Annotated in this window: 45 protein-coding genes and 2 pseudogenes (2 of these 47 only partly in view); 22 read left to right on the top strand and 25 right to left on the bottom strand. The window is 72.5% G+C overall.

Annotation, left to right across the window (positions count from 1 at the left end; translation table 11 throughout):
* Both PV343_RS10745 and PV343_RS10740 read left to right on the top strand, forming a co-directional pair.
* On the top strand, positions 1-656 hold the 3' portion of the coding sequence (locus tag PV343_RS10745; protein ID WP_319146606.1) for a GAF and ANTAR domain-containing protein. 31 nt of this gene lie to the left of the window's left edge; 656 of the gene's 687 nt are visible here — the last part of the coding sequence; the start codon falls outside the window, past its left edge; it ends in the stop codon at positions 654-656.
* Between the two features lie 98 nt (positions 657-754).
* Positions 755-2014 carry a PP2C family protein-serine/threonine phosphatase gene (locus tag PV343_RS10740; RefSeq protein ID WP_319146605.1) on the top strand — a complete coding sequence of 420 codons (1260 nt, stop codon included), beginning with the start codon at positions 755-757 and terminating at the stop codon, positions 2012-2014.
* A gap of 63 nt (positions 2015-2077) precedes the next feature.
* Here the strand turns inward: PV343_RS10740 and PV343_RS10735 are convergent, their stop codons facing one another.
* The gene (locus PV343_RS10735) at positions 2078-2869 is read right to left on the bottom strand and encodes a TetR/AcrR family transcriptional regulator (RefSeq protein ID WP_319146604.1); all 792 of its coding nucleotides are present in this window, start codon (positions 2867-2869) and stop codon (positions 2078-2080) included.
* A gap of 293 nt (positions 2870-3162) precedes the next feature.
* On the opposite strand from PV343_RS10735, the gene PV343_RS10730 reads away from it, so the two are divergent.
* The 5 genes from PV343_RS10730 to PV343_RS10710 all read left to right on the top strand — a co-directional run bounded on the left by PV343_RS10730 (position 3163) and on the right by PV343_RS10710 (position 13496).
* Positions 3163-4875, top strand: a complete 1713-nt coding sequence (locus tag PV343_RS10730) for an MFS transporter (RefSeq protein WP_319146603.1) — start codon at positions 3163-3165, stop codon at positions 4873-4875.
* Positions 4876-5042: 167 nt separating this feature from the next.
* On the top strand, positions 5043-6179 hold the full coding sequence (locus PV343_RS10725) for an aminotransferase class V-fold PLP-dependent enzyme (protein WP_319146602.1): 1137 nt from the start codon (positions 5043-5045) through the stop codon (positions 6177-6179).
* Positions 6180-6372: 193 nt separating this feature from the next.
* The gene (locus tag PV343_RS10720; protein ID WP_319146601.1) at positions 6373-7707 is read left to right on the top strand and encodes a cytochrome P450; all 1335 of its coding nucleotides are present in this window, start codon (positions 6373-6375) and stop codon (positions 7705-7707) included.
* 307 nt (positions 7708-8014) lie between these two features.
* Positions 8015-12391: a molybdopterin-dependent oxidoreductase gene (locus tag PV343_RS10715; protein WP_319146600.1), complete on the top strand. Its 4377-nt coding sequence runs from the start codon at positions 8015-8017 to the stop codon at positions 12389-12391.
* Positions 12392-12533: 142 nt separating this feature from the next.
* A complete protein-coding gene (locus PV343_RS10710; RefSeq protein ID WP_319146599.1) occupies positions 12534-13496 on the top strand; it encodes an alpha/beta fold hydrolase in 963 nt (320 codons plus the stop codon).
* Positions 13497-13514: 18 nt separating this feature from the next.
* Here PV343_RS10710 and PV343_RS10705 read toward each other — a convergent pair whose 3' ends face one another.
* Complete coding sequence (locus tag PV343_RS10705; RefSeq protein WP_319146598.1) at positions 13515-13937, bottom strand: hypothetical protein; 423 nt, start codon at positions 13935-13937, stop codon at positions 13515-13517.
* Between the two features lie 200 nt (positions 13938-14137).
* Positions 14138-15727 (bottom strand): alpha/beta hydrolase, encoded by a 1590-nt coding sequence (locus PV343_RS10700; RefSeq protein ID WP_319146597.1) that lies wholly within the window; start codon positions 15725-15727, stop codon positions 14138-14140.
* 202 nt (positions 15728-15929) lie between these two features.
* Between PV343_RS10700 and PV343_RS10695 the strand changes: the two are divergent.
* Positions 15930-16121, top strand: a pseudogene (locus PV343_RS10695) (IS5/IS1182 family transposase); the annotation flags it as partial.
* Between the two features lie 80 nt (positions 16122-16201).
* Here PV343_RS10695 and PV343_RS10690 read toward each other — a convergent pair.
* Positions 16202-16675, bottom strand: coding sequence for an RICIN domain-containing protein (locus PV343_RS10690; RefSeq protein ID WP_319146596.1), 474 nt, complete (start codon positions 16673-16675; stop codon positions 16202-16204).
* Between the two features lie 74 nt (positions 16676-16749).
* On the opposite strand from PV343_RS10690, the pseudogene PV343_RS10685 reads away from it, so the two are divergent.
* Positions 16750-16998 (top strand): annotated as a pseudogene (locus PV343_RS10685) (transposase); the annotation flags it as partial.
* A 74-nt stretch (positions 16999-17072) separates the two neighbouring features.
* On the opposite strand, the gene PV343_RS10680 reads toward PV343_RS10685, so the two are convergent.
* Positions 17073-17534 carry a MarR family winged helix-turn-helix transcriptional regulator gene (locus PV343_RS10680; protein WP_319146595.1) on the bottom strand — a complete coding sequence of 154 codons (462 nt, stop codon included), beginning with the start codon at positions 17532-17534 and terminating at the stop codon, positions 17073-17075.
* An 85-nt stretch (positions 17535-17619) separates the two neighbouring features.
* On the opposite strand from PV343_RS10680, the gene PV343_RS10675 reads away from it, so the two are divergent.
* On the top strand, positions 17620-18468 hold the full coding sequence (locus PV343_RS10675) for an SDR family oxidoreductase (protein ID WP_319146594.1): 849 nt from the start codon (positions 17620-17622) through the stop codon (positions 18466-18468).
* A gap of 114 nt (positions 18469-18582) precedes the next feature.
* On the opposite strand, the gene PV343_RS10670 is transcribed toward PV343_RS10675, so the two are convergent.
* Both PV343_RS10670 and PV343_RS10665 read right to left on the bottom strand, forming a co-directional pair.
* A complete protein-coding gene (locus PV343_RS10670) occupies positions 18583-19230 on the bottom strand; it encodes a dihydrofolate reductase family protein (RefSeq protein WP_319146593.1) in 648 nt (215 codons plus the stop codon).
* A 210-nt stretch (positions 19231-19440) separates the two neighbouring features.
* Entirely contained in the window at positions 19441-20517 is a 1077-nt protein-coding gene (locus PV343_RS10665; RefSeq protein ID WP_319146592.1) for a chitinase, read from the bottom strand.
* Positions 20518-20779: 262 nt separating this feature from the next.
* Here PV343_RS10665 and PV343_RS10660 point away from each other — a divergent pair, with 262 nt between their 5' ends.
* On the top strand, positions 20780-24556 hold the full coding sequence (locus PV343_RS10660) for a family 78 glycoside hydrolase catalytic domain (RefSeq protein WP_319146591.1): 3777 nt from the start codon (positions 20780-20782) through the stop codon (positions 24554-24556).
* A gap of 70 nt (positions 24557-24626) precedes the next feature.
* Here the strand turns inward: PV343_RS10660 and PV343_RS10655 are convergent, their stop codons facing one another.
* A complete protein-coding gene (locus PV343_RS10655; RefSeq protein WP_319146590.1) occupies positions 24627-25175 on the bottom strand; it encodes a PaaI family thioesterase in 549 nt (182 codons plus the stop codon).
* Positions 25176-25258: 83 nt separating this feature from the next.
* Entirely contained in the window at positions 25259-25558 is a 300-nt protein-coding gene (locus tag PV343_RS10650; RefSeq protein WP_133923213.1) for a putative quinol monooxygenase, read from the bottom strand.
* A gap of 118 nt (positions 25559-25676) precedes the next feature.
* On the opposite strand from PV343_RS10650, the gene PV343_RS10645 reads away from it, so the two are divergent.
* Positions 25677-26636, top strand: coding sequence for a GlxA family transcriptional regulator (locus tag PV343_RS10645; RefSeq protein WP_319146588.1), 960 nt, complete (start codon positions 25677-25679; stop codon positions 26634-26636).
* Positions 26637-26655: 19 nt separating this feature from the next.
* Here PV343_RS10645 and PV343_RS10640 read toward each other — a convergent pair whose 3' ends face one another.
* From PV343_RS10640 to rpmG, 8 genes are all read right to left on the bottom strand, one after another.
* Positions 26656-27018 (bottom strand): response regulator, encoded by a 363-nt coding sequence (locus tag PV343_RS10640; protein WP_319146687.1) that lies wholly within the window; start codon positions 27016-27018, stop codon positions 26656-26658.
* Between the two features lie 167 nt (positions 27019-27185).
* A complete protein-coding gene (locus tag PV343_RS10635; RefSeq protein ID WP_319146587.1) occupies positions 27186-28028 on the bottom strand; it encodes a maleylpyruvate isomerase family mycothiol-dependent enzyme in 843 nt (280 codons plus the stop codon).
* Positions 28029-28173: 145 nt separating this feature from the next.
* Positions 28174-28803 (bottom strand): hypothetical protein, encoded by a 630-nt coding sequence (locus PV343_RS10630; RefSeq protein ID WP_319146586.1) that lies wholly within the window; start codon positions 28801-28803, stop codon positions 28174-28176.
* A gap of 131 nt (positions 28804-28934) precedes the next feature.
* Positions 28935-31937, bottom strand: a complete 3003-nt coding sequence (locus PV343_RS10625; RefSeq protein WP_319146585.1) for a hypothetical protein — start codon at positions 31935-31937, stop codon at positions 28935-28937.
* Positions 31938-32457: 520 nt separating this feature from the next.
* Entirely contained in the window at positions 32458-35127 is a 2670-nt protein-coding gene (locus tag PV343_RS10620; protein ID WP_319146584.1) for a SpoIIE family protein phosphatase, read from the bottom strand.
* Between the two features lie 288 nt (positions 35128-35415).
* Entirely contained in the window at positions 35416-35538 is a 123-nt protein-coding gene (ykgO, locus tag PV343_RS10615) for a type B 50S ribosomal protein L36 (RefSeq protein ID WP_020937900.1), read from the bottom strand.
* A gap of 34 nt (positions 35539-35572) precedes the next feature.
* Complete coding sequence (locus PV343_RS10610; RefSeq protein WP_319146583.1) at positions 35573-35833, bottom strand: type B 50S ribosomal protein L31; 261 nt, start codon at positions 35831-35833, stop codon at positions 35573-35575.
* Between the two features lie 48 nt (positions 35834-35881).
* Entirely contained in the window at positions 35882-36046 is a 165-nt protein-coding gene (gene rpmG / locus PV343_RS10605; RefSeq protein WP_020937902.1) for a 50S ribosomal protein L33, read from the bottom strand.
* A 315-nt stretch (positions 36047-36361) separates the two neighbouring features.
* On the opposite strand from rpmG, the gene PV343_RS10600 reads away from it, so the two are divergent.
* Entirely contained in the window at positions 36362-37333 is a 972-nt protein-coding gene (locus PV343_RS10600; protein ID WP_319146582.1) for an asparaginase, read from the top strand.
* A gap of 159 nt (positions 37334-37492) precedes the next feature.
* Here PV343_RS10600 and PV343_RS10595 read toward each other — a convergent pair whose 3' ends face one another.
* Both PV343_RS10595 and PV343_RS10590 read right to left on the bottom strand, forming a co-directional pair.
* Positions 37493-38410, bottom strand: coding sequence for a DUF6891 domain-containing protein (locus PV343_RS10595; RefSeq protein ID WP_319146581.1), 918 nt, complete (start codon positions 38408-38410; stop codon positions 37493-37495).
* A 176-nt stretch (positions 38411-38586) separates the two neighbouring features.
* Positions 38587-38757, bottom strand: coding sequence for a hypothetical protein (locus PV343_RS10590; protein WP_020937905.1), 171 nt, complete (start codon positions 38755-38757; stop codon positions 38587-38589).
* 171 nt (positions 38758-38928) lie between these two features.
* Between PV343_RS10590 and PV343_RS10585 the strand changes: the two genes are divergently transcribed.
* The gene (locus PV343_RS10585; protein WP_319146580.1) at positions 38929-39408 is read left to right on the top strand and encodes a GNAT family N-acetyltransferase; all 480 of its coding nucleotides are present in this window, start codon (positions 38929-38931) and stop codon (positions 39406-39408) included.
* 60 nt (positions 39409-39468) lie between these two features.
* Here the strand turns inward: PV343_RS10585 and msrA are convergent, their stop codons facing one another.
* The 3 genes from msrA to PV343_RS10570 all read right to left on the bottom strand — a co-directional run bounded on the left by msrA (position 39469) and on the right by PV343_RS10570 (position 43257).
* Entirely contained in the window at positions 39469-39990 is a 522-nt protein-coding gene (gene msrA / locus PV343_RS10580) for a peptide-methionine (S)-S-oxide reductase MsrA (protein WP_319146579.1), read from the bottom strand.
* A gap of 187 nt (positions 39991-40177) precedes the next feature.
* On the bottom strand, positions 40178-40897 hold the full coding sequence (locus PV343_RS10575) for an LmeA family phospholipid-binding protein (protein ID WP_319146578.1): 720 nt from the start codon (positions 40895-40897) through the stop codon (positions 40178-40180).
* A gap of 155 nt (positions 40898-41052) precedes the next feature.
* Complete coding sequence (locus PV343_RS10570; protein WP_319146577.1) at positions 41053-43257, bottom strand: MMPL family transporter; 2205 nt, start codon at positions 43255-43257, stop codon at positions 41053-41055.
* Positions 43258-43402: 145 nt separating this feature from the next.
* On the opposite strand from PV343_RS10570, the gene PV343_RS10565 reads away from it, so the two are divergent.
* A complete protein-coding gene (locus PV343_RS10565; protein ID WP_319146576.1) occupies positions 43403-44026 on the top strand; it encodes a TetR/AcrR family transcriptional regulator in 624 nt (207 codons plus the stop codon).
* 85 nt (positions 44027-44111) lie between these two features.
* The gene (locus PV343_RS10560; protein ID WP_319146575.1) at positions 44112-44954 is read left to right on the top strand and encodes a class I SAM-dependent methyltransferase; all 843 of its coding nucleotides are present in this window, start codon (positions 44112-44114) and stop codon (positions 44952-44954) included.
* A gap of 33 nt (positions 44955-44987) precedes the next feature.
* On the opposite strand, the gene PV343_RS10555 is transcribed toward PV343_RS10560, so the two are convergent.
* A complete protein-coding gene (locus tag PV343_RS10555) occupies positions 44988-45155 on the bottom strand; it encodes a hypothetical protein (protein WP_020937912.1) in 168 nt (55 codons plus the stop codon).
* A gap of 121 nt (positions 45156-45276) precedes the next feature.
* Positions 45277-47880 (bottom strand): PA14 domain-containing protein, encoded by a 2604-nt coding sequence (locus PV343_RS10550; protein ID WP_319146574.1) that lies wholly within the window; start codon positions 47878-47880, stop codon positions 45277-45279.
* A 159-nt stretch (positions 47881-48039) separates the two neighbouring features.
* Here PV343_RS10550 and PV343_RS10545 point away from each other — a divergent pair, with 159 nt between their 5' ends.
* From PV343_RS10545 to PV343_RS10525, 5 genes are all read left to right on the top strand, one after another.
* Positions 48040-49053, top strand: coding sequence for a LacI family DNA-binding transcriptional regulator (locus PV343_RS10545; protein WP_133923420.1), 1014 nt, complete (start codon positions 48040-48042; stop codon positions 49051-49053).
* A gap of 169 nt (positions 49054-49222) precedes the next feature.
* On the top strand, positions 49223-50320 hold the full coding sequence (locus PV343_RS10540; RefSeq protein WP_319146573.1) for an ABC transporter substrate-binding protein: 1098 nt from the start codon (positions 49223-49225) through the stop codon (positions 50318-50320).
* A 1-nt stretch (position 50321) separates the two neighbouring features.
* Complete coding sequence (locus tag PV343_RS10535) at positions 50322-51911, top strand: sugar ABC transporter ATP-binding protein (protein ID WP_319146572.1); 1590 nt, start codon at positions 50322-50324, stop codon at positions 51909-51911.
* Complete coding sequence (locus PV343_RS10530) at positions 51904-52866, top strand: ABC transporter permease (RefSeq protein ID WP_319146571.1); 963 nt, start codon at positions 51904-51906, stop codon at positions 52864-52866. Before PV343_RS10535 ends, PV343_RS10530 begins: the two co-directional genes overlap by 8 nt.
* 23 nt (positions 52867-52889) lie before the next feature.
* Positions 52890-53915 carry an ABC transporter permease gene (locus PV343_RS10525; protein WP_319146686.1) on the top strand — a complete coding sequence of 342 codons (1026 nt, stop codon included), beginning with the start codon at positions 52890-52892 and terminating at the stop codon, positions 53913-53915.
* A gap of 366 nt (positions 53916-54281) precedes the next feature.
* Here the strand turns inward: PV343_RS10525 and PV343_RS10520 are convergent, their stop codons facing one another.
* Complete coding sequence (locus PV343_RS10520) at positions 54282-54791, bottom strand: GNAT family N-acetyltransferase (RefSeq protein WP_319146570.1); 510 nt, start codon at positions 54789-54791, stop codon at positions 54282-54284.
* A gap of 506 nt (positions 54792-55297) precedes the next feature.
* Here PV343_RS10520 and PV343_RS10515 point away from each other — a divergent pair.
* On the top strand, positions 55298-57671 hold the 5' portion of the coding sequence (locus PV343_RS10515) for a Pls/PosA family non-ribosomal peptide synthetase (protein WP_319146569.1). The gene runs 1493 nt beyond the window's last position; 2374 of the gene's 3867 nt are visible here — the first part of the coding sequence; its start codon is at positions 55298-55300; its stop codon lies beyond the right edge, outside the window.

Below are 57671 nucleotides of genomic sequence, written 5' to 3'. Positions count from 1 at the left end.
CGACCATGGCCCGGGACCTGCTCGCGCAGGACTCGGTGCGGGCCACGCTGGAACGGATCACCAGCAGTGCCACCGAGCTCGTCGAGGGCTGCGATGCGGCCGGCGTCCTGATCCTGCGCGGCAAACGGGTGGAGTCCCTCGCCCCGACCCATCAGGTCGTCGTCGACAGCGACCGCTTGCAGGAGCGGCTCCAGGAGGGCCCGTGCTTCGACGTGGCACGCACGCAGGAGGGTGAGCGGGTGTTCCGGATCGCCGACTTCGAGGCGCCCTCGTCGCGCTGGCCCGCCTACGTACCCCAGGGCCGGAAGCTGGGGCTCGGCAGCATGATGGGCTTCCTGCTGTTCACCGAGGACGAGGACCTCGGCGCGCTGAACCTGTACTCCCGTGACGCCGGCGCCTTCACCGAGAGCAGCGAGACGGCCGGCTGGCTGCTGGCCTCGCACGCCGCGGTCGCCTTCTCCAGCGCCCGTTCCCACGCCCAGCTGGAACAGGCCGTCTCCACCCGCCACACCATCGGGGAGGCCATGGGCATCCTCATGGGCAGCCGCCGCCTCACCGAGGACCAGGCCTTCGACGTCCTGCGCCGCTACTCACAGGAGCACAACGTCAAACTCCGCGAGGTCGCCCGGCAGATCTGCGAACGGGGCGGCCTGTAACGCCGCCGGCGGCCGTCGCGGGGCGAAAAGCGACAGACGGGATTTCCGGGGTACCGCCCATCTCGTGCCCCGGCCCCGGCGACCGGAGGTGGACCGCCATGGAAAGGAACAGCGAGCGCCGCAGGGCGATGCTCGCCGACCTGCTGCGCGCCAGCCACCTCATGCCGGTCGAAGCGCTGCCCGCACAGGCGTCCTTGTGCGCGGCGGCCGCCGGCTTCCACCGGGTGCTGATCTACCTGGCCGACCTGCAGCGCGCCAAGCTGTGCCTGCTGGCCGAGAGCGAGGAGGCGGCCCGGCTGCACGAGGCGGAGCTGCCCATCGAGGGCACCGTGGCCGGACGCGCCTACCAGTACGGCGGCCTGATGCCCGCCTCCCCGGCGGGAACCGGTGAGTTCGAGTGGTGGGTGCCGCTGCTCGACGGGACCGAGCGCCTCGGACTGCTGCGGGTCAGCGCCCACCACGACGACCCCGCCGTCCGGTCGGACATGGAGGCACTGGCCTCGCTCGTCGCGCTCGTCATCGTCAGCAAGCGCGTGACCAGCGACGCGCTGGCCATGCTGGTGCGCGCGCGGCCGATGAGCCTGGCGGCGGAGATGCAGTGGAACCTGCTGCCGCCGCGCACCTACGCCGACGGGCGGGTGGCGATCTCCGCGGCCCTGGAACCGGCGTACGACATCAGCGGGGACGTCTTCGACTACGCCATCGACGGGCCCTCCGTGCACCTGGCGATCTTCGACGCGATGGGCCACGACACCGCCGCCGGCCTGTCCGGGGCGCTGGCGCTCGGCGCCTGCCGCAACGCCCGGCGCCGGGGCGCCGACCTCATCGGAGAGGGCGAGGCCGTGGAGGGCGCGCTGCTGGAGCAGTACGACCACCAGCGCTACGTCACCGGCATCCTGGCCAGGCTCGACACCCGCACCGGCATCCTGCGCTGGGTGAACCGGGGTCACCATCCGCCCATCGTCATCCGCGACAACCGCTGGGTCACCCATCTCACCTGCACGCCCGTGCACCCCATGGGCACGGACCTGGGACTGCCCAGCACCGTGTGCCACGAGCACCTGCAGCCCGGTGACCGCATCGTCCTGTACACCGACGGGATCACCGAGGCCCGGCGCCGCGGCGGCCGGGAGTTCGGCGTGGCGCGCTTCACCGACTTCCTCATCCGACACCATGCCGACGGCCTGCCGGTCCCCGAGACGCTGCGCCGCCTCGTCCACGCCGTGCTCGAGTACCACGACGGCCGTCTCCAGGACGACGCCACGGTCCTCATGTCCGAATGGATCGGCCCCGCGCTGGAGCCCGCCCACGAGGCGGCCGACCTGACCGGTCTGACGTCCGACGTTCCGGGCGAGTGAAATCATGAGATCCACGGCCCCCGATCGGCTCGGGCATCGACATCACCCGCGGCGCGGCGCCAGTCAGTCGTCGGGGCTCGCGCGGTCCTCCCGGTCCGGCAGGTAGCTCGCCAGGCCGCGCAGGATGATCTGCAGGCCGATGTCGAACCTCTCGTCGGAGGAGTCCGTCACCATGAGTCCGGACAGGGCGCGCAGGTGGGGGAAGTCCGCCTCGGGCAGGGACGCGAAGTAGTTCTGCATGTCGTCGGCCATCTCGCGCCAGTCGGGGCGGGCCAGGGAGGACCCCGCACCGCCCTGCTGGGCGGCGCGGTCCTGCCACATGCCCTCCTCCAGGACGAACCCGTCGATGTACGTGGAGATGAGGTCGCCCGCCTCCGCCGCGATGCGGTCGGGCAGTCCCGCGGTGCGGAATATGGCGAGCAGCCCCTCCACGTGCGGCAGCAGTTCGGCGGTGAAGGGGACGTGGGCCATGGAGATCCGGGCCATGTCGCGGTGGGACAGCAGACGCTGCCTGCCGGCCCGCGCGAACTCCAGTAGCTGCTCCTGCCACCGCTCCGGATCGGCTTCGGGCATCTCGAAGTCGTCGAAGAGGCGGGTGTACATCAGCTCCAGGAGGTCGTCCTTCGAGCTGACGTGGGCGTAGAGGGCGGAGACGGTCACGCCCAGTTCGGCGGCCACCTGACGCATCGACATCCCGTCGAGGCCCTGACGGTCGAGCACCGTGAAGGCCGCCTCGACGACGCGCTCGCGGGACAGCGGTGTGCGCGCGGGGGCCGCGTGGGCGCGGGCGGGGCGCTCGCGCTCCCACGGAGACGGCGGTGGGGTGGCTGGACTGTCGGCGGCCGCGTCTGTCATGCGACCAGTCTAGGCACACGGAGAACAGTGTTCTCCGCCGGTGAGCGACGTTCGAGCCGCACTCGCTCGTCCGCCGAGCCGCTCAGCTCGGTTTCACTTCAGCCCAGCCCAGCTTCGCTCAAGACACGATATATCTTGTGCCACGCGACCGGGTTGCGCTATATCTTAATGAACAGCGTTCTCCTGATGAGCGCTGTTCTGCTACGGTGAACACCGTTCACCTGATCCGTCATCCATCCCTGCGCGCCTCACGGACCGTCTCCGAGGTGTGCCCCGCTCTGCGAGGAGTCCCGATGTCCACCACCGGTGTCGCGTCCACGGAGGCGCCCACCGACTCGCCCGCGCCCTACCGGTGGCGCTGGGCTGCGCTCTTCGTGATCCTCGCGGCCGAGGTGATGGACCTCCTCGACGCCGTCGTCACGAACATCGCCGGTCCCTCCATGCGGGCCGACCTGGGCGGCGGGGCCTCCACCCTGCAGTGGCTCGCCGCCGCGTACACGCTGTCGATGGCCGTCGGGCTCGTCACCGGAGGCCGGCTCGGGGACATCCACGGACGTCGCAGGATGTTCCTGGTCGGCGCCGCCGGCTTCACCGCGGGCTCGCTGCTGTGCGCCGTGTCCGTGTCGCCCGAGATGCTCATAGGCGCGCGCGTCGTACAGGGCCTGTTCGGCGCGGTGATGCTGCCGCAGGGCCTCGGCATGATCAAGGAGATGTTCCCGCCCAAGGAGTCGCAGAAGGCGTTCGGCACGTTCGGCCCGGTCATGGGACTGTCCGCGGTGTGCGGGCCGATCCTGGCGGGCTGGCTCGTGGACGCCGACTACTTCGGCACCGGCTGGCGGATGATCTTCCTGATCAACCTGCCGCTGGGTGCCGCGGCCTTCCTCGGTGCGCTGCGCTACCTGCCCAGGGGCCGCTCCGAGAGCAAGCCGCGCCTCGACATCCCTGGCATGGTGCTGGTCTCGCTGGCCGCGCTGCTCCTCATCTTCCCGCTCGTCCAGGGCCGTGAGTACGACTGGCCCGTGTGGGCGTTCGTGATGATGGGCGCCTCCGTCGTCGTCTTCGCGGTCTTCGCCAAGTACGAGTCGCGCCGCAGCGGCGCCGGTCAGGACCCGCTGGTCGTCCCGAGCCTCTTCCGCAAGCGCGGGTTCAGCGGCGGCATGATCCTCGGGCTGGTCTTCTTCTCGACCATGCAGGGCTTCATGCTGGTCTTCAACCTCTACACCCAGATAGGCCTCGGTTATTCGCCGCTCAAGGCGGGTCTGGTCATGGTGCCCTGGTCGGGCGGCATGATCGTAGGATTCGGGATCGCGCAGGGTGTCGCCCGGTTCGGGCGTGCCGTCCTCCAGGCGGGCACCGTCGTCATGGCGGCCGGCGTGTTCGGTGTGTGGCTGACCCTCGACACGGTCGGAAGCGGCGTCGGACCCTGGCAGCTGCTGCCGTCCCTGCTCGTCACCGGCATCGGCATGGGTCTGCTCATGGCACCGTTCTTCGACATCGTGCTGGCCAGCGTCGAGCAGCACGAGACGGGTTCGGCGTCCGGCACGATGACCGCCATGCAGCAGCTCGGTGGCGCCTTCGGCGTGGCCATCCTCGGCACCGTGTTCTTCGGCCTGCTGGGCGGCGGGATCGCCACCGCCGTCGACCACCGCTCGGACGGTCTGCGCGGACAGCTGGCCGCCGCCCACGTGGCACCCGCCGCACAGGATCGCGTCGTCGCGGACCTGCGCAAGTGCGCGTCGGACCGCGCCGTGGCCAAGGACCCCGCCGCGACCCCGGTCTCCTGCGCGCGCCTGGAGAAGGACACGCGGTCGGCGGTGACCTCGCCCGAGGCCGGTGCCCGCATACCCGCGGCCCTGCAGGCCACCGCCGCCTCCGCCTTCGAGGGCGGTTTCGGCTCGGTCATGAAGACGGTGCTGTGGATCGTCGACGGCATGCTCGCCCTGACGTTCCTCCTGTCCTTCCTCCTGCCGCGCCAGGCACGCCCCGAGGAGTCCGGCGGACACTGACACCGGTGCGGCCCGCGGGCCGCGCCGGCGAACGGGACGACCGGGCACCTCCCTTCTCGGGAAGGGGTGCCCGGTCGTCCCGTCCCCGATGACCTGCGCGTACCGTGCGTGCGGGTGGGGACGTACGTCCACCGCCCACTGTCCGTCGTCGCGAAAGGACGAGCCCCGTGCTCACGCCGTACGCAGCCCACTTCGACACGCCCGCCGGGTATCTCGACTTCGCTCGGTTCGGCCCGCCGTCGCGTGACGTCGTGGCAGCCACCGCGCGGGCGATGGAGGAGTCCGCACGCGCCGATCACACCACCGTGGACGGCCTGATGCGCGCGGAAGGCGTCGCCCGGGACAGGGCCGCGCGGCTCGCGGGCACCGACGCCGAGCACACCGTGCTGCTGCCCAACGCGTCCACCGGCCTGTTCCACGCCGCGCTCGGCGTCCGGGAGGGTGTGGTCCTCGCGCCGCGCACCGACTTCCCGGCCAACCACTACCCGTGGCGCCGCACCGCGGAGCTGGGCCGGGCCACGCCGCGCTGGATCGACCCGGCGCCCGGCGGCGGGGTGACCGCCGACCTGGTCAGCGCCGCGCTGACCGACGAGGTGGTCGCCGTGTCCGTCAGCGCGGTCGACTTCCGCACCGGTTTCCGCGTAGACCTGGCGGCGCTGCGCGAGGCGATCGGCCCGGACCGGCTGCTGATCGTCGACGCCATCCAGGCGTTCGGCGTGGCCGAACTGGCGTGGGACGCGGCCGACGTCGTGGTCGCGGGCGGCCAGAAGTGGCTCCGCGCGGGCTGGGCCACCGGCTTCGCCACGCTGTCCGACCGAGCGCTGGACGCCCTTGAGCCGGTCCTCACCGGCTGGACGGGCGTGGAGGACGTCGGTGTCTTCGACGGGGCGGAGCACCCGCCCGCCCCGGACGCGCGACGGTGGTCGATCACCCATCTCAGCCCGGTGACAGCCGCCGCTTTCGCGGCGGCGCTGGGCCTCGTCGAGCGGTACACCGTCGCGGCGATCGAGGGTGCGATCGCCACGCGCGTCGCCGAACTCACCGACGTCGTCGAGCGCTTCGGCGGTCGCGTGCTCTCCCCCGCCGACCCGGCCCGGCGCGCCGGCGTGCTCTCCTTCTCGCTGCCGGACCACGATCCCGCGCTCGTCGCGAAGGCGCTGCACGCCGAGGGTGTCACCCCGACCGTACGCGCCGACTCGCTCAGGCTCTCCCCGCACGCCTCGACCCCGCCGGAGGCGTCGGAGCGGGTCGCCGCCGCGTTGTCGTCACTGACGGCCCGACGACCTGAGGGCCCGACGGCCTGACCGCCTGGCGGCCTGAACCGGGTGGCCCCTGGCCGGGCGGGCTGTGGCTGACCGCGTCCGCTCCCGTACAGTCCGTGCTGCACGTGCTGTCAGCGCTGTCCGGTGCGAGTCCGCGCGGCCAGTCGCCCGTACGTGGTGCCCGTGCCCCGCAGGGTTCACGGCCGGGCATCTACGGTCGACCAGGAGACGGAACATGGACACCGAAGCCGGTCTCGGCTCCCTCCCGCAGCTCCCCGACGCGGGACGGCCGACCCCCGTCCCCGAGGCCGAGCCGGAAGTCGTGGAGCGCTGGCGGGCACAGGGCGGCGAGCTGGTCGATCTGCTGTCCGAGGTGCGCGCACGGGTCGGTGGCGTCGCCGCGTTCCGCCTAGGGCCGGCGCCCACCGTGCTGGTGACCGACCCGCAGGCGGTCCAGCACGTGCTCGCCCGCCGGCCGGAGCGGTACGTCAAGCGCTCCCACCGCGCCCGTCTGCTGGTCGGCGACGGCGTCCTGTCCGCCACGGGCGCGGCGTGGAAGGCGCAACGGCGCCTGCTGCAGGCCCAGTTCACCGGTACGGGAATGCGCCGCTACGAGCGGCGGATCGACGCGGCAGCGCGCACCACCGCCGACCGCTGGCGCGAGTACGCCCGCACCGGGCGGACGCTGGACGTCACGCAGGAGATGCGCCGCTTCGCCCTGGACGCCATCTGGCGCTCCCTCACCGGCCACGCCCTCGACGACGGCACGGAACGCGAACTCACCGCCGTGGAAGCCGTGGCGGCCGCCCTTCCGACGCTGCCGGCGGACGCATCCGACGCCCGGGACGCCGTCGCCGCCGATCTGGCCCGGATCGACGCGGTCGCCCGGCAGGCGATCGAGCGCGCCCGCGACGGATCGGCGGGCCCGGACGGCCCGGGCCTGCTGCACGTGCTGACCGACGCCGCCGCCGAGCGTCCCGAGTACACCGACCGTCTGATCCGCGACGAACTGGTCACCCTGCTGGTGGCCGGGCACGAGACCACCGCCACCACCCTGACCTGGCTCCACCTGCTCCTCGGCCGGCACCCGGGCGCCCGCGCCGACACGCTCGCCGCCGGAGGCGAAGGCTCCGAGCGACGCCGTCAGGCCGTTCAGGCCCTGATCCACGAGACGCTGCGGCTCTACCCGTCCGCCTGGATCCTCCCCCGCCACGCCGCCGAGTACGACGTCCTCGCGGGCCACACCGTCGAGGCGGGCACCGACATCCTGGTCTGCCCGTACCTGACCCACCGCGATCCCGAACTGTGGCCCGACCCGGAACGCTTCGACCCCCGGCGTTTCCTGACGCCGGGCGGACGGCCCACCCACCCGGGCGCCTACTTCCCGTTCGGCGTCGGCCCGCGCGCCTGCCTCGGCATGCAGTTCGCGCTCCGCGAGGCGACCGTGCTCCTCGAACACCTGCTTGCGTACACTCCGGCCTTCGAATCCGTCCCCGCGAAGGCTGAGTACGGCATCACCGTGCGCCCCGCCGGCCCCACCCCCGCGACCCTGCGCCCACCCCGCACCTGAGACGCCCCTCGCCGGCCGCCATCGACCGGCTGCCCTCAGTTCCCTCAGACCCCTCAGACGATGCCCGCCCGCTCCCGGCCCCGGCGCCGGTGCGGGCGGCGTCCGTTCCCGCTCGCCTCACACGGTCCGGCCGCGGTGTGTGCGGGGGGCGTAACCCCGCGCGCGCCCACGGCGTGACGGGCCGGTAATTCGATCTTCCTACGGTGCTGGACATGGGGCGCCGCGACGGGCGGCAGGGCCCCGAGCCCGGGGAGGCCGCGCAGGTCGGCGGCGCCCGGGACGGCACACACCGCGAGGCGGGGGTTCGGTGGCATCTGGCTCGAAGGACGGCGGCGTCCGCACGGTCTGCTCGTACTGCGGCGTCGGCTGCGGGATCGTCCTGGACGTGGCACGCGACCCCGCCGACGGCCGCCGCCGTGCCGTGAAGGCCTCCGGGGACAAGACGCACCCCACCAACTCCGGTCGCCTGTGCACCAAGGGCGCGACGAGCGCCGACATGATGGCCGCACCCGGGCGGGCGGCCAAGGCCCTGGTGCGTGCCGAACGCGGTGCCGAGCCGGTCGAGACGGATGTGCGGGAGGCCGTTTCGCAGGTCGCCGGCCGACTGCGGGCGATCCTGGACGAGCACGGGCCGGACGCCCTGTCCTTCTACGTCTCCGGGCAGATGTCCCTGGAGGCCCAGTACCTGGCGAACAAGCTGGCCAAGGGGTTCGTCCGGACGAGCCGGATCGAGTCGAACTCCCGGCTGTGCATGGCCTCGGCGGGCTCGGGCTACAAGTTGTCCCTCGGCGCGGACGGGCCGCCCGGCTCCTACCAGGACTTCGATCACGCGGACGTGTTCTTCGTGATCGGTGCCAACATGGCCGACTGCCACCCGATCCTCTTCCTGCGCATGATGGACCGGGTGAAGTCGGCCGGTGCCAAGCTGATCGTGGTGGACCCGCGGCGCACCGCCACGGCCGCCAAGGCCGACCTGTTCCTGCAGATCAGGCCCGGCACGGACCTCGCCCTGCTGAACGGCCTGCTGCACCTGCTGGTCGCCGACGGGCACGTCGACGAGGAGTTCGTGGCCGAGTTCACCGAGGGCTGGGAGGAGATGCCCGCGTTCCTCGCGGACTATCCGCCCGGGAAGGTCGCCGAGATCACCGGCGTGCCCGAGGACGACATCCGCCGGGCCGCGCGGTGGATCGGTGCGGCCGGCGCGTGGATGAGCTGCTGGACCATGGGGCTGAACCAGTCCACGCACGGCACCTGGAACACCAACGCCCTGGTCGATCTGCATCTGGCCACCGGCGCCATCTGCCGGCCCGGGGCCGGGCCCTTCTCCCTGACGGGCCAGCCCAACGCCATGGGCGGCCGCGAGATGGGCTACATGGGCCCCGGCCTGCCCGGGCAGCGCTCGGTCCTGGTCGACGAGGAGCGCGCCTTCGTCGAGGACCTGTGGGGCATCCCCGAGGGCTCACTGCGGACGGACGTGGGACACGGAACCATCGAGCTGTTCGAACGGATGGCCGCCGGCGACATCAAGGCGTGCTGGATCATCTGCACCAACCCGGTCGCCTCGGTCGCCAACCGCAGGACCGTCATCGCCGGTCTTGAGGCCGCCGAACTCGTCATCACCCAGGACGTGTTCACCGAGACGGAGACCAACGCCTACGCCGACGTCGTCCTGCCCGCGACCCTGTGGGCGGAGTCGGACGGCGTGATGATCAACTCGGAGCGCAACCTCACCCTCGTCCAGGGCGTCGTCGACCCGCCCGGACAGGCCCTGCCCGACTGGCAGTTGATCGCCCGGGTGGCCCGCGAGATGGGCTTCGCGGAGGCGTTCGACTACGCCTCCGCGGAAGAGGTCTTCGAGGAGCTGAAGCAGGCGTGGAATCCCGCGACCGGCTGGGACCTGCGCGGAGTCACCTACGACCGGCTGCGCACCACACCCGTCCAGTGGCCGGCCCCCACCGTCGACGGCCCGGACCGCAACCCGATCCGCTACCTCAACGACGGCGTCAGCCAGACCCTCCTGGAACGCGCGGACGGCACCCGTCCCCGACTGGCCTTCCCGACGGCGAGCGGACGCGCACGGTTCTACGCCCGCCCGCACCTGCCGCCGGCCGAACTCCCCGACGACGACTACCCGTTCATCCTGAACACCGGCCGTCTGCAGCACCAGTGGCACACGATGACCAAGACCGGCAAGGTCGCCAAACTCACCCGCCTCGACCCCGGGCCCTTCGTGGAGGTCCACCCCGAGGACGCCCGGGCGCTGGGCGTGGCCGAGGGCGACCACGTCGAGGTCGCCTCCCGCCGCGGACGTGCCGTGCTGCCCGCCGTCGTCACCGACCGCGTACGGCCGGGCACCTGCTTCGCGCCCTTCCACTGGAACGACCTGTTCGGCGAGTACCTCAGCATCAACGCTCTCACCAGCGACGCCGTCGACCCGATCTCCTTCCAGCCCGCGTTCAAGGCGTGCGCCGTCGCCCTGGCCAGGACGGCCGCCCCCCTCCCCGCGGCGGGCGGGAGCACGGGCACGGGTGCGCGCACCGAGCGGGAGGACGCCTCCGCGCATCCCACGCCCGTGAGTCCCGCCATGGTGCCCGTCCCCGCCGTCGCGGGAGCGGTCCCGGCGGACTCCCCCGTCCACGCGCTCGCCACCGTCCTCGGCATCACCGACCTCGTGCCCGCCCCTCTGGACGAATCCGAGCGCCGCTACCTCTCCGGCTACCTGTCCGGCCTGGCCCTGACCCCACCCGACGGGCACGTCCCCGTCCTGCCACCGGGCGCACCCTTCGCTCCAGAACACGCGCTGTGGGTGGACGGGGTCTTGGCCGGCATGTTCTCCCGCACGGCCACCGTCCCGCCCGTCCCGGCGCCTCGCCCCGGGGCCGCTCCGGCACCCGCGCCGACCGGAGCCCCGGCCGCGGCGCCGACCCGCGCGACCGCCGTGCCGACGCGCCGTCTGGTGATCCTGTGGGCCTCGCAGACCGGCAACGCCGAGGAGTTCGCCACCGGCGCCGCCGACCAGCTCGACCGGGCGGGTCTCACCCCCGAACTGCTTCCCATGGCCGACGCCACCCCGACGCTGCTCACGGCCGACGCGGACGTCCTCCTCGTCACGAGCACCTTCGGCGACGGCGAATCCCCGGACAACGGCGCCGACTTCTGGGCGGCCCTGGCCGCTCCCGGCGCCCCGCGCCTGGACGGCGTCCGGTACGCGGTCCTGGCCTTCGGCGACTCCTCCTACGACGACTTCTGCGGTCACGGCCGCCGCCTCGACGAACGCCTCGCGGCGCTGGGCGCCACCCGCCTCACCCCCCGCGCCGACTGCGAAACCGACTTCGAGGACACCGCGGAACGGTGGCTGAGCCAGGTCCTCACTTCTCTCGCCCCGGCCGAGGGCGAGAACGTGAGCGCGAACGCGAACGCGAACGCGAGTACGGACGCCAACGCGGACACGGGCACGGAGACGGACGCGCACGCCGACCACACGGGCGCTGCCCCGCATCCGCCCCGCCCCACCGCGCCAGGGTCCGCCGGATCCGGCCGCACCCACGCCGCGGCACCGTCCGGCTTCAGCAAGGCGTCACCGTTCGCCACCCTGCTCGTCGGCAACCGGCTGCTGAGCCTGCCCGGTTCCGCCAAGGAGGTACGGCAGTTCGCCTTCGACACCCGCGACGGTGAACTCGCCTACGACGCCGGGGACGCCCTGGGCGTGTGGCCGGTCAACAGCGCGGGACTCGTCACCGAATGGCTCGCCCTCACCGGACTCGACCCCGACGAGCCCGTGAGCCTCGGCGACGGCACGCCCCTCCCCCTCGAAGAGGCGCTGCGCACCCGTCTGGACATCTCCCGCATCACCACCGACCTGCTGAGGTTCGTCACCGAGCGGACGGGCAGCCACGACCTGAAGCGGCTGCTGCGGCCCGACAACAAGGACGCGCTCGCGCGGTGGAGCTGGGGCCGTCAGGCCGCCGACGTCATCGCCGGGTTCCCGGTCCGGGCCTCCGCCGCTGACTGGGCCTCGGTGCTCAAGCGTCTCCAGCCCCGCCTGTACTCCATCTCGTCGAGCCCGCTCGCCCATCCCGGCGAGGTGCGGCTCACGGTCTCCGTCGTCCGCTACACCAACGACCTGGGACGGGAGCGCAAGGGCGTGTGCTCGGCCTATCTCGCGGACAGCGCGGACGACGGCCCCGTGCAGGTGTTCGTGCGGCGCTCCCCGCACTTCCGGCCGCCCGCCGACCCCGCCACCCCCATGATCATGGTGGGGCCCGGCACCGGGGTCGCGCCCTTCATCGGCTTCCTGGAGGACCGCCGCGCCCGCGGCCACACCGGTCCCAACTGGCTCTTCTTCGGCGAACAGCGCCAGGCGACCGACTTCTACCACCGCGCGGACCTGGAGGCGTACCAGGCGTCCGGTCACCTCGACCGGCTCGACCTCGCCTTCTCCCGGGACCAGCGCAACAAGGTCTACGTGCAGGACCGGATGCGGGAGAACGGCGCCCGCCTGTGGCAGTGGCTCCAGGAGGGCGCGCACTTCTACGTCTGCGGCGACGCGGGCCGCATGGCCAAGGACGTGGACCGGGCGCTCAGGGACGTCGTCGCCGCGCACGGCGGGATGGAGGCCGACGAGGCCGCGCTGCACGTGCGGCGTCTGGCCGCGGACAAGCGCTACGTCCGCGACGTGTACTGACCCTCGGTCGGCGACGGGCACGGCCGCGGCCGTCCTGGCCACGCCCCGCCCCAGCCCCAGCCCCAGCCCCGCGTCCACGACGCGCAGGTCCCCGCGCCGCGTCGCACATCGCCCCGAAGATCACGCGCGTACGCTCGTGACCATGGTCGAGCATCGCATGGTCGAGGTGAACGGCGTCCGGCTGCACATCGCCGAGCAGGGCGACGGCCCGCTGGTGGTGCTCCTGCACGGCTTCCCCGAGTCGTGGCACTCCTGGCACCGCCAGTTCGGCCCGCTGGCCGAGGCCGGGTTCCGTGTGGTCGCCCCCGACCAGCGGGGCTACGGGCGCAGCGACCGTCCCGCGGACGTCGGGTCGTACACCATCCTGCACCTGGTCGGCGACGTGGTCGGGCTGATCCGGGCGCTGGGCGAGGAGAGGGCGTACGTGGTCGGGCACGACTGGGGCGCGCCGGTCGCCTGGCACACCGCGCTGCTGCGCCCGGACCTGGTGCTCGGGGTGGCGGGTCTGAGCGTCCCGCCACCGTTCCGGGGGACGCAGCCGCCGCTGGCCGCCATGGAGAAGAGGTTCGGCGGTCGCTTCTACTGGAACTATTTCGCCCGGCCCGGTGTCGCCGACGCGGAGTTCGGACGGGACCCGCGGACCGCGTTGCGGAAGTTCTTCCACTGGGCCTCCGGCGACGCTCCCGGCTCCGGCGAGGACAGGCAGCCGCTGGTCGACCCCGAGCGCGGCTGGCTCGCGACCATGCCGGAACCGGAGGCACAGCCGGAGTGGTTCACCGAGGAGGATCTGGACGCGTTGACCGAGGGCTTCTCCGAGGGCTTCACCGGCGCCCTGAACTGGTACCGCAACCTGGACCGCAACTGGGAGCTGACCGCTCCCTGGCACGGCGCGGTCGTCACCCCGCCTTCCTTGTACGTCTACGGCGACCGCGACCTGGTCCCCGCCTTCCCGGGCACGCCCGAACTCATCGCGCGCCTGCCCCGGTTGATGCCCGGCCTGCGGCGCGAGCCGGTGAAGCTGGCCGGCTGCGGGCACTGGACCCAGCAGGAGCGTCCGGACGAGGTGAACGCGGCCCTCATCGCCTTCCTCCGGTCCTGCACCTGAGAGGGCCCGGATGCCGGGTCAGGAACCGCCGGCCGGGGCCCACGGCTTCTCGGGAGGCTGCGGGGCCTCCAGGGCGCTGCGGAACATCTCCTTGAGGCTCTTGGGCGGAGCCTCCTTCTCCTCCGTCGAATGCACGAGCCGCGCCGTCGTCACCCGTATGTGGCACTCGCGGTGCCGCTGCCTGACGATCACCAGCCACTCGCCGTCCCGGGTGACCAGGGCGTGTCGCGCGGGCACGTCGCCGGGCTTCGCGTGCCGGGCGATCACCTGGGGCACGTAGTTCAGCGCCGCGTCCTCGGCCGCCGCGAGGGCCTGCGCCTCGTCCCCCTCGACGGGGTGGGTGCCCACCAGCATCCAGCGGTGCAGCTTGAGCTCCACACCGTCGGCGCGCTCGGTGAGCCGGGTGTCCTCCTCGATGAGGACGTACCACTCAGCAGTCATGGTCGGTGCCTGCTCTTCGTTCCAGGGCCTGGTGGGCCGACTAGCGGTCGTCCGGGCGCCGGCGGGGCCTCGCCTGTGCCGGTCTTCGACCGCGCTGGACAGCGTGTTTCCTGTCCGGCCCGTGAATCCTGCCATGTGGATCATGGATCTCGGCCACCAGGCCCCGGGCACCGGCCTGCCGCCGGGCGCGGGGACGTGCGTCAGAAGCGGGGCGCCTGCGGGGTGCGCCCCGGGGCGGGCACGACGCGCTGGTTCAGTCCCGGCCGCTGGTGACCCGACACCTCGCAGGTGACGTCCTTCGCCGGCAGCCGTCCGTCGCTCAGGTAGGCGTTGACGGCGCGGTCGGCGCAGGCCCGCGGGTCACCGGCGTACACGCCGTGGCCCTCGCCGCCCTTGACGTAGACCATGCGCGAGCCCTTGAGGGCGTGGTGCATGCCGAGGCCGCTGACCAGCGGTGTCTGGGGATCCCACTGGTTCTGGACGGTGAGCAGGCCGACGCCGGTGTCGACTTCGGTGACGGGCTCGGCCGGCCTGCCCCAGAACGCGCAGGGGGTGATGGTGGAGCCGAAGTCGCCGTAGAGGGGGTACTTGGCCCGGTCCCGGACGGCGTCGCGCCGGTACTGCTCCGGGTCACGCGGCCAGGCCGCGGTGTCCCCGCAGACCACGGTCCAGAAGACGGCGGTCTCGTTGTCCGCCGGAGGCCGCCCGGCGGCGGCCGCGAGCGGGTGCGGACCCCGCTGGGCGTCGGGCGCGGTTCGACGGGGGTGGGCCACGTGTCCGGCGGCCGACCTCTTCAGGTCCGCGACGACCTGGGCGGCATACTCGGGGCTGAAGAACTGGGCACGCAGGGAGGCCCGGATGCCGTCCCCGGTGAGTTTCTGCCCGTCGTAGTCGACGGGGGTGCGATCGGCCCGGGCGACGAGGTCCCAGAACGTCTTCCGCACCGCGGCCGGGGTGTCGCCCAGGCCGTAGGTCCGGTGGTGCCGGGCGGTCCACTTCGTCCAGCGGGCGAAGGCCGGCTCGGCACCCTCGGCCCACACCTGGATCATCCCGCGCCAGGCCCGAGCGGGGTCGACCGAGCTGTCCAGCACGAAGCGGTCGGTCCGCCCGGGGAACATCTGCGCGTAGACGGCGCCCAGGTACGTGCCGTACGAGTAGCCCAGATAGGAGAGCTTCCGCTCGCCCAGGACCGTGCGTATGACGTCCATGTCGCGGGCGGTGTTGCGCGTGGTGATGTGGCGAAGCCTGTCGCCGTTCCGCGCCCGGCACTTCTCGGCGACGGTCCGGGCCCACTTGACGTCGTGGTGGAACGTCGCCTGGCGGTAGGGGTGTTCGATGTTCTCCTCGGCGGCGCTGAGGCCACAGGTCACCGGGTTGCTGCGGCCCACGCCACGCGGGTCGAACCCGATGAGGTCGTACTGCTCCCGGACCTTTTCGGGCAGGGCGTCCTTCATCATGGTCGGCATGTCCAGGCCCTCACCGCCCGGGCCGCCGGGATTGAACAGGAGCACACCGCGCCGCTTGCCGGGAACGGCGGTCTTGACGCGGGAGACGGCCAGCTTGATCGTCCTGGCGCCGGGCCGGCCGTAGTCCAGCGGGACTTCGACCGTGGCGCACTGGAAGGCGGCGGACTGCGACACGTCGCATCTGTGCCAAGCCGGCCGCTGGTGAGCGAATCTCTGCAACGACGGTGCCGCGGACACCTGTTGCCGTGGCGCCGCGGATGCCTGCGCCGGGGCGAGGGCGGGGACCAGCGTCGCCGTGATGCCCACAGCGAGTAAGGGCGCCATGCGTCCTGTCCGCACGATGGCCGTTCCTTCCGTTCGACTTCCAGGTCTCCACGACCTTGTCGTGCGGCGGCGGCGTGCGAATCCTTCTGCGGGGCGGTCCTGCTACGACTCCGGACGGACACGGAAAGAGACGTCCGGAGGAGAACCGGAACGGTCTGATCGTCGTCCGCCCGGCGCAGTCGGGTGGTGTCCGGCCCTGGAGCGTGTGTCTTCGGCCGCAGACAGCCATGCACGGCCCCTGGCTCTGGCCGTCACCGCGGGGCAGGCCGGTGACGCGCCCGTTTTCGAGACGGTCATGGCCCGCATCCGGGTGCCCAGGACGGGCCCCGGCCGGCCCCGGACTCGCCCCCCAATGGTCTTGGCGGACCGCGCGTACTCATCCCGCGCGATCCGCTGCCAACGGAACGCCTTCCGGCCTCGCGTAAGAGAAGAGCTGCTCGCCCCGCGGCATCTTGAAGCGGTCGAGAGATCCGTTCAGCCGATGGTGAAGCGCTGGTTCTGGGCGCCTCGGTCGCAGCGGGCAGTGCGGTAGTAGCCGTTGTCCTGCTGGTAGAGGCAGCGGCCCGTGCCGACGCTTTGGAGCATGATGGCGCTGCGGGCGGCGGGCTGGACGGTGCGCCACTTCTGGTATGAGCCGCCGTTGCAGCGCAGGGGGTAGACGTCGCCCCGGTCATTGCTGTCGAGGCAGCGGCCCCAGAAGTTGTTCTTGAGAGTGGTGCTGGTGTTGAGGCGGCCGTTCCACTGCCACAGGAGGCTGCCGCGTCCGGTGTTGCAGCGGTCGCCCTTGAGGCCGGTATCGGAGGTCTCGCGCAGGCAGTCACCGTAGCGGTAGTTCGCGAAGCGGCTGGTGGCGGTGGCAGCCGAGGCGGCTGTGGGGGTGAGGAGGGGGAGGGCGAGGCCGGCTGCGGCGATGAGGGCGGCGAAGGCTTTCCGGGTCGGGCGGCGCACTGGGGGGTCTCCTTACCGTGGTTTTCAGAGGTACCTCGACAGGATCCCCGAACACCACCGCCTGCGCCGGAAAAATGGGCAAAAACCCCCGGATCGAGCCACTCATACCGGCCGATCCGGTCCGGGGACGGCACTCGGCCGATCACCGCGGCACGCTCGAGGCCATCGCGTGGAAGTACCGCACCAACTCGCCCTGGCGGGACCTCCCCGAGGAGCTCGGCTCGTTCCAGACGGCCCATAAGCGGTGATCAGGCGGGCCGTCGACGGCACGTGGGAGAAGATCTTCGCCGCCGTCCTCGCCGCAGCGGATGCCGTCGACGACATCGGCTGCACCGTAGTGATCACTAATCGGACAGACACATCCGATCAACTGACCAACTCATCAAAGAGACACGCTCTAGGCGTCCTTGTTGGCCTTCAGCTTCTGCCAGACCGTGCTGAGCGCGCGCAGGTCGTCCTCGTCGAGGAGGTCCGTGAACACCGGGGCGAGGCACGCGCGGCGGGTGGCGTCGGCCGCCTCGAAGAGCCGGCGTCCCTCGGGGGTGAGCGCGACCTCGACGGAGCGGGCGTCGCGGGTCGAGGGGGTGCGGGTGACGAGACCGCGTATCTGGAGGGCGTCGATGACGCGCGAGACCTGGCTGCGGCTGAGCATGGTGCTGTTGCCCAGCACCGAGGCCGGGACGGGGTCGGGGCTCGAGGCCAGCCAGAGCAGCACCTCGAACCAGGAGACCGGCAGGTCGTGCGCCTTGGACAGGGCGCGGTCCACGCGGTCCGTGAGGACGGTTCCGGCCCAGACCAGCCCGTAGAAGGCATGGTCGGCCACGGGCATCTCGGCCGGCGGGAGCTTCTTCTTCGGCATGCCCCCAGCCTAGCGGTTGCGTGTACACGCACGTAAGTGCATGATGGTGTGTGTACACGCACTTAAATGTGAAAGCAGGCTTCCCATGTCCTCCCAGTCCCCCAAGGTCGTCCTCATCACCGGCACCTCCTCCGGCATCGGCCTGGCCGCGGCGGTCGCCGCCGCACGCGCCGGCTGGACGACCGTCGCCACGCTGCGCGACCCCAGCCGCTCCGACGCCCTGCGCAAGGCCGCCGACGACGCGGGCGTGGAACTCGACATCCGCCGGCTCGACGTCACCGACGAGGCCTCGATCACGGCCGCGGTCGACGGGGTGCTGGCCGACTACGGCCACCTGGACGCCGTCGTCAACAACGCGGGCGCCGGACACCTCGGCACCCTGGAGAACGAGTCCGTGGCCGAGGTCCGGGGGGTCATGGAGGTCAACTTCTTCGGCGTGCTGAACGTCTCGAAGGCCGCGATGCCCCACCTGCGTGCCTCCGGCGGCCGGCTGATCACCGTCACCAGCGTCGGCGGCGTGATCGGGCAGCCCTTCAACGAGGCCTACTGCGCCGCCAAGTTCGCCGTCGAGGGGTACATGGAGTCCCTCGCCCCGGTGGCGGCGGCGCACGGCGTCTCCGTCACCGTGATCGAACCCGGCGCCGTGGCCACCGAGTTCGTGGCCAACGTGGGCGTCGACCTGGAGGGTGCCGTGGCGGCGGCCGGGATCTACGCGCCGCAGCTCGGCGCCTACCTGAACCGTACGGTGGGGCAGTTCCTCGACGGCGCGCAGACAGCCGAGGGCGCCGCCGAGTCGGTCCTCGAGGCGCTGACCGCGCAGCGGCCCGCCTTCCGCCTCCAGACCTCCGAGTGGGCCCGCGGCTTCGTCGGCACCAAGCTCTCCGACGTGGACGGCTCGGCGATCCTCGGCCTCACCGGCGGCTGGGTCGCCTGAGCCCGGGGCCGGCCCCACCCTGTACGCCACGCGGCCATCGGCCCCGCCCCCGGGCTCCCACCCCGTGGGCGGCCGTCGCGTCGGCAGTGGTCACTCGGTCACTTGGTCACTCGGTCACTTGTGCCAGAACAGGTGGTGCGTGACCTTGCCGCTCGGGCTGGGCACGACGTCGCGGTGGAAGCGGTCGAGCAGTTCCTCGGGCGACTCCCACAGCCGCGCCCCGGAGCCGAGCTTCATCGGCGAGACCGCCACGTGCAGGGTGTCGACGAGGTCGGCGTCGAGGAACTCCCGGATGGTGGTGGCCCCGCCCCCCAGCCGGATGTCCTTGCCCTGCGCCGCCTCCCGCGCCATGGCGAGGACCGTGGCCGGGTCGTCGTCGACGAAGTGGAACGTGGTGTCGGAGAGGGTGAACGAGGGGCGCTTGTGGTGGGTCATGACGAACACCGGAGTGTGGAACGGTGGCTCGTCGCCCCACCAGCCGAGCCACTCGTGGTCCTGCCACGGGCCGCGCTGCGGACCGAACTTGTTGCGTCCCATGATCTCGGCGCCGATGTGGTGGGAGAAGTCCCGCGTCAGGTAGTCGTCGAGACCGCGGCTGCCGCCGGGTTCGGTGCGATTGGGCCAGCTCGCCGTGGCGCCCGCCCAGGCGAACATCTCCCCGGGGTCGGCGTGCCCGAAGGGCCGCTCCAGGCTCTGGTTCTCGCCGGCGCCGTATCCGTCGCTGGAGACGTTGAAGTTCTGGACTCTCAGTAGCTGCTTCACCTGGCTCCTCCTGCGTGTTCCATGAAATGCAGACCGCCGGGACCAGGAAAACTCATCGCCGGGCCCATGTCCCGTCACGGGAGTGATGTCGGCGCGCCGGTCCACCGGCCGGGCACGGGGACGCACACGGGCACGACGGCGCGGAACGGCGCGGGAACAAGATCGGCTCCCGCACCGGCCCACCGCCCGGTCGTCACCGGGAGCCGGTCGTCACCGGTGGTGGTGGCCCAGCGTGAAGGGCTCGAAGGTATGGCTGAAGTACCAGGTGTCCTGGGCGATCCCGGAGCAGGAGTTGGCGCCGGCGGTGCCGACGCAGCCGCCGTTGTCCCGCTGGAGCGCCCAGAAGGACAGCGTGTCGATGCCCTTCTCCTCGGCCCACTTCTCCACCTTCACCGCGTCGTCGGTGGTGAAGGTCTCCTGGGGACCGAAGTCGTCGATGCCGGGCATCTCGGTCACGCCGATCATCCCCCACAGCTTGCCCGGGTGCCGCTTCGGGTAGAGGGCGGCGAGCTGGTCGTGCAGCCCGGCGGCGGCGCTCCTGGTGTCGGCCGCCATGTCGTGCCGGGCGCCGTCCCAGTAGTCGAAGGCCATGATGTTGACGACGTCCACGCGGGTGTGGTTGTCGACGGCGTTCTGCAGCAGCGCCACGCCGCTGGGCGCGAGTCCGGTGTTCGTCGTCGGCAGGGTGTACGAGAACTGCAGCTCGCGGCCGGTGCGCTCGGCCCAGCGCTCCGCCTTGGCGACGGCCTTGTTGCGGCGGTCGATCCCGGCGGTGTTGGTGATGGAGTCGGCCTCGATGTCGAGGTCGATCCGGGTGACGCCGTAGGTCTCGGCGAGGTTCTCGTAGACCGCGGCGATGGCGTCGACGCTGGTGCAGCTGTCGGCGAGTTCGGTGCCCGTGGTGTCGGCGCTGTAGCCGCCGAACGACGGGATGGCGTTGCCGCCCCGCGCCTGGAGCGCGGCGATGTCGTCACCGAAGGTCGCCTTGGCGATCGGCTGGGTCATGCTGCCGTTCCAGTACGCGGTGCACGAACCCGCCGCGGATGTCTGGAGGAAGGCCATCGTCAGGTACGTGTTGCCGGACTGAGCGGCGAGCGCCGCCGGGCTCTCACCGGTCCACGTCTCGACGTACGGCGCCGTCACATGGGCCGGCATGGGCCTGCCGGCGTGCGAGGACGTCTCCGGCGAGGCGTGCGCGCCCGTCCCGGCGAGGGCGACCAGCCCGGCCGACAGGGCGGTCGCGGTCACACCGGAGAGCAGGGCGTGCAAGGGGCGAGATCGTCTCATTGAAGCTCCCGTGGCGAAGAGGGCTGCTCGACCAGGGGCTCATATTTGGACTAGACCAATCCCACTGTCAAGACTCTTTACGGTTAACTGACCCAACGACAGGACCCTTGACCCCCGCCACCAACTCCCGTACGTTGCCATCGCATTGATGAATTGAATCGTTTCAGTTCCCTTCGAATGTCATGAGCACGCCACTCATGCCGCCCTCCCCTGTTCAGCCGCCCCGTCCTGCTTCGCCCGCCCTGTGTGAAGGAGAGCTCCGTTGGCCAGCCCGACCACACCCCCCACGCCGCCCAAGCCCCCCACAGCCGCCGCTCCGGCCTCCCCCGCCGCCCAACCCCCGGTCACCCGGCGCCACTTCCTCGGCACGGCGTCGGCGCTGGCGGCGGGCGCCGCCCTCGCCGCGGGCACCGTGGGCGCGCTCTCCGGCCGGGCCCAGGCCGCCGCACGCGCGCCGCACGCGGAGCCTGTCGGCCTGTCGACCGCGCACTGGATCTGGTATCCGGAAGGCGATCCGCGCACCGATGCCCCCGCCGGGCACCGCTACTTCCGCACACGGTTCACCGTCGCCGACGGCGCGGTGACCGACGCCCAGCTCGTCGTCACCGGTGACGACACGGTCGACGTGTGGCTCAACGGCACGCCCCTGGCCGGTTCCCCCAGAGTCGCCGACTCCTGGCGGAACGCCCTGTACGTGGACCTGAGATCCGCTCTGACGCCGGGCACCAACACCCTCGCGCTGGCCTGCCGCAACCAGGGCGGCCCCGCCGGTGTCATCGGGCGCGTGCGCGTCGTGGCCGCCGGCGGCACGACGGACGTCGTCACCGGCGCCGGCTGGACGGCGGGCAAGGACGTGCCCCAGGGCTGGGAGCAGCCCGGCTTCGGGGACGGCGCCTGGCCCGGCGCGCGGGACCTCGGCGCCTACGGGACCGCCCCCTGGTACACCCAGGTCGCCCCACCCGACGTGACGGCGCCGTCGCCGCTGAGCGTGGCCGCCGGCACCGTCGAGCACCGCACCAGGCCGCTCGGGATCGACTCGGCGCGGCCCCGGTTCGGCTGGCGGCTCGACTCGACGGCGCGGCAGCAGCGGCAGGCCGCCTACCAGCTCCAGGTGTCGTCCACGGCCGACGCAACCGGTGACCTGTGGGACAGCGGCCAGGTGGCGTCCGACCGGCAGCTCGACGTCGCCTACGCGGGCAGGCGGCTGACGAGCCTGACCCTCTGTCACTGGCGGGTGCGCGTCTGGGACACCCAGGGGCGGGTGAGCTCGTGGAGCGAGCCGCAGTGGTTCGAGACCGGGCTGCTCGCGGCGGCCGACGAGTGGCGGGCCGCGTTCATCGGCCTGGCCGCGGGGCCCGATCTGTCGGGCGCCGGGTGGATCTGGTATCCCGAGGGCGATCCGGCGGCCGGTGTACCCGCCGGTACCCGCTGCTTCCGCCGTTCCTTCTCCCTGACCGGCGCGCCCACGGGCGCGAGCCTCGTCGTCACCGGGGACGACACCGCGGACGTCTGGGTGAACGGCACGCTGGTGAGCACGTCGCCACGGGTGACCGACTCGTGGAGGAGCGCCGCCCTGGTCGACGTCACCGCGCACCTCACGGCCGGGACGAACACGATCGCCGTGGCCTGCCGGAACACCAGCCAGTCCCCGGCGGGACTGCTGGCGAAACTGACGGTGGCGGGCGGCCCGACCGTCGTCACCGACACGGCGTGGAAGGCGTCCCAGGACGCGCCGTCCGGCTGGCAGGCCCCCGGGTTCGACGACGGCCAGTGGCCCGCGGCGCGCGCGGCCGCGCCGTACGGCGACGGGCCGTGGGGGTCGAACGTGCGGATCGTGCGCCCGGCGCCGCTCCTGCGCAGACGGTTCACCGTGGCCAAGCCGGTGGCCTCGGCGCGGCTGCTGACCACGGCCCTGGGACTCCACGAGACGAGGCTCAACGGTACGAGGGTCGTCGACGACGTCCTGGCTCCCGGCTGGACCGACTACGCCAAGCGCGTGCAGTACCGGGTCCTCGACGTCACCGCGCAGATCCGGCAGGGTACGAACGCGCTCGCCGCCTGGCTGGGCAACGGCTGGTACTCCGGCGGTCTCGGCTTCGCCGGCAGTCAGCACTACGGCACCCAGCCCTGGTACGCGGCGCAACTGCACCTCACCTTCACCGACGGCACCACCCAGGTGGTCGCCACGGACGGCGACTGGAAGGTCGGCACCGGCGCCATCCGGGCGGACGACCTGTACAACGGCGAGACGTACGACGCCCGTCTGGACGTCGACGGCTGGGACGAGGCCGACTTCGACGACGGCGGCTGGGCGGCGGCGGCCGTCCGCGACGGAACCGCACCGCACCTCGTCGCCCAGGTGGACAACGGCGTCACCGTCCAGCACGAGTTCCGTCCCGTGGCGATCACCCAGCCGCAGCCAGGGGTGTGGATCTTCGACATGGGACAGAACTTCACCGGCCGCAACCGCATCGCGCTCGAAGGCGACGCGGGCACCACGGTGACGGTCCGGCACGGCGAGGTCCTGAACCCGGACGGCACGCTGTACACCACCAACCTGCGCGCGGCGCAGGCCACCGATCGCTTCACCCTCAAGGGCACCGGGCACACCGAGACGTACGAGCCGCGCTTCACCGTCCACGGCTACCGCTACGTCGAACTCACCGGTCTTCCGGCGGGGTTCCGGCCCGACGCCGACACCGTCACCGGGCGCGCGATGTGGACGGACGCCGCGCGGCCGGGCACGTTCGACACCTCGGACGCGCTGGTCAACCAGCTCCAGCACAACATCGTGTGGGGCGAGCGCGGCAACATGCTGTCGATCCCGACCGACTGTCCCCAGCGCGACGAACGGCTGGGCTGGACGGGCGACATCGCCGCCTTCTGCGCGACGTCCACCTTCAACCTGGACACCCACGCCTTCCTCGCCAAGTTCGCCGACGACCTGACGGACGCCCAGCAGGCCGACGGCGCCTTCACCGACGTCGCACCGGCCGTCATCAGCGGTTCCGGAACGGCCGGCTGGGGTGACGCGGGAGTGATCGTCCCGTACACGGTCTGGCAGCGGTTCGGCGATGTCGGCGTCGTCGACCGGCACTTCACGGCCATGGCACGCTGGGTCGACTACCTGCGCGGCACCGCCGGCAGCGATCTGATCCGCGACCGGCAGACCTTCGGCGACTGGCTCAACGTCAACGACAACACCGCCCAGAACCTCATCTGCACCGCGTACTTCGCGTGGTCGGCGCGGCTCGTCGCGCGCATGGCGGCGGCCACCGGCCGTACGTCCGAGGCCACTTCGTACGGGCGGCTGGCCGACCAGGTGGCGGCGGCCTTCACCGCGCGGTTCGTGGCGGACGACGGTACCGTCCGCGGCAACACCCAGACCGGCTATGTGCTGGCCCTGGCCTTCGAGTTGCTGCCGGCGTCCCTGGTCCAGCCGGCCGCGGACAAGCTGGCAGCGAAGGTCGCCGCCACGAACGGGCACCTCAGCGTCGGCTTCCTCGGCGTCGAGAACCTGCTGCCCGTCCTGGCGGACCACGGGCACGCCGACACCGCGTACCGGATCCTGCTCCAGCGCGGCTTCCCCGGCTGGGGCTACATGATCGAGCACGGGGCGACCACGATCTGGGAGCGCTGGGACGGCATCCGTACCGACGGCTCGTTCAACGACCCGGGCATGAACTCGTTCAACCACTACGGTCTCGGTTCGGTCGGCGACTTCCTCTACCGCCGCGTCGGCGGGCTCGCCCCGGCCGCCCCCGGCTACGCCTCCCTTCGCGTCGCACCGCGCCCCGGGGGCGGCCTGACCTCCGCGCGCACCACCTACGACACCGCCTACGGCACCGCGGCCAGCAGTTGGTCGATCGCCGGCGGGCAACTGCGGCTGGACGTCACGGTGCCGGTCAGCACCTTCGCGACCGTCACCGTGCCCACCTCACGGCCGGGGTCCGTCGTCGCCCCTGCCCAGGCCGTCCCGGCCGGGCCCGCGAGCTACCACCTGCCCGCCGGGAGCTACACGTTCACGGCGGACAGCTGACGGCGGACAGCCGGCGGAGGATTGCCGTCGGCCGGCATCTCACGCGAGCACCGGCCGACGGGCGACTCCGCTACGGCAGCGGAAAGACGGCGCACGTGGTGGTCGCGTGGGCGTACAGCTTCCCGTCCGTGGAGCCGGTGACCCTGGCCTCGGCCGTCGCGGTGGTCCGGCCCGCGTGGATCACGGTTCCCTCGCACCGCAGGCTCGGGGTGTCGGGGAAGACGGGACGCACCATGTTCACGCCGAGCTGGATCGTGGTGTAGGAGCGCCCCGCGGGGAGCGTGGACATCACGGCGCTGCCGAGGGCCGAGTCGAGGAGCGTGGCGAGGAACCCGCCGTGCACGGTGCCCATGGGGTTGAGCAGGTGCTCGGCGGGTTCGCCCACGAAGACGGCCCGGCCGTGCTCGGCCGCCACCAGACGGAAGCCGAGCGTCCCGCAGATCGGTGCCTGCGGGAACCGGCCCTCGACGCACATCCGGAGCACCTCGAGACCCGAGCGGCCGGCGCCGTCGGCGTAGCTGGTGGGCGGCTCCCACGTGTGGGTCCGGGAGCGGACGCCGGGTCCCGCCTCGCGCGGGGCTCCGGTGTCCGACGCCGCGGCGGAGGGCGTTGCTGTCATGGTCGGTGGATCTCCGTGTTCTTCTCGTCGTTCACGTACTCAGGGGGTTCTCGGGGCGTGCGGCGCGTGGCGTGCGGGGCCGCTCAGGGCAGCTTGACCGCGAGCAGGTCGACCGGCCGGATGTCGGGGGCCGAGGCGAGCATGGTGTCCGCGGCGCCCATGAGCGCGGCGGCGATCCGCCCGCGCAGGTGTTCCGTGCGGTCCTCGTCGTTCTCGAAGGTGTCGAAGACACCGAAGGTGGTGGCGTCCTCCCGGAAGGCGAACCAGGTCACGGTCCGCTTCTCCTCCTCGGCGAGGCGCACGGCCTCGGTCAGCATCCGGGCGATGTCGTCGGCGTACTCGGGCTTGGCCTCGATGCGGGCCAGCAGACCGATGTTGTTCATGACGGGATTCCTTCGGCTCGGTGCGGTGCCCTGCGGCACCGGCGACACCACTCACGCTAGGTCGCCGAAGGGCTCGGCCCCCAGTGTCGGAAACGACAGCTCTGATACCGTTCCCGACATGGATGTCTCCGTGCTCGTGTACGACGGCGTGTTCGACTCGGGGCTCTGCGCGGCTCTGGACGTGCTGGAGGCGGCCAACGCCATGCGCGGCGAACTGCCCCAGCCGCCGCCCGCCTGGAACGTCCGGACGATCGCCTTCACCCCGCAGGTGCGCACCGGCGCCGGCCACCTCGTCACGGCGGAGCCCGCGGAGACCGCGAAAGGCACGGAACTGCTCCTCGTGCCCGCACTGGCCGAGCGCAGGCCGGAGGCGCTGCTGGAGCGGGTCGGCGGCGCCGGTCTGGCCGAGGTGCGGGATCTGCTCGCCGAGCACCGGGGCCGGGACGCGCCCGTGGCCTCGGCCTGCACGGGCACCTTCCTGCTCGCCGAGTCGGGCGTGCTCGACGGCCGCCGCGCGACGACCACCTGGTGGCTGGCGCCCGTCTTCCGCCGCCGCTACCCGAAGGTCGTGCTCGACGAGAGCAGCATGGTGACCGCCGCGCAGGGGGTGACCACGGCGGGTGCCGCCTTCGGCCACGTCGATCTGGCGCTCGCCGTCGTGCGGATGGCGAGCCCCGCCCTCGCCGACCTGGTCGCCCGATACCTGGTCGTGGACGAGCGTCCCTCGCAGTCCGCGTACACCATTCCGAGCGCCCTCGCGCAGAGCGACCCGCTGATCGCCGCGTTCGAACACTGGGCGCGCCGGCACCTGGACACGCCGAACAGCCTGGCCGAGGCCGCGCGTGCCCTCGGCGTCAGCGAGCGCACGCTCCAGCGCACGGTCCGCCGGGTGCTGAACACCACGCCCGTACGGTTCGTCCAGGACCTGCGGGTCGAACAGGCCACGCATCTGCTGCGGACCACCGACCTGTCCCTGGAGACCATCGCGCGCAAGGTGGGGTACGAGCACGCCGCCACCCTGCGCGCGCTGCTGCGCGCCCGTACCGGCGCCACCACGGCGGGCCTGCGCACCCGGTGACCGCGGGGGCGCCCAGGCCCTAGCGCAGCACCCTGCCCAGTTCGGCGAGCAGCTGGGCGTCGCCGAACGGCTTGGCCAGCAGTCCGGTGGCGCCGGCCGCCTCGCTCTCGTCCACCTGGGACGGCTCCGGCTTGTCGGTCAGCACGATGATGGGCGTGGAGGCGTAACGCTCGTCCTTGCGCGTCTCGCGGATCAGCGAGACGCCGTCCACCTCCGGAACCCCGATGTCGGTGATGATCACGTCGTAGGTCCCCTGCGCGGCGACGAGGTCCAGCGCGGCCCCGCCGTCGACCGCCTCGGTCACCTCGAAGCCGTTGCGTCGCAGGACGTCCCCGACGGCACGGCGCACTCCGTCGGAATCGTCGACCAGCAGGACCTTCATCGCCACGATGTCCTCCCCGAGTCTCTCCTCCTGAACCTGCCTCTGACCACTCACACATCACCGGAGGTCCGCGAACGAAACCTCACGCCGTGGCATATGTCGACTCGTCAGGCCGGTCCGGTGCGCGGCCGGGCGGCGTGGGCGATCGGAAGGGCGCAGCGGGTGGGTCAGAAGGCGGTGTGGGCGAACCAGCGGTCCAGCGTCTCGGACGGCCCGGTCACCTCGAAGGCGCTGTCCTGGTAGGAGCGGCGCCCGTAGAGCAGGAGCAGGAGGTCGGCGGCCTCGGCCCGCACGGTCGTCCGCGCGTCCGGCGACGCCGCGTCGGCGGCGGCCCGGTCCAGCAGCCGGAAACCGTCGCCGTCCAGCCGGACCCACCACTCCGCACCCCCGTCAGCACCGGTCGCGTCGGCACCATCGCCGCCGGTGGCGGCCCCGGCGCACTGGAACACGATGGTCTCGCCGTCGCCCTTGAGTTCTGCCACGGCAGGGGCGAAGAGGTGGGCGTGGGGCAGGTTGACGAGGAACTCGTCGACTCCGTCGGCCGCCAGCTCCGGATCGAGGGGGGACGCGTGGCCGGTGGACAGCTCCGCGTCGACCCGGTGCACCAGCGTCTCGAACAGCATCCTGCGGGCCCAGAACCGGGCATGCTGGTCCGCGCCCCAGGCCCACATGGGGGCCATCGGGTCCGTGGCCCCCAGCACGGCGGCCACCCGCGGGATGCCCGCCTCCACCCAGCCGGGGTACTCCCCCGCGCTGTCCGGCAGCCCGAGCTCCACTTCACGGCTGCGCGGCGGCTCCTGCACCAGCCGGGACAGCAGGGCGCTGAACCAGCGCTGCAGGCTCCCCACGTGGCGGGTGAGGTCGGCGACGGTCCAGCCCGGGCAGGAGGGCACCGGTGTGGCCGGGTCCACGCCCCGGACCACCTCGGCCAGCCGTGCCGTCTCCCGCTCGATCGCCTGCCGGTACGTCGTGTACGGCAACGGGTGCGCCGCCGATCGGTCGCTAGCCACTTCGCGTCCGCCCTCTCGCTCGCGGGACCCGCCCCGCCCTCGTGGACCGCACCACCACGGTGCCGTCGCGCCGGGCGTCGGCCCGGTCACGGCCTCATGATCCACCATGCCCGTGGGCCGGCCGAGACGGGGTGGGGCACGGGGCTCAGTAACGCTGTGCCTTGGCCAGGCGGGGGGTCAGCGGCGGCTCGCCCGACTTGTGGCTGAACACGATGGGCTGGTTCTTCTGGCCGGGTTCGAGGTTCTCCGCCCCCGTGTACCTGGTCTCCACGACGTGGTGGTCGCTGTCCTCGAAGTCGATCTGGACCGCGTACGACGCCTTCTGGCTGGTCTTGTTGGTGATGGTGACCAGGACGGCGAGGACTCCCCCGGTCTGTGCCGTGGGCATGCCGGTCATGCCGACGTCGGACAGCGCGTTGCCCTGGCCGCTCACGCCCTGGAGTGCCTTCTGGGCGGCCTGCGTCCGCCGGGCGCTCTCCGCCGACACCGACGCCTCGAACTCCGAGGCGCGCGCGGCCGCGGAGGAGGCGGCCGCGGAGACCGAGGCGCGCGCGGAGGAGATGGCCGCGGAGGCCGAGGAGGCCAGGGCCGGGGGCATCGTCCCGGAGAACGACGCCGTGTTCGGCGTGCTCGGCGTCCTGCTCACCGCCGAGCCGGAACCACCGCCGCCACCGCAGCCGGCCAGCGTGGCGGACGCCAGGAAGCACACCAAGAGGACGGAGGGCACGCCGTATCGGCTCGGCCTGCGGGTCCGGACGCGGGAAGGGGCATGCATGCGTTCCTCCAGAACGGGGGGCTTGCAGTCATCGTCCGCGCCGCCCCCGCCACGTGCGAGCCGACCCGGGCCTGACGGGTGACACACCGGGGCCGGCCACTGCCGGATCGCCACCGTCCCCCGACCGCGGGTCACCCGGGAAGGAGGCCGAACAGATTCGCGTAGCGCGCGTTCAGGTACTCCCTCAGTTCCCTGGGGAGGCCGGAGACCAGGGCTTCCACCGTCGGGCGCGCCTGCGGGCCCAGTCGGACGCGGTCCCGGTCGAGCAGGTCGCACAGCAGCGGCAGCAGACGTCGTCCCACCTCGCCGTCCAGGCCGGCCGTGTCGAGTCCGGCGGCGATGCGCGCGTACAACTTGACGACTTCCCCGACCGGCAGCGCCGATCCCGCGTCGAGCCACAGGCACAGCAAATCGTGGACCACGGAGGTGCCGGGGTCGCCTTCGCCACCGTTGAAGGTGGTCACCAGCGGCCCCAGGGCAGCCAGCAGCGGCTGGGCGACCTGCAGCAGTACGCCCTCGTTCGTCCCGGCGGCGAGGTGGGCCTTGTGCCACATGTCGTCCCAGTAGGCCACGTGCCAGGTCACATGCCCCGCCTCCCGGGGCGACACTTGGTACAACCAGTGGGCGTCGACCACTTCGGGACGCGTGGTGTCGTCCTCCTGCCGCAGGCGGATGTGCAGGTCCCGCCCCGCCGCGTCCCGGACGTGACTCACGTTCAGCGCCAGCGCGAAGTCCGCCCACTCGACCTCCGGCAGGGAGGCACGCCACAGCAGCGTGTGGGCGTGCCAGGCGTCACCGGGGTCGTCCTCGGTGGGGAACAGCGTTCCGGCCGTCGTCGCGCCGGTCAGCAGGACGACCAGCATGACCAGGTTCGCGCTGTAGATGCCGTGGCGTGCGGAGACGCGTATCAGGCGCGGGCAGTACGCCGGGTACGGCTGCTTGTCCCGGCGTTGCCGTCCTCGTTCCCAGTGCACCCGGACGACCAGGTCGGCGAGCCGGTGCCGTTCCTCCGGGGAGAGCCTGCCGACGCACGCGCGGGCGAACCGCAGCATCTGCCGTGAGAACAGCGGCGCGAAGGACAGCAGGGTGTAGAGGAGGTCGTCGTCCAGGGGCTCGCCGCTCAGTGACAGGGCGGGGCGGTGGCCGAGCAGCCGTACGAGCTGCTGCACCGCGAGGCGCACAGCGAGGTACTCACCGAACGTGGCGTGCAGGAACTCGTAGCTCGACAGTCGCTCGCCGCCTCGGATGGACTGGGCCCGCTGGACGAAGAAGAACCGGCCGAGCGCGACCTCGGCCTGGTCCAGTGGCTCGCGGAAAGTGTTCGCGCGTTCCTCGGACTTGCCGTAGACGGCTCCGAGGTCGTCCTCCAGCTCTTTGCTGGACACCCATTGACGCCTGCGATTGAGCATGGAGAAGGCGACGATCGACAGCCGCTGCAGCTCGCTCTCGACGCGTTCGTCGACCTGACCGTTCCACAGCGCGTCCACGGTGTCCTTCTGCACCTCGCGCCGCGCGAACGATGTCAGCAGGGCTTCGTAGAGTTCCGCCTCGTCGAGAGGGCGTCCGTCCTCACCCTGGAAGTCGTTCCCGGCGCCGTGGAAGAGCGCGAGCATGGTCAGCAGCAGCGGCTGCTCGGCCAGTCTGCGGTGCGGTGCGATCAACTCCCAGCTGAGGGTGGACAGTCCGCGGGCGACGAGACCGCGGGCGTTGCAGTTGTTCCACTGGCGGATCCACACCTTGATCTGGTCCGGCTGGAAGGGTTCGAGCCGCAGGGCGACCGTTCCGGACGGGTGCTGGGCGCGGTCGGCGACCGCGGTACGGCTCGTCACCAACGCCACCACGGGGCGGCCCTGTTCGCGTTCCCTCTCCTGAAAGCGGGCGACACGCTTGAGGAAGTCGCTCTGCTGGACGCCCGTGGTCTGCAGGAGTTCGTCGAAGCCGTCCAGCAGCAGGACAGGGACTGCCGTACCGGCTGAACGCACGAGTTCCGGCCAGCCGACCCGCTCTCCTGTGGCGTCGCGCACGGCCTGCTCCAGTTGATCCTGGAGGTCGTGGTCGGCCCGCACGTCACGCAGCGCGACACGAACGGGCAGGAAGCCCGTGGCCGGCAACCGGGCCGCGAGGATCATGGTGAGGACGGACTTGCCCGCGCCGGGCTGTCCGAGCACGAGCAGGGGAACGTCCCACAGCCCGGGCGAGGTGAGGGCGCCGGCGAGGTAGTCCGTCAGGTCACGGCGCACAGGTACCTCGGCCCACCATTCCTCGTCAGCGGGGTTGTCGTGGTCGCCGACGGCGCGAACCTTGAAATCGGGGTCCAGGTAGACCTCATCCAGTGTGGGCATGCGCAGGCCTTCGGGAGGCGAGTCGGCAGCGAGGATGTGGCGGCCGAGCGCCGCCCGGGCGGCGCGCGCCAGGGCCTGCGCCGCGTGAACCGGCGGGTGGCTCAGCAATGCGGACGACGACAGGACCTCCTCCAGCCGGGCGAGCGCCCGACGCAGCTCGGCCCTGGTCGCCTGGTGCTCCAACTGCCCCGTCCAGTAGAGAAATTCGGGGGCCTCCTGGACGAGACGGCGGTACAGCTCCTCGTACCGCTCAACCGCGTGGCGTGGCAGGGTGCGGCGCACCGTGTCAGCGGCCGCCTGCCGTTCACCGCTCGGCAGCCGGGCCCACAGATCGAGTCCTTCGAGGAAGCGCACGATGCGAGCGCCCAGGGACTCGTACCAGTGCCCGAGCGCTCCGAGGGTGTCCTCGTACGGAAGGTGTGGGGCGGGACGGGGCGCGTCGACCTGGGCGAGGGTCGGCACCAGCCCTTCCAGTGCCGGCGGCCGGTCGGCCACGAGCCGCACCTGTTCCCGGCGGGTGAGGCGAACGTCGTCCCAGGCGAACGGGAGTTCCGTCTCCTGGAGGACTTCGAAGAAGGCCAGGACGACGATGACCGTGTGGGCCGCGTCCAGCAGTCGGGTGCGCGCCGCCCTCCCGTCCGCCCCGCGCAGACGGTCCCCCAGGCCCCGGGCCGCTGCACGCCCCAGGCCGAGGATGCGTCCACGCTCCCCGAGCATGCCGAGCACCTCGCCGCTCAGGCCGCCCGTGGCCAGGTTGAGTGCCCCGCCGACCGCACGGTCCACGGTCGCCATCGCGGGGGAATCCTGCCCCAGAAGCGCCAGGGCGTCCCCGAACGAAAGCAGCCTGCGCGACACCTCGTACCCCCCGTGAGCAGTCACATACGCAAGGTCAGCATGGTGCCACGGTGGCCCTTTTGAGGGCAGCCGATCGCCCAATTCACCGTGTGGGCCCTCCAGGTACGGCCGCACCGGCGACGTGGGCTCGCCGAGGCCGCGTTCCCGGTGGTCGCGGTCGGAGTGCAGGCGGCCGCCCGGACTCCCGTGTCGGCCGTGGTCGCCGGGCTGCTCGTGGCGGCGCTCGTCGCACTGTCCACCGCCACCGAGAAGGGTCGTGAGAAGGTCTCGGAAAAGGCCTCAGAGGTCGAGGACCACTTCGGTGGCCGGGCGGCTGCAGCAGACCAGGGTGGTGCCGGGCTCGGGAAGGTCCAGCGCCCGACACCAGCGGGGTGAGGCAGGTGTGGCAGACGCCGGTACGTTCTTCCCGCCCCCTTTGCGGTCTCGTCCGGTTCGTGGGCCGGTGCGGACCAGGCGCTCACCAGGCCATGGCGTCGAAGAGCGCGGTCGGGTCCGGTTCCCGGCTCTGGTCCAGTGTCTGCTCGGCCCAGATGACCTTGCCCTGCGGCGCGTAGCGGGTGCCCCATCGGTGAGCGAACTGGGAGACCAGGAACAGGCCGCGGCCTCCCTCGTCGGTGGTGGCCGCGCGCCGCAGCCGGGGTGAGGTGTTGCTGCCGTCCGACACCTCGCAGACCAGGGTGGCGCCCAGCAGTATCCTGACTCGCACCGGTGGGGCGCCGTAGCGGATGGCGTTGGTGAGGAGTTCGCTGAGGATCAGCTCCGTGCTGAACACCGTGTCCTGGAGTCCCCAGTCGTCCAGGCGGCGGCTGACGTCCGCCCGCACCTCGGAGACCGCGCGCACCTCGGACGGCACGTCCCAGGTCGCGACCCGGGACGGGTCGAGGAGCCGGGTCCGGGCGACCAGCAGCGCCACGTCGTCGTTGGGGTGCTCGGGCAGCATCGCCTCCATGAGGGCGCGGCACGTCTCCTCCGGTGTCTGCCCTGCGTGGCCGATGGTCGAGCGGAGGACGGCCAGGCCCTCGTCGATGTCCCGCCCGTGGTTCTCGATCAGGCCGTCGGTGAACAGGACGAGTCGGCTGCCCTCCGGCAGGCGCAGTTCACCGGCCTCGAAGGGGTGGCCGCCCACACCCAGGGGCGGCGAGAGGGGGACGTCGGGGAAGGTCACCGTGCCCTGGGCGTCCACCACGGCGGGCGCGATGTGTCCGGCCCGGGAGAGGGCGCAGGTGCCGGCGACCGGGTCGTAGACCGCGTAGAGGCAGGTGGCGCCGGTGAGGGGCGCGTGGTCGTCACCGACGGTGGCCGTCTGGCTGTCGAGCCGGGTCACCATCTCGTCGAGGTGTCCCAGGAGTTCGTCGGGGGCCAGGTCGAGCGAGGAGAAGTTCAGCACGGCGGTGCGCAGCCGCCCCATGGTCACCGCGGCGTGCAGCCCGTGGCCCACGATGTCGCCGACGACCAGTGCCACCCGGAAGCCGGGCAGCGGGATGACGTCGAACCAGTCCCCGCCCACGCCGGACCGTGCCGGCAGGTAGCGGGAGGCGATCTCCAGGACGTCCTGGTCGGGCAGGTCCAGGGGCAGCAGGCTGCGCTGGAGGGTGACGGCGAGGGCGTGCTCGCGGGAGAAGCGGCGCGCGTTGTCGATCGCCACGGCCGCCCGGGCGACCAGTTCCTCGGCCACCGCGACGTCCTCCTCCTCGAACCGCGGGCTGCCCGTGCCCCGCCAGAAGTTCACGATGCCGAGGACGACGCCGCGCGCCCGCAGCGGCACCGTGATCAGCGAGTGGATGCCGTACTCCAGCGCCTGCCGCGCCCCCTCCGGGTCCTGCGCCCGCCAGTCCTGCGCGGTGTGCAGGTCGGGCACCAGGACGGCCTTGCCGCGTTGCAGGGCGGCCACCATCGGGGTGTCGGCCACCACGAACCGGATCAGGTCGCCCACGGGCTGCAGCGGGTGCCCGGTCCGCGACTCGCGCAGCGCGGTGCGCCGCATCCGGTGGACGGCGCCGGTGGGTTCCTCGCCGCGCAGCACGGAGTCGAGGAGTTCCACGGTGACGACGTCCGCCATGCGCGGGACCGCCACCTCGGCGAGTTCCTCGGCGGTGCGCTCCACGTCGAGGGTGGTGCCGATCCGGGTGCCGGCCTCGTAGAGGAACGCGAGCCGGCCCCGCGCCACCTCGGCCTGGCCGGACAGCGCGGCCAGTTCGGTGGTGTCCCGGAAGGTGGCCACCAGGCCCGGTGCGCCGCCGTACGGCGCGGTGGGCCGGATGTTCACGGCGAGCAGCCGGTCCCCGACCCGGATCACCTCGTCGGAGGCGGCCTCCCCCGCCACCAGCATCCGGGTCAGGCCGGGCCCGAGGCCGAGGTCGGTCACCTGCCGCCGGCCGGTGCCGCCGGGGAGACCGAGCAGCCGGCGGGCCTCGTCGTTGGCGAGCAGCAGCCGTCCGTCGTCGCCGATGATCAGGACCCCTTCGCGCACCGCGTGCAGCACGGCGTCGTGGTGCTCGTACATCTGGGTCATCTCGGCCGGGCCGAGTCCGTGGGTCTGGCGGAGCAACCGCCGGCTGACCAGGGCCGTGCCGGCGGTGGCGAGGACGACGGCCACGGCGCCGGCGCCGAGCAGCATCGGCAGCTGCTGGTCCAGCACATGGCCGAGGGTCTCGTACTGGATCCCGGCGGCGATCATGCCGATCACGCGTCTGCCGGCGTCCATCACGGGGACGACCGCGCGTACGGCGTCGTTCGGCCGTCCGTGGAAGGGTTCCGTGAAGGCCTCCCCCGCGGTGGCGCGGCCGAGGTCCGAGGCCTTGGTGCCGATCAGCGAGGAGTCGGTGTCGGCGATACGGACGCCGCCCCTGTCCAGGACACTCATGAAGTCGACGCCGGATCCCTTTTGCGCCTGCTCCGTCGCCGCCTGGAGCCGTGCCGTGGCGTGCGCCCGCAGGGCGAGTGCCGTTCCGGGCGCGTGGGCGAAGGATTCCGCCGCAGCCAGTGACCGGTCGGCGGCGTTCTGCTGGGCGTCGTACCGGCCCTGGAGGACGACGGCCGTCGCCGAGACCGCGACCACCACCAGCACGATGACGGCCTGGAGCAGGAAGACCTGGGCGGCGAGCGTGCGGACGCTGAGGGACGACATGATGCGGCGGCGGCCCGTCGGCGGCCACGGGCCCGGGCGACGGGACGGCTCGGACGATCTCCGCGTGCCGGGCTGCGCCGCCGCTCGCCTCCGGGGCCGGCGGGAGCGTCCGCTCATGCCCCTGTTGTAACACTGGCGCTCGGCGTCCTGCGACCGGTGCGCCCGCCGACGGGTGGCCGGGGCGGCCCGGGAGGGTTCCGTGACGGCTTCGCCCGGTTCCGTGCACGCGGGACCGGCCCGGTCCCCAGGGCAGGGGGACCGGGCCGGTCGCCTTCTCGGCGCGCGGTGTCAGGCCTGGCGCGCCTTGAAGCGGGGGTTCTTCCTGTTGATGACGAAGACCGTGCCGCGGCGGCGCACCACCTGGGCGCCGGGCTTCGACTTCAGTGAGCGCAGTGACCTGCGTACCTTCATGGCGGGGTGCTCCTCGTGCGGGGATGTGCCGCGGTCAGCGGCGCGGCGTGGCCCGGCGGCCGTAGCGGCGCTCGAAGCGTTCGACGCGGCCGGCGCTGTCCATGACGCGCGCGGTGCCGGTGTAGAAGGGGTGACTGGCCGACGAGACCTCCACGTCGATCAGCGGGTAGGTGACGCCGTCCTCCCACACGATCGTCTTGGACGCCGTGGCGGTCGAACGGGTCAGGAAGAGCGCGTCGGCGGCGCGGTCGCGGAAGACGACGGGCCGGGTTTCGGGGTGGATGCCAGACCTCATGGTGCTTCTCTCCTCGGTGCCGTCCGCCGGGTGGGCGGACGGCGTGGTTCAGCGTTCCTCGCGGAAGGTGACGTGCCGGCCAGCGACCGGGTCGTACTTGCGCAGGACGAGCCGGTCGGGGTCGCTGAGGCGGTTCTTTCGCGTCACGTAGGTGACGCCGGTCCCGGCCGTGGACTTCAGCTTGACGACGGGACGCGCGGTGCTGCGTGCCATGAGGTCCTCCCTTCACATGCCCTCGTGATTGACCTGGGCATGTCATCTATTGCTCTCAACCGTGCGGGGTGCCCCGGTATTCCCGCTTGCCGTCCGGGGTCCCGGCCGGACCTCCGGCCGCCCCTCACGACAGCCCTTGCAACCGCGGGGGCCCCGCGGTCATTCCCGGCCGGGCGGCTGCGGCGCGCGAACCACCGCCGGTAGCGTGGCGCCGAAGTCCAGGTGGCCGACCTGCCCACCTGACCGGTGGCTTCGGCGATCCCGGGCGGCCGGCCCGACAGGTCGGCCCGACCCGCGCACGGAAGGTCACCGCCGATGCCCCAGCCCGCCATGGCCGACGCCCCCGTCACCCACCCGGTCCTCGCCGAGGTCGTCCGCTCCGGATTCGTCGAGGGGCGGCACCGGGGCAGCCTCGTGCTGCTCGCCGCCGACGGCTCGGTGGAACTGGCCCTCGGCGACGTGACCTCACCGGTCTTCCCGCGCTCGTCCAACAAGCCGATGCAGGCCGCGGGCATGCTGCGGGCCGGTCTGGACCTCGCGGGCGAGCGGCTGGCCCTGGCGGCCGCGAGCCACTCCGGTGAGGCCTTCCACCGCGACCTGGTGCGCAGGATGCTCGACGAACACGGGCTGGGTCCCGAACACCTCCAGTGCCCGCCGTCCCTTCCCCTGGACCAGGAGGAACTGGAGTCCCGCCTCGCCGCGGGCCAGGGGCCCGACCGCGTGACCATGAACTGCTCGGGCAAGCACACGGCGATGCTCGCCGCCGCCGCGCTGCGGGGCTGGCCGCTGGACTCCTACCTAGATCCCGCCCACCCGCTCCAGCAGCTCATCCGGACGGTGGTCGAGGAAGCGGCCGGCGAGCCGGTGGCCGCCGTCGGCACCGACGGCTGCGGGGCCCCGCTGATGTCACTCAGCCTGACCGGCCTCGCCCGCGCCTTCCGGTCCTTCGTCCTGGCCGAGCCGGGCACCCCGGAGCGGCGGGTCGCCGACGCCATGCGGGCCCATCCCGAGTACGTCGCGGGCACCCGGCGCCACGACACCTGGCTGATGCGGGAGATACCCGGCGCCCTGTCCAAGGTGGGCGCGGAGGCGGTGCAGGGCCTCGCGCTGCCCGACGGCCGGGCACTGGCCTTGAAGATCGACGACGGCGCCGTCCGCGCGCTGCGCCCGGCACTGGCCCGCGCACTGCGCCTGGCCGGTGTGACGGCACCGGTGACGGAGCGCGTCGGCCATGTGCCGCTGCTGGGCGGCGGTCGGGAGGTGGGAGAGGTACGGGCGGTGTTCTGAGCCGGAGGGCCGCGCCCTGAACCGGTCGGCCGCGTCCTGAGCCGGCCGTGACTCGAGCCGACGGGCCGTGTCACGTACCGGGCGCCCCGGGCGAGCGGCAGCTGTCCCGAACCGCTCGACGGCGTGCCCGACTGCACGGCCCCGACGAGGGCGGCGGCCCTAACCGACCAGGCGGCGGCGCCAGTCCAGCGGTGTGACGGTGATGGCCCGGGACGGGTCGCGGTCCCACTCGGTGTGCAGGCCGGCGGCCTCGAGGGCGGCCACCACCTCGTGGCCGATGGCCGCGGTGGTCTCGGCGGAGCTGTCGAAGCCGCCGTACAGGAGCGCCAGCCCGTGGCCCTCCGCCGCGGATTCCGTGCACTGGGAGTGGAAGTAGACGAAGCCGCGGGCGCCGGGCTCGGCCTCGCCGCCGATCTCCGACTGGCCGCAGTTGCGGCAGCAGGTGAAGTTCTCGCGGGCGGTGACACCGGCCTCATCGAGGGCGGTGAAGGCGCGGGTGAGGCGCTCCGGGTCCGTCTCGCCCTGCCATCCGGCCTGCTCCGCGACACGCTCGAGCCACAGCCCGTCGGCCAGCACCCTCGCCTGCTCACGCGACACGGGCCGGCGGTCCGCCGTCACGAGGTACTCCTCAGCGAGTTCGGCCAGTTCGTCTCGGGAGGCGTAGCCACCGGCGAGCTCCAGGCGTACGCGCTGCTCCAGTTCCGCGCGCTCGGCGTCGTCGAGGTCCAGCGGCGGTACCTCGTGGACGGGGCCCATGTCCAGCGGCGCCCAGTCCGGCCCGGTCTCCCACCCCGGTTCTCGGCGCGCCCAGCCGGTCAGTACGGTGATCACGTCCTCGGCCGCGCCGACCATCGCCTGGAAGTGCCGGTCGGCGGCACCCGCGCGGTACTCCAACTGGTAGTCACCGCCGGTCTCGTGCCAGACCTGGGCGAAGACGTCGGGCAGGTCGGGTACGCGCTGGACCACCAGGAAGTGGTCGCCTTCAGCGCCTATACGCCGGACCAGTCCGGCCAGTTCCTCGGCGGTCACGCGTACGCGCCGCTCCCCGTTCTCCGTCCGCACCGCGATATCGAGCATGCGCAGACTCTGACATACCCCTCTGACAACGCGCCGGACAGGGGGCGCGCGGACGAGGGCGTACATGGCGGACAGGGGGCGCGCGGACGAGGGCGTACATGGGGGTGCGCCGTGGCCCGGGTCGATCCCCGGGCCACGGCGCACCCCTGGCCGTCGGCCGGCTAACGCCGCCGACGTCACCACCGGTACCAACGGCCCCGACGGCCACCGCTGTCCGCGGAGCGGATCACGAAGCCGAGCACCCAGACGATCAGTACGATCACGGCGATCCACCACAGCGCCTTGAGCGCGAAGCCCGCGCCGAAGAGGATCAGGGCCAGCAGAAGAACGAGAAGCAGGGGAACCATAGTTATCAACCTCCGCTGCTCCTGGTGCCCGGCGATCAGGCGAACACGCACGCTATTCGATCTGTTTCTTCACCGAATACGCGGGCACACGTTCCCGTTTCTCCATCGTTCGACGGATCGGGGCGGCGGACGCGTTCGAGCGGCCCGAGCCCGGGAGATAGCCTGTCGATCATGGTGGACTGGGAGTTCCGGCCGGCGTCGGAGGCGGACGTCGAGGCCGTGGCCGAACTGCGGGCCGTGGTGCTGCGAGCGGATCTGGAGCGGCTCGGGCGGTACGACGCGCACCGGGTGCGGCAACGGCTGCGGGACGGGTTCGCGCCCGCGCACACCTGGGTGATCGAGACGGGCGGCGCGTTCGCCGGCTGCGTGTCCCTGCGGCCGGCCGGGGACGCGCACCGGCTCGAGCACTTCTATCTGGCGCCGCACGCGCAGGGCCGCGGTGTCGGCGGCGCCGTGCTGCGGGGGCTGCTGGAGCGGTGCGACCGTGACGGCACCCTCGTCCGGCTGAACGTGCTCCAGGGCAGTCCGGCGCGACGGCTGTACGAGCGGCACGGGTTCGCGGTCGAGACGGAGGACGCCGTCGACGTGTTCATGGTGCGCGAACCGGCCGTCGCCGCCGCGGCCGTCCCGGGGGCCCGCCCCAGCCGGTGAGGGGCGAGGCGGGCGCGGGGTCAGCCGGCGTTCAGCGGCGTCGGCAGACGTTCACCGCCGTCAGACCGTCTCGGAGGAGGCCCGGCGGGGCAGCTTCCAGTTCGGCCGGGGGAAGTGGCAGGTGTAGCCGTTCGGGTAGCGCTCCATGTAGTCCTGGTGCTCCGGTTCGGCCTCCCAGAAGTCGCCCACGGGCTCGACCTCCGTGACCACCTTGCCCGGCCACAGCCCGCTCGCCTCGACGTCCGCGATGGTGTCGACGGCGACGCGGTGCTGCTCCTCGTCCGCGTAGTAGATGGCGGACCGGTAGCTGCGCCCGATGTCGTTACCCTGCCGGTCCCGGGTGGTCGGGTCGTGGATCTGGAAGAAGAACTCCAGGACGTCGCGGTAGCTCGTCGCCGTGGGGTCGAAGAGGATCTCGATGGCCTCGGCGTGGTCGCCGTGGTTGCGGTAGGTGGCGTTCGGCGTGTCGCCGCCGCTGTAGCCCACACGCGTCGCCACCACGCCCGGCTGCTTGCGGATCAGGTCCTGCATGCCCCAGAAACAACCGCCCGCGAGTACGGCTCGCTCGGTTCCCACTGTCATCGGTCGCTCCCTCGTGCTGGACCCTCGGTCCGGCGTGTTCGTCTACGCGCCGGCCGCTCGGTCGTTCGGCCTCTTGTCTGTCGGTGAGCGGCCGGTCGACCGGCCGCTCACGCCGTACTGTCCAACCGGTGACCCGCTCGGATGATTCCCGGCGCCGCCCCTCCCGCCGCCCCCCTCTTTCCGGAGGTCAGGCGGTCTTCCCGGCTCCGTCCGGTACCGGGCCCGCGGCGATCGAGAAGTCGAGCGCGAGGCCGTCCCCGGTCGCGTGCGCCGCGGTCAGCGCCACCCCGCGCGGGAGGCCGGTGACGGCCACGGTCCGGGGCTTCAGCCGGTCCCGCAGTCCCGAGGCGGCGGGAAGGGCGTCGAGGTCCGCCACCGCGACGCTGCGGCCGAGGACGTTCACCGTCGTGGGCGTGACGGTGAACGCGCCGGACGTGGTGGACAGCCCGGCCCGCACGGTGACCGGCAGACCGAGGCGGCCGACGGTTCCGCCGAGGACCAGGTCCCCGTCCTGCCCGCCGGCTGTCAGACCGTCACCCAGCGCGCCCAGGCGCCGGGTCACCTGGTCGTATCCGACGGTCGCGGTCGCGCTGCCACCGGCGGTGTCCCCGTCCGTCGTGACGTCCTTCAGGCGCACGGCCACGTCCATCACGGTGTGCTGACGGTGCACGTCCGCGGCGCTCACCTCGACGTCGCCCACCTCGCCGCCGAGGGTGCGCAGCCCCGCGAGCGGCGTGCTGAGGGAGGCGTGCACGGGTCCGTGCGGCTTGAGCCGGCTCGCGGCCCGGGCGGCGACCCGCTCCTCGGTCCTGTGCTCGACGAGGAGGTCGGTCGCGCAGGTCAGGGCGGTCAGGGCGGCGGCCGCGGCGGCCAGGAGGCGGATCGTTCGCCGGTGGTTCGATGTCACGTGGTCACTCACTCCGGATCGGTCGGTCGGGTTCGAGGCCGAGGGCACGGCGGTCCTGGCCGTCGGAGGCCGGTCGGCACGGCGGCCTCGGCCGTCAGGGGCCGGGCGTCACGGCGGTCTCGGCGTTCGGGAGGCGAACGCCGGGACCGCCGAGGTCAGGCGTGCAGGTCCGGCAGGATCCGGTCGAGCCGGCGGGGCAGCCACCAGTTGGCCCTGCCCATGAGGAACATGGCGGAGGGCACGAGGACGAGGCGCACCACGGTGGCGTCGACGATCACGCTGATCGCCAGTCCGAGGGCGAGCATCTTCACGACGCCGGTCGGCGAGGCGGTGAAGGAGAGGAACACCGCGGTCATGATGAAGGCGGCGGCGGAGATGACGCGCGCGGTCGCGGACAGGCCCTCCCCCACGGCGAGCCGGTTGTCGCCCGTGCGGTGCCACGCCTCGGCGATCCGGGACAGCAGGAAGATCTCGTAGTCCATGGAGAGTCCGAAGACGATGGCGAACATCATCATGGGCACGTACGACTCGATGGGCACCGGCTCCGACAGGCCGAGCAGCGCGTCGCCCCAGCCCCACTGGAAGACCGCGACGAGCACGCCGTAGGACGCGGCCGTGGTGAACAGGTTCAGGACGACGGCTTTCAGGGGGATCACCACGCTGCGGAAGACGGTCATGAGCAGCAGGAAGGCGAGCACCAGGACGATGCCGACGACGATCGGCAGCCGGTCACCGACCGTGGTCCGGAAGTCGGCCTGTCCGGCCACGCTGCCGGTGAGGTAGGCCTCGGCGCCCGTGCCGGTGAGCGCCTTGGGCAGCGTGTGCCCGGAGAGGGTGTGGAGCAGGTCGGCGGTGGCGGCGTCCTGGGGTCCTGTGGTCGGGGTGAGGGTGGTGACGAGGATCCGGCCGTCGTCGCTCGGCCGGACGGGGGCGACGGACGCCACGCCGTCGGCGTCCTTCAGCGCGGTGGTGACGGCGGCGGAGATCCGGTCGGCCGGCGTGTGCGCGCGGCTCACGTCGACCACGGCGACGACCCGGCCGTTCGCGCCCTTGCCGAAGCCAGGCCCGTCGGCGTCCGCGATCCAGTCGTAGGCGGTACGGGTGCTGCTGCCGGGCCGGTCCGCGCCCGCGTCGACGTGGCCGAGCCGCATGGACAGCACCGGTGCGGAGCACAGTCCGAGGACGGCGACTCCGACGGCGAGGAAGGTCCAGGGGCGGCGGGCGACGAGGGCGGCGTAGCGGTGCCAGCCGTCCCGCTCCCCCGTGCTCTCGGCGACGAGGCGGCGCAACCGGAGCGTGTCGACGCGCCTGCCGACCAGGCCGAGGGCGGCCGGCACCAGGGTGAGGGCGGCCGCGGCGGTGACGACGACGGCGAGGGTGGCCGCGAGGCCGATCTTGCCGATGAAGCTGAGTCCGCACGCGTACAGGCTCAGCATGGCGACGGCGACGGTCAGGGCGGCGACGAGGACGGCGCGTCCGCTGGTGCGGGCGGTGCGGGCGGCGGCCTCGACCGGTTCGTGTCCGTCGATGAGGTCCTGGCGGAACCGGGTGGTCAGGAAGAGGGCGTAGTCGATGCCGACGCCGAGGCCGATCATGCCGGCGAGGGTCGTGGCGGAGGTCGCGAAGGAGATCGTGCCGGCGACGATCCCGACGATGCCCAGGCCGGCTCCGACGCTGATCAGCGCGGTGCCCAGGGGCAGCAGGGCGGCGAAAACGCTGCCGAAGGCCAGGAGCAGGATGGCGAGGGCGGTGACGACGCCGACGCCCTCGCTCAGTTTGTCGTCGGCGGGTTCCCTGACCACCTGTTCCAGGTCGCCGCCGTAGGCGACGCCGAGGCCCGCGGCCCGGGCGGGCTCGGTCGCCGTGTCGAGGCGCGCGGTGTAGGCGTGGCCGAGGTCCTTCAGCTGTTCGTCGAAGGAGACGGTGGTGTAGGCGGTGCGGCCGTCGGCGCTGGTCACGAGCGCGGAGGCATCGGTGACGTGGGGCAGGCCGCGCAGGTCCGCGAGGGTGCGGTCGACCGCGGACCCGTGGTCGGCGACGGTGCCGGTGCCGGTGTGGAGCACGACGAGGCCGCTGGGCCGGCCGGCTTCGGGCAGGGAGCGGGCGAGGAGGTCGGCGCCGGTGTGGGAGGCGGTGCCGGGCAGGCTGACCTGGTCGCTGAAGGTGGGTGCGGCGAGGTGCCGTCCGGCCAGGGCGGCGACGAGGACCAGCAGCCAGGCGGCCACGACCGCGGCCGGATGCCGGGCGCAGAAGCCGCCGAGACGGCCGAGTGCGCCCTGCCCCTCGGCGGGCCGGGGGCACGGGCGCGTCTCGGCGCGTCCTTCCGGCGGCACGGGGAGGAGCCGGATGGGTCGGGGCACGTTCGCCTCCAAGAAAAGTGTCACGGGTGACACGAATGCTAGGGCGAAGTGTCATGCATGACAATTGGCATGGGTGACATTCCCTGTGGCGGAGTGGCACGCGCGTCGATTGACAGTGGCGACACCGGGGCGGGAGGCTCGCCCCATGCCGAGTGAGATCACCCCCGCTGGACTGCGCGAACGCAAGAAGGAGGAGACCCGGCGCCTTCTGCTGGAGGGGGCGGCGCGGCTGTTCCGGGAACGGGGGTTCGAGGGCACGACGGTCGCGGACATCGCCGCGCAGGCGAACGTCTCCGTGCGCACGTTCTTCCGCTACTTCGACGGCAAGGAGGCGCTGCTGCTGCCGGACGGCGTGCAGATCTTCGCCTACGTCGAGAACGCCCTGTCCGAGCGGCCCGCGGACGAGGAACCCCTGGACGCGGTGTGCAACGCGCTGCTGGCGGCGGCCGAGCCCTTCTCCGCCTCCACCCTGACCGCCCTCGGCCACCCGGTGGAGGACCTGGAGAACGTCGTCACCGCCCGCCTGGTGCAGGCGTTCTCCGACTTCGAGGAACGGCTCACCGTCCTGGTGCGGCGCAGACTGCCCCCCGACACGCCCGACGCCGACCTCCAGGCGGCCGTGATCGCGTGCGCCGCCCTGTCCGCGGTGCGCGCGGTGCTGCGGACCCGCCGGGCACGCCGGGCGGCCGGCATCGAGGACACCGGACCGGCGCCGCTGCGGCGGGCGTTCGCCCTGCTGCGCGGGATGGGATCCGTCGAACGGCCGTGACGGCGCGTGGAACGGGCGCGCACCGTGCAGTCTGGACTGGGTCGCCGGGAGTCGGCGGCCGGGCTTCGACGAGCAGGGAGCGCTCATGGCGTCGAGCGGTGCCGAGCCGGGCGGAGCCGCCGCCCGCGAGGGCCACTACGGAGAGGATCTCTTCGAACCGGAGGACCCCGCCGAGGCGGGGCGGATCGACGCCGCCGCGCTGGTCTTCGACCCGTTCACGACGAGTCGGCTGCGGGCGCTCGGCGTGGGGCCGGGCAGCCGGTGCCTCGAAGTGGGGGCCGGGACCGGGACCGTGGCGCGCTGGCTGCTCCAGGAGGCGGACGTCGCGCAGGTGGTCGCCCTGGACCGGGACACGAGCGGCCTGGAGGCCCTGACGGACCCGCGGCTGCGCGTGGTCACCGCCGACCTCACCGACGAGGGCCTGGGACTGGGCGGCTTCGACCTGATCCACGCCCGGTTCGTCCTCATGCACCTGCCCGAGCGGCGCCGGCTCGTCTCGCGGCTCGCGGGATGGCTGAACCCGGGCGGCCTGCTGGTGCTCGGGGACGCGGTGGAGGTGCCGGACACCGCGGAGCCCGCCTCCGCCTACCGGCGGACCATGGACGCCATGTGGCGAGCCCTGCGGTCGACGATCGGCACCGACACGTCGTCCGTCCCCGCCTACCCGCGCTTCCTACGGGAGGAGGGCCTGCGCGACGTCGCCGCCGAACTGCGCTGCCCGCCGCTGGTCGCGGGCGGCCCCCTCGCGCGGTTCTGGGCGGAGACGTGGCGCCGGATGCGGCCCGAACTGGAGGCGACCGGGCTGGTGGACGCCTCCGTCGTCGACGAGGCGCTGGCCTACCTCTCCTCGCCGGACCTCGCCGAACTCGGCCCCGGCATGGTGATGGCGTGGGGGCGGGCCCCGGACACGCCACGCCCCGGCCGGTGACGGAAGGTCACCGGCCGGGGCGAAGGGACGAGTTCACCGTCTGCGGGACCAGGTGGAGCCGATTCCCGCGACGTGCAGAGCCAGTGCGGTCAGCCCCAGCAGCATGACGTTGACCGAGGAGAACGTCTGGTTGGTGCTGATGTCCGCCGCGTTGATGAGGAACGCGATGAAGAACAGTACGGCCGCGCCTATGCCGAGCATGGGTGGATTCCTCTCGTGAGAACTTCCTTCCCTGCCCCGTCTGCCCCGGCGCGCGGAGTGCAGACCGGTCAGGGGTGCGGGACTTCGCGGGGAGGCGGGGTCCCGTACCCCTGCCCGCATGTCAGGCGCAGCCCGCCGGCTGCGGCCGCGACGCGTCGTCGATCAGCGCGTCCTGCGCCGCCTTCAGACGGCGCACGTCGGGCTTGACCACCTTGCGGTCGTACGTCATCAGGCCGTTCAGCTCGCCCTCGACGTCCGTGATCTGCGTGTACACCGCGCCGTTGCCGCCACGGCAGGCCAGCGCGTGCACCTCGCCCAGCTTCTGCAGGTAGTCGTCGGTGTAGGTGCTCGGGTCGACGTCGACGTACGACTGCTGCACCGACCAGGCGTGACCGGGCACGGCGAGGCCGAGACCGCCGTACTCGCCCGCCACCAGGGCACGTTCGCCGTCCGGGTGCGGCGGCAGGGCCGGACTCGGATAGCCGTGCTCGTCCATGATGTCGCCGGCTCCGCCGTCCGCGCCCAGGTTCAGGCCGGACATGTTGTCGACCAGGCGGGTCGGGTCCCAGGACTTGGCCTGGGTGGCGACGCGGCCGACGTCGTACTGGCCCCAGCCCTCGTTGAAGACCACCCACATGACGACCGCCGGGCTGCTGATGTGCTCGTCGATCATCTGCTTCATCTCGCGTTCGTACTCGGCGCGAGCGGCGGTCGAGGGGTTCACGCCCGCCGTCATGGCCGGCATGTCCTGCCACACCATCAGGCCGAGCCGGTCGGCCCAGTAGAACCAGCGGTCGGGTTCCACCTTGATGTGCTTGCGGACGGCGTTGAAGCCCATCTTCTTGTGCATCTTCAGGTCGTAGGCCAGTGCCGCGTCGCTCGGCGCGGTGTGCAGGCCGTCCGGCCAGAAGCCCTGGTCCAGGGTGGCCATCATGAAGACCGGCTTGCCGTTGAGGACCGTGCGCGGGACGCCGTCGATCTTCTGGACGGCGATGGACCGCATGCCGAAGTAGCTGCCGACACGGTCGTCACCGACGCTCACCTTCAGGTCGTACAGAAAGGGGTCGTCCGGCGACCACAGGCGTGCGTGCGGGATGCGCAGGGTGAGGGGCTCACCGGTGCGGCCGCTCGCCGCGGCCACCTTGCGCTTCCCGGCGTACGCGGTCGCCGTGACCCGCACCCCGTCGCGCACGCCCTGCGGCTCGACGGTGAGCGTGCCGGCGTCGACGTCCGGGGTCAGCTTGAGCTGGTCGACGTGGTCGGACGCGACGGGTTCCAGCCACACCGTCTGCCAGATGCCGGAGGACGGGGTGTACCAGATGCCGCTGGGGTCCAGGCGCTGCTTGCCGAGCGGCGGGTTCTCCCCGTTCGCGGCGTCGGTCGGGTCGTAGACGCCGACGATCAGCTCCTGGGTGCGGCCGGGCTTGAGGGCGTGGGTGATGTCGGCGCTGAACTTGTCGTAGCCGCCCTTGTGTTCGGCGACCCTGGTGCCGTTGACGTAGACCTCGGCCTGCCAGTCGACGGCGCCGAAGTTCAGCCGGAGCCGCCGGTGGTCGCCGATCTTCCAGCCGGCGGGGACGGTGAAGGTGCGGCGGTACCACATGCGGTCCTCGTGCCGTTCGATCCCTGAGAGCTGGGACTCGACGGGGTACGGGACGAGGATCCGCTCACCGAGGGTGCGGCCCACCGGCGGCCCCTCGCCGGCCTTGGCCGCGGCGAACTGCCAGCTGCCGTCGAGGTTCTGCCAGGAGGCGCGGGTGAGTTGGGGCCTCGGGTACTCGCGGTGGGCGTTGGCCGGGGTGACGTCGTCGGCCCACTTGGTGCGCAGCTCGTAGGTGGAGTGGTTGGCGCCGCTGCTCCAGAAGGCGCTGACAACGTTGCCGTCCGTGCCGGACAGACCGCCCTGGCCGTCGTAGCGGACGTCGGCGAGGCCGGGCGCGGTCCCGGACTTGTTGCCGACCACGGGCTGCTTCAGGGAGACGAGCACGGATCTGGGGTCGGCCGGGTCCGGGCGGGCGGTGCCCAGCGGCCAGGCCGCGCCGCCGATGACGGCGTGCAGGTGGTCGGTGAGGCCGGCGGCCGGGGTGGCCAGGGACTGGGCGAAGTCCAGTCGCAGGGTGCGGCCGTCCTTGAGGACGGTGGTGTCGATGGCGCCGTCGTAGGCGTAGCCCTCGGGCAGCAGGAACGCCGACTGCGGCACGGCGGTCTTGGTGCCGCCGGGCGGCGTCCAGCGCAGGTGGAGGTTGGAGCCCCCGTAGTGCTCGAAGTACTCGACCTTGATGTCGTAGGCCTTGCCGGCGGTCAACTCGACCGGGGTGCCGCTCTGTTCGCGGTCCCAGTCGTCGACCCAGTGGTCGATGACCAGCTTGCCGTCGACCCACAGGCGGAATCCGTTGTCGCCGATGATCGAAAAGGTGGTGGCGCCGGTCTTCTCCGGCACGACGCGGCCGGTCCAGCGGACGCTGACGTCGTCGGACTGCCCGGTGGCCGAGTTCAGCCGGGACTCCAGGGAGTCGAAGTCCAGCCGGGGGTCGAATCCGGTGGCCTTGAGGTGGGCGAAGTCGAAGGCGCCGGGGGCGGACTGGGTGTAGTACTCGCCCTTCAGGCCGTGGACCGCGACGGGGTCCTCGGCGGCGGTGGCGGTCGGGGCCGCGGTCAGGCCGGCCAGGCCCAGCGCGGCCGCGAGCAGGAGGGACAGGCGGTTTCTGAGTTGCTTGGTGCGCACGGATCTCCCTTGGCTGAGGAAGGGTGGCGGCTCACTGCTTCAGTCTGTACAACGTTGGAAGCAACGGCAGTTGGCATGAGAGCACGCCTCCCGGCCGCTGTCCAGGGTCATGACATGGCTCCGGTCCCCGGAGCTCCCATCGATGCCGAGGAGATCCCCTTGCGGGTCAGCCTGAAGGACGTGGCCGAACGGGCCGGCGTCTCGATCAAGACGGTGTCCAACGTCGTGAACAACTATCCGCACGTCACACCGGGTATGCGGGCCAGGGTGCAGGCGGCCATCGACGAGCTGGGCTACCGGCCGAACCTGACGGCCCGGCACCTGCGCAAGGGCCGGACCGGCATCATCGCGCTGGCCGTCCCCGAGTTGGGAAACCCGTACTTCGCCGAATTGGCGAGCGCGGTGATCGACGCGGCGGCGGAGCACGAGTACACGGTGCTGCTGGACCACACCCGGGGCAGGCGCGAGCAGGAGGTGCTGGTCAGCCAGGGGTTCCGGGCCCGGGTGATCGACGGGCTCATCCTGAGCCCGCTGGAACTGGAGGCCGCCGACCTCCAGGGCCGGTCCGACGACGTGCCGCTGGTGCTGCTCGGCGAGCGCGAGTACGAGGCGCCGCACGACCACATCGCCATCGACAACGTGGCCGCCGCGCGGGCCGCGGTACGCCATCTGCTCGGCCGCGGCCGTACCCGCATCGCCTACCTGGGCGCCCGCACCGACGCCGCCAACCAACCCGCCCACTTGCGACTCGTCGGCTGGCGCGCGGAGTTGGCCGCCGCGGGAGTCCCCGCGCCGGACGACCTGGTGGTGCCGGTCGGCGGCTGGGACCGGGACGACGGCGCGCGGGCGATGGCCCAGCTACTCGACTCGGGGGTGCGGCCCGACGCGGTGTTCGCGCTGAACGACCTGATCGCGATCGGTGCGATGCGGGTGCTGCACGAGCGGGGGCTGCGGGTGCCGTGGGACGTCGCCGTGGTCGGGTTCGACGACATCGCCGAAGGCCGCTTCGGTGCCGTCACGCTGACCACGATCTCGCCGGACAAGCAGGCCATCGCGCGGATGGCGGTGGCCTCGCTGCTGCGCAGTCTGTCGGGCCGCGGTGAGCCCGGCGGACGTGAACTCACCGCGGAATTCGTGCTGGTGGAGCGGGAGAGCACCCTCGGGCGGCGTTGATCGTGGCGGGTGCCGGCCGGCCGGGATTCCGAACGGGAGGGGTTTACAGCACTCTTGCAACGATGTAAAAACCTCCCCTGAACGACGTGCACGCCGAGTTGACCACAAGAGCCGTCCCACCCCGAGAGCGCTCCCATCGCCCCGGGGCCACGCCGTTTGGGGAACTCCCATGAAGACCGTCGCCACACCGCGCCGCACCCTGGTGCACACCCTCCTCACCACCGGCCTCGTCACGAGCCTGGCGCTCATGACCGGATGCACCAAGTCCGAGGACGACTCCGGCAACGACAAGTCCGCCTCGCAGGGCAAGGACTCCGGCCAGGTCGTCGCCTCACCGAGCGGCGGGTCCGGACCGACCTGCACCATCGGCAGCTACGGTGGGAAGAAGCTGGACCTGAAGTCCGCCACCGTCGGGTTCTCCCAGTCCGAGAAGGAGGCCAACCCCTTCCGGATCGCGGAGACCGCCTCCATCAAGGCGGAGGCCCGGAAGCGGGGCGTCAAACTGCTCGCCGCCAACGCCCAGTCGCAGTTCTCCAAGCAGATCAGCGACGTCCAGGACCTCATCGCCAAGGGCGCCGACCTGCTGGTCATCGCGCCACTGAACTCCGACGGCTGGGAGCCGGTACTGCGCACCGCCGCCGCCAAGCACATCCCCATCGTCACCGTCGACCGCAAGATCAACGCGGCGCCCTGCAAGGACTACGTGAGCTTCATCGGCTCCGACTTCGTCGAACAGGGCAAGCGGGCCGCGGACCGGATGATCGCCGCCACCGGCGGCAAGGGCGAGATCGCCATCCTCCTCGGCGCGGCCGGCAACAACGTCACCACCGAGCGCACCAAGGGCTTCGAGGACCGCGTCAAGGAGAAGGCACCCGACCTGAAGATCGTCTTCCGGCAGACCGGTGACTTCGCCCGCGAGAAGGGCCAGTCGGTCACCGAGAACCTGATCCAGTCCAAGCCGGGGATCAAGGGCATCTACGCCGAGAACGACGAGATGGGCCTCGGCGCCGTCAACGCCCTCAAGGGCGCGGGCAAGAAGCCCGGGGACGTGAAGATCGTGACGATCGACGGCACCCGCAACGCCGTACAGGGCATCGTCGACGGCTGGATCGACGGCGTCATCGAGTCGAACCCGCGCTTCGGGCCGCTGGCCTTCCAGACCCTGGACACCTTCACCCAGGGCCAGGCGGTGCCGCAGGACATCGTCATCCAGGACAGCTCCTACACCAAGGACAACGCCAAGTCCGACCTGGGCAAGGCCTTCTGAGATGCTCACGGTCACCGGACTGTGCAAGACCTTCCCCGGCGTGCGGGCGCTGTCCAAGGTGGACTTCACCGCGCGCGCCGGGGAGGTGCACGCCTTGGTGGGCGAGAACGGCGCGGGCAAGTCGACGCTGATCAAGGTGCTGACCGGTGTGTACCGGCCGGACGCGGGCGAGATGACCCACGGCGGCGCCCCCGTCCGCTTCGCCACCCCGCTCCAGGCCCAGCAGGCGGGCATCTCCACCATCTACCAGGAGGTCAACCTCGTCCCGCTGATGAGCGTGGCCCGCAACCTCTTCCTCGGCCGCGAGCCACGCGGCCGGCTCGGGCTCATAGACTTCCGCCGGATGCACCGGGAGGCCGGCGAGACCCTGCGGAGCCTCGGCATCCAGGTGGACGTCCGCCGCCCGCTGCGCGAACTGGGCGTGGGCGCCCAGCAGATGGTGGCGCTGGCGCGAGCCGTCGCGATCGACGCCCGGGTCGTCGTCATGGACGAACCCACCTCCTCGCTGGAGCCCCGTGAGGTGCGGACGCTCTTCGGGGTGATCCGCACGCTGCGCGACCGGGGCATCGCGGTGATCTACGTCAGCCACCGCATGGACGAGCTGTACGAGATCTGCGACGCGGTCACGGTGCTGCGCGACGGCCGTGTCGTGCACACCGGACGACTCGCCGGCCTCGACCGGCTGCGGCTGGTGGCGCTGATGCTCGGCCGTGAGATCGGCGAGGTGCGCCGGGAGGGCCTGACGAAGTTCAGCGGCTCTCACGACGCGGCCGCCGAACCGGTCCTGGAGGCCGAGGGCCTGAGTGTCCGTCACCGGCTGGACGATGTGTCGCTCACCCTGCGGCCCGGCGAGGTGGTCGGTCTCGGGGGCCTGCTCGGTTCGGGGCGCAGTGAGACCGCCAAGGCCATCGCGGGGGCGCTGCCGCTCGACGGCGGCCGGGTCGTGATGGCCGGGCAGCCGGTGCGCGGCGGCTCCACGGCGGCGGCGATCCGGGCCGGCATCAGCCTGCTGCCGGAGGACCGCAAGACCGAGGGGATCGTGCCCGGTCTGTCGGTGCGGGAGAACATCGCGCTCGCCGCACTGCCCGGGCTGTCCCGCTTCGGTCTGGTCGACGACGCCAAGATCGACCGGATCGTGGACACCTTCGTCGAGCGGCTGCGGATCAAGGCCGCCGGACCGCACCAGAAGGTCGGGGAGCTCTCCGGCGGCAACCAGCAGAAGGTGCTGCTGGCCAGGTGGCTCGCCCTGCACCCCAAGGTGCTGCTGCTGGACGAGCCGACGCGCGGCATCGACGTGGGTGCCAAGGCGGAGGTGCAGGCGCTGGTGGACGAACTGGCCGAGGGCGGGCTCGCCGTCCTGCTGATCTCCTCCGACACCGAGGAACTGATCGAGGGCAGCGACCGCGTGGTGGTCCTCAAGGACGGCGTGGTGGTGCGGGAGCTGACCGGCGACGCCGTCACCGAGGACGAGTTGCTGCGGGCGATCGCCGCCGTGCCCGCCGGCCCGCCCGAGGCCGGCGACGGGCACCGGCCGGCCGGTGGGGGCCAGGTGCCGGCGGCACACGAACCGCCCGGAGGGCACGATGACTGATCTCTCCCTGGCCCGCGGCACGATGGACCGCGACCGGGTGCTGCGCCTGCTGCAGGCGTACGGCGTGTACGCGGGCGTCGTGGTCCTGCTGCTGTTCAACCTCGCCTTCACCCCGCACTTCGCCTCCGCGGAGAACTTCCGCACCCAGGCCGTCCAGGTCGCGCCGGTACTGATCGTGGCCCTCGGCATGGCCCTGGCCATCGGCACCGAGGGCGTCGACCTGTCGGTCGGCTCGGTGATGGCGCTGTCCACCTCCCTGCTGTCCCTGTATCTCGGCTACGGCCCCTGGATCGCCGTCCTGAGCGCGGTCGTCGGCGGGATCGTGGTCGGCCTCGCCAACGGGGCGCTGATCGCGTTCGTCGGTGTGCAGCCCATCGTCGCCACGCTCGCCCTGATGGTGGCCGCCCGGGGCCTCGCGCTGGTGCTGCTGCCCCAGTTGAAGGACGTCCACGACTCCGGCATGGCGGCCCTCGGCTCCGGTGCCGTGCTGGGTGTCCCGTACCTGGTCCTCATCGCGGTCGCGCTCGCCCTGCTGGTGGCGTTCGCCGTACGGCGCTCCACGTTCGGCCGGCAACTGCTGGCCATCGGCGACAGCCGGCCGGCGGCGCGCCTGGCGGGTCTGCCGGTGCGCCGGGTGCTGATCGTGGTGTACGTCTGCTCCGGCGTGCTCGCCGCGACCGCGGGCGTCCTGGCGACCGCCCGGCTGACGGCGAGCGACCCGACCTCGCTGGGCACGCTCATGGAGCTGTCCGCCATCACGGCGGTGGTCGTCGGCGGCACCCCGCTCAGCGGCGGACGGGTCCGGATCGGCGGGACGGTCGCGGGCGCCGTACTGATCCAACTGCTCACCACCACGCTCATCAAGCACGACCTGCCCCCGTCGTGGACGCAGATCGCGCAGGCCGTGGTGATCGTCGGTGCCGTCTACGCGGCACGCGAACGGGGGAAGCGATGACCACGGACACCGGGGAGGCCGTCATGCCGGCCGAGTCCACAGCCGCCGCCCGGGCGTCGGCCGCCGTCACCGACGGGGAGCCGCCGGGTGCCGGCCGCCAGGAGCGGCTGAGCGCGCTCGCCCAGCAGCACGGCGCGCTGGTCACGCTCGTCATCGCCATGGTCGCGGCGTCGCTGAGCTTCGACACCTTCCTGACCGGCGACAATCTGGAGAACATGGCGCTGTCGTCGGCGTTCCTCGCCGTCGTCGCCCTCGGGATGACGTTCGTGATCGTCACCGGCGGCATCGACCTCTCGGTCGGCTCGCTGTTCGCCCTGGGCGGGGTGCTCGCGGCCTGGGGGTCGCAGTACGGGACGGCCGTGGCGCTGCTGCTGCCGCTCGTGGTGTGCGGCCTGGTCGGTCTGGTCAACGGCCTGCTGATCGCCCGCTCGGGTCTCGCCCCGTTCATCGTCACGCTGGCCGCCATGCTCGGGGCGCGCGGTGTCCTGCTCGCGCTCACCGACGAGGGTTCGCGGACGTACCTCGTGGACAAGGGGTCGTTCTTCGCCGAGCTGGGCCAGAGCTCACTGTTCGGCGTCGGCGTGCCGGTGTGGATCACGCTGGCGCTGTTCGTGCTGGGCGCGGTGGTGCTGCGGCGCACCCGCTTCGGGCAGTACGTGTACGCGGTGGGCGGCAACGAGGACGCGGCGGCGCTGATGGGCGCGCCCGTGGCCCGCACCAAGATCGCCGTCTACACCCTGTCCGGGCTGTGCGCGGGCCTCGCCGGAGCGCTGAACGCGGCGTGGCTGCTGTCCGGCGTGACGATCCTGGGCTCCGGCATGGAGCTGGAGGCGATCTCGGCGGTGGTGATCGGCGGCAGCCTGCTCACCGGCGGCTTCGGCTTCATCAGCGGAACGCTGGTCGGGGTGGCGCTGCTGAAGGTGATCCAGAACGTCATCAACCAGATCGGCTCGCTGGACTCGGCCTACCAGCAGGTGGTCAGTGGCGCGTTCCTGGCGGTCGTGGTCGTCGCCCAGACATGGCTGGGGCGCAGGCAGCGGGTGCTCTGAGCGGACCGGGAGCCGGAGCGGCGACGGCTCGGCGCTCCCAGCACGGACACCACCCGCACCGACGTGCCGCCAGGGGACGGCCGTTCGGTGCGGGTGGGCTGTGTGTGTGGGGGTGGGGCGTGCCGTCCTGCCAGTGGAACGTCTCGACCGGCACCACGAGGTCCTCGTCGAAGGGCAGCCCGGCGGCGGCCAGGGCCTCGCGGTAGCCGTCGGTGCGCAGCCAGGCACCGGAGCGGCGGCGAGGCGACACGTCGACGCGACCGGTCCGAGCGGCACACCCGACCCCAGCGGCGCCGGAGGCCGAGGTCTCCGGCGCCGGCCCAACGTGCCGCCGGACCGGATGCCCGACGGTCGGAGAACGAACGGTCAGATGCCGAACGGCGCGGCGTACCGGACGGTTCCGGCGGGCAGCGGGTGAGCCCGGTCGAGTGCCAGGGCCATCAGGGCCTCGTCGGGGACGTCGACGGTCAGCCGGATCCCGTGGGCGGAGGCGCGGGTGAAGCCGAAGCGCGGGTAGTACTCGGGGTGTCCGAGCACCACGACATGGTGCTCGCGCCGCGCCCCGGCCGCCCGGAGCGCGGCCCGGACGGCGGCGGAGCCGGCGCCGGTGCGCTGGTGCCCGGGCAGTACGGCGACGGGGCCCAGGCACAGTGCCGGGACGTCGTCGATGTGGGCCCGGGTCAGCAGGGCGTGTCCGACCGGGGTGCCCTGCGCGTCGGTGGCGAGGAGGGACAGGCCGTCGAGCCAGGCCGGGTCGTCGCGCAGGGCGTCGACGAGGTCGGCCTCCGCCGGGCGGCCGAAGGCGGCGCGCACGAGGTCGTGGACGGCGTGACGGTCGGCGCCGGTCTCGGCGCGGGTGATCCAGGTGGTGTTCATCGCGGATGCGGGTCCGTTTCGGATCGGTGTTCGTGTGGGAGAGCCCCGCGAGCTCACGCTCTCGGCGAAGGCGGGAAGTGGGCGGAGAACGGGTCAGGCCACGGTCCGGGACGTGAGGGAGACCCGGGCAGCACGGATGGTGGCCTCGCGCGCGGTCATCAACCTCACCTCCCCTCGTTCCTGTTCTCTGCTCCGACGTTCTGACACGAACCGCGCCCAGGCTACAGGTCCCCGCGGCCCCGCACACCCGAACTGGCCGCGAAACGCCCTTGCTTGGCCGCATGTCTGGGGTATGTCTCGCCCTGCGCGTTCCGGCAGGTCGGCGCGGTCCGGGCGGTGGCCCGGCGGGCCCCGAACGGCCGTACCGAGTGGTCCGGGCCGGGGGCCGCGGCTAGCGTCGTACTAATATTCCCGGCTTGTCACGAAGCCGGAGCCGGACAACCCCAGGCAGACCTGCGGGCCCGCCGGCGCCCCGGAGTCTTCCGGGAACGAGACGCGAGGACCGGATGGCAGCCATACACGAGGGCAGCGCTCTCGGCCTGCTCGACGAGGAGTTCCGCGAGCGGTTCGGCGACACGGCACGTTTCACCGCGGGGGCCGCCGCCCCGCCGCGCACGCTGATCGACGTCCTCGACGCCTCCGTGCGCTCCCACCCGGACGAGCCGGCCCTGGACGACGGCGGCACGCGCCTCACCTACCGGGAGCTCGCGGCCGAGGTCGAAGGGCTGCGTCGGCGGCTCGCCGCGGCCGGGGTCGGACTCGGCGACCGGGTCGGCGTGCGGGTCCCGTCGGGGACCAACGACCTGTACGTCGCCGTGCTGGCCGTGCTCGCGACCGGTGCCGCCTACGTCCCCGTCGACGCCGAGGACCCGGACGAGCGGGCCGAACTGGTGTTCGGCGAAGCCGGGGTGCGGGCGGTCGTCGGAGCCGGTCACCGGATCGACGTGACCGGCTCGCCCGGTGGGCCGGCGGGGCGGCCGGGTGCCGGGGACGACGCCTGGATCATCTTCACCTCCGGTTCCACCGGAAGACCCAAGGGCGTCGCGGTCACCCACCGCAGCGCCGCCGCCTTCGTCGACGCCGAGGCGGCCCTGTTCCTCACCGACGAGCCGATCGGGCCCGGGGACCGGGTGATGGCCGGGCTCTCCGTCGCCTTCGACGCCTCCTGCGAGGAGATGTGGCTGGCCTGGCGGTACGGCGCGTGCCTGGTGCCCGTGCCCCGGTCGCAGGTCAGGAGCGGCGCCGACCTCGGTCCCTGGCTGGTCGAGCAGGAGATCACGGTGGTGTCGACGGTGCCGACGCTGGCCGCGCTGTGGGAGCCGGAGACCCTGGACGACGTACGCCTGCTGATCTTCGGCGGCGAGGCATGCCCGCCCGAACTGGCCCAGCGGCTGGTGACGGAGGGGCGCGAGGTGTGGAACACCTACGGGCCCACCGAGACGACCGTCGTGGCCTGTGCCGCGCTGATGACCGGCGACGGACCCGTGCGCATCGGGCTTCCGCTCGACGGCTGGGAGCTCGCCGTCGTGGACGAGGCCGGCGAGCCGGTGGCCATGGGCGGCAGCGGGCAGCTCGTGATCGGCGGGGTCGGGCTCGCCCGCTACCTCGACGCCGGCAAGGACGCGGAGAAGTACGCGCCCCTCGACTCCCTCGGCTGGCCGCGCGCCTACCGCAGCGGCGACCTGGTCCGGGCCGAGCCGGAGGGCCTGGTCTTCCTGGGACGGGCCGACGAGCAGATCAAGCTCGGCGGGCGGCGGATCGAACTGGGCGAGGTGGACGCCGCGTTGTGCGCGCTGCCCGGGGTCGCGGGCGCGGCCGCCGCGGTGCGCACCGCCCGTGGTGGCAACCAGCTCCTCGTCGGCTACGTCGTCACCCAGGACGGCTGGGACCGGACGGCGGCTGTGGCGAAGCTGCGCGCCGAACTGCCCGCCGCTCTCGTGCCGTTGCTCGCCCCCGTCGGCGAACTGCCCACCCGCACCTCGGGAAAGGTCGACCGGGCCGCGCTGCCCTGGCCGCTCGAGGGCCTTGCGGACGACGGGCAGGGCGAATGGCTCTACGGCACCGAGGCGTGGCTCGCCGAACAGTGGACGGAGGTCCTCGGCATCCCGGTGCGGGGCGCCGGTGACGACTTCTTCGCGATCGGCGGCAGCAGCCTGGCCGCCGCCCGGCTGACCACCCGGCTGCGCACCCGCTACCCGAGTGCGGCCGTCCTCGACGTCTACCAGCGGCCGGTGCTGCGCAAGCTGGCCCGGCATCTGGAGGCGGCGGCGCAGGACGACGGCGGAGCCAGGACGGTCGTGCCGGTCCCGGCGCGCGCCCGGGTCCTCCAGACCCTGCTCCTGGTACCGCTGTTCACCCTGCTCGGCCTGCGCTGGACCGTCGTCCTGACCGCGCTGGGCGACCTGCTGCCGGGGTACACCGTGCTGCCGACCGCGCCCTGGTGGCTGGTCGCCGCGGGCGCGGCGGCGCTGTTCAGCCCGCCCGGACGGATCGCGGTGGCGGCGGGCGGTGCGCGGCTGCTGCTGCGGGGCGTCGCGCCCGGACGGTACCCGCGTGGCGGGAGCGTCCACCTGCGGCTGTGGACCGCGGAGCGGCTCGCCGAGTTCAGTGGCGCGACCTCGCTGACCGGGGCGTGGCTGGAGCGGTACGCACGGGCGCTGGGCGCCAGGGTGGCCGCCGACGTGGACCTGCACTCGCTGCCGCCGGTGACCGGCATGCTGAAGCTGGGGCGCGGGGCCGCCGTGGAGTCGGAGGTCGACCTGTCGGGCCACTGGCTGGACGGCGACCGGCTGGAGATCGGGCCGGTCAGGGTGGGCGCACACGCGGTGGTGGGGACGCGCAGCATGCTCTTCCCGGGCGCCCGGGTGGGCAAGCGGGCCG

Origin of the sequence: Streptomyces sp. WI03-4A (genome assembly GCF_033792105.1) — a bacterium.
GTDB lineage: Bacteria > Actinomycetota > Actinomycetes > Streptomycetales > Streptomycetaceae > Streptomyces > Streptomyces collinus_A.
Note: the sequence above shows the minus strand (reverse complement) of the source record. Positions and strands in the feature narration are given on the sequence as shown.

What these genes read in the sequence shown, in the direction of transcription:
- PV343_RS10665 (WP_319146592.1), bottom strand. Translation starts at nt 20,517, where the DNA reads ATGAGACGATCTCGCCCCTTGCACGCCCTGCTCTCCGGTGTGACCGCG.
- PV343_RS10585 (WP_319146580.1), top strand. Translation starts at nt 38,929, where the DNA reads ATGGTGGACTGGGAGTTCCGGCCGGCGTCGGAGGCGGACGTCGAGGCC.
- PV343_RS10720 (WP_319146601.1), top strand. Translation starts at nt 6,373, where the DNA reads ATGGACACCGAAGCCGGTCTCGGCTCCCTCCCGCAGCTCCCCGACGCG.
- PV343_RS10710 (WP_319146599.1), top strand. Translation starts at nt 12,534, where the DNA reads ATGGTCGAGCATCGCATGGTCGAGGTGAACGGCGTCCGGCTGCACATC.
- PV343_RS10525 (WP_319146686.1), top strand. Translation starts at nt 52,890, where the DNA reads ATGCCGGCCGAGTCCACAGCCGCCGCCCGGGCGTCGGCCGCCGTCACC.
- PV343_RS10555 (WP_020937912.1), bottom strand. Translation starts at nt 45,155, where the DNA reads ATGCTCGGCATAGGCGCGGCCGTACTGTTCTTCATCGCGTTCCTCATC.
- PV343_RS10565 (WP_319146576.1), top strand. Translation starts at nt 43,403, where the DNA reads ATGCCGAGTGAGATCACCCCCGCTGGACTGCGCGAACGCAAGAAGGAG.
- PV343_RS10625 (WP_319146585.1), bottom strand. Translation starts at nt 31,937, where the DNA reads ATGGCGACCGTGGACCGTGCGGTCGGCGGGGCACTCAACCTGGCCACG.
- PV343_RS10630 (WP_319146586.1), bottom strand. Translation starts at nt 28,803, where the DNA reads ATGCATGCCCCTTCCCGCGTCCGGACCCGCAGGCCGAGCCGATACGGC.
- PV343_RS10730 (WP_319146603.1), top strand. Translation starts at nt 3,163, where the DNA reads ATGTCCACCACCGGTGTCGCGTCCACGGAGGCGCCCACCGACTCGCCC.
- PV343_RS10530 (WP_319146571.1), top strand. Translation starts at nt 51,904, where the DNA reads ATGACTGATCTCTCCCTGGCCCGCGGCACGATGGACCGCGACCGGGTG.
- PV343_RS10735 (WP_319146604.1), bottom strand. Translation starts at nt 2,869, where the DNA reads ATGACAGACGCGGCCGCCGACAGTCCAGCCACCCCACCGCCGTCTCCG.
- PV343_RS10705 (WP_319146598.1), bottom strand. Translation starts at nt 13,937, where the DNA reads ATGACTGCTGAGTGGTACGTCCTCATCGAGGAGGACACCCGGCTCACC.
- PV343_RS10655 (WP_319146590.1), bottom strand. Translation starts at nt 25,175, where the DNA reads ATGACAGCAACGCCCTCCGCCGCGGCGTCGGACACCGGAGCCCCGCGC.
- PV343_RS10590 (WP_020937905.1), bottom strand. Translation starts at nt 38,757, where the DNA reads ATGGTTCCCCTGCTTCTCGTTCTTCTGCTGGCCCTGATCCTCTTCGGC.
- PV343_RS10650 (WP_133923213.1), bottom strand. Translation starts at nt 25,558, where the DNA reads ATGAACAACATCGGTCTGCTGGCCCGCATCGAGGCCAAGCCCGAGTAC.
- PV343_RS10540 (WP_319146573.1), top strand. Translation starts at nt 49,223, where the DNA reads ATGAAGACCGTCGCCACACCGCGCCGCACCCTGGTGCACACCCTCCTC.
- PV343_RS10600 (WP_319146582.1), top strand. Translation starts at nt 36,362, where the DNA reads ATGCCCCAGCCCGCCATGGCCGACGCCCCCGTCACCCACCCGGTCCTC.
- msrA (WP_319146579.1), bottom strand. Translation starts at nt 39,990, where the DNA reads ATGACAGTGGGAACCGAGCGAGCCGTACTCGCGGGCGGTTGTTTCTGG.
- PV343_RS10700 (WP_319146597.1), bottom strand. Translation starts at nt 15,727, where the DNA reads ATGGCGCCCTTACTCGCTGTGGGCATCACGGCGACGCTGGTCCCCGCC.
- PV343_RS10640 (WP_319146687.1), bottom strand. Translation starts at nt 27,018, where the DNA reads ATGAAGGTCCTGCTGGTCGACGATTCCGACGGAGTGCGCCGTGCCGTC.
- PV343_RS10620 (WP_319146584.1), bottom strand. Translation starts at nt 35,127, where the DNA reads ATGTCGTCCCTCAGCGTCCGCACGCTCGCCGCCCAGGTCTTCCTGCTC.
- PV343_RS10560 (WP_319146575.1), top strand. Translation starts at nt 44,112, where the DNA reads ATGGCGTCGAGCGGTGCCGAGCCGGGCGGAGCCGCCGCCCGCGAGGGC.
- PV343_RS10740 (WP_319146605.1), top strand. Translation starts at nt 755, where the DNA reads ATGGAAAGGAACAGCGAGCGCCGCAGGGCGATGCTCGCCGACCTGCTG.
- rpmG (WP_020937902.1), bottom strand. Translation starts at nt 36,046, where the DNA reads ATGGCACGCAGCACCGCGCGTCCCGTCGTCAAGCTGAAGTCCACGGCC.
- PV343_RS10520 (WP_319146570.1), bottom strand. Translation starts at nt 54,791, where the DNA reads ATGAACACCACCTGGATCACCCGCGCCGAGACCGGCGCCGACCGTCAC.
- ykgO (WP_020937900.1), bottom strand. Translation starts at nt 35,538, where the DNA reads ATGAAGGTACGCAGGTCACTGCGCTCACTGAAGTCGAAGCCCGGCGCC.
- PV343_RS10610 (WP_319146583.1), bottom strand. Translation starts at nt 35,833, where the DNA reads ATGAGGTCTGGCATCCACCCCGAAACCCGGCCCGTCGTCTTCCGCGAC.
- PV343_RS10680 (WP_319146595.1), bottom strand. Translation starts at nt 17,534, where the DNA reads ATGCCGAAGAAGAAGCTCCCGCCGGCCGAGATGCCCGTGGCCGACCAT.
- PV343_RS10645 (WP_319146588.1), top strand. Translation starts at nt 25,677, where the DNA reads ATGGATGTCTCCGTGCTCGTGTACGACGGCGTGTTCGACTCGGGGCTC.
- PV343_RS10675 (WP_319146594.1), top strand. Translation starts at nt 17,620, where the DNA reads ATGTCCTCCCAGTCCCCCAAGGTCGTCCTCATCACCGGCACCTCCTCC.
- PV343_RS10595 (WP_319146581.1), bottom strand. Translation starts at nt 38,410, where the DNA reads ATGCTCGATATCGCGGTGCGGACGGAGAACGGGGAGCGGCGCGTACGC.
- PV343_RS10535 (WP_319146572.1), top strand. Translation starts at nt 50,322, where the DNA reads ATGCTCACGGTCACCGGACTGTGCAAGACCTTCCCCGGCGTGCGGGCG.